General features: G+C 64.3%; 47 protein-coding genes and 1 pseudogene (1 of these 48 running past the window's edge). 23 read left to right on the top strand and 25 right to left on the bottom strand.

Annotation, left to right across the window (positions count from 1 at the left end; all coding sequences use genetic code 11):
• From NR193_RS27680 to NR193_RS27665, 4 genes are all read right to left on the bottom strand, one after another.
• Nucleotides 1-3,050 (bottom strand): efflux RND transporter permease subunit (locus NR193_RS27680; protein ID WP_256753882.1); only part of this gene is annotated, 3,050 nt, incomplete at its 3' end.
• A 3-nt stretch (nucleotides 3,051-3,053) separates the two neighbouring features.
• Nucleotides 3,054-4,322, bottom strand: a complete 1,269-nt coding sequence (locus NR193_RS27675; protein WP_256753888.1) for an efflux RND transporter periplasmic adaptor subunit — start codon at nucleotides 4,320-4,322, stop codon at nucleotides 3,054-3,056.
• A gap of 376 nt (nucleotides 4,323-4,698) precedes the next feature.
• Nucleotides 4,699-4,833 carry a hypothetical protein gene (locus NR193_RS27670; RefSeq protein WP_256753881.1) on the bottom strand — a complete coding sequence of 45 codons (135 nt, stop codon included), beginning with the start codon at nucleotides 4,831-4,833 and terminating at the stop codon, nucleotides 4,699-4,701.
• Between the two features lie 114 nt (nucleotides 4,834-4,947).
• The gene (locus tag NR193_RS27665; RefSeq protein WP_256753880.1) at nucleotides 4,948-5,661 is read right to left on the bottom strand and encodes a hypothetical protein; all 714 of its coding nucleotides are present in this window, start codon (nucleotides 5,659-5,661) and stop codon (nucleotides 4,948-4,950) included.
• Between the two features lie 214 nt (nucleotides 5,662-5,875).
• Here NR193_RS27665 and NR193_RS27660 point away from each other — a divergent pair, with 214 nt between their 5' ends.
• Together NR193_RS27660 and NR193_RS27655 are read left to right on the top strand one after the other, a co-directional pair.
• On the top strand, nucleotides 5,876-6,604 hold the full coding sequence (locus tag NR193_RS27660) for a response regulator (RefSeq protein WP_256753879.1): 729 nt from the start codon (nucleotides 5,876-5,878) through the stop codon (nucleotides 6,602-6,604).
• On the top strand, nucleotides 6,601-7,842 hold the full coding sequence (locus NR193_RS27655) for an ATP-binding protein (RefSeq protein WP_256753878.1): 1,242 nt from the start codon (nucleotides 6,601-6,603) through the stop codon (nucleotides 7,840-7,842). The genes NR193_RS27660 and NR193_RS27655 overlap by 4 nt, the downstream gene beginning before the upstream one ends.
• A 302-nt stretch (nucleotides 7,843-8,144) precedes the next feature.
• On the opposite strand, the gene minE is transcribed toward NR193_RS27655, so the two are convergent.
• The 3 genes from minE to minC all read right to left on the bottom strand — a co-directional run bounded on the left by minE (nucleotide 8,145) and on the right by minC (nucleotide 10,129).
• On the bottom strand, nucleotides 8,145-8,417 hold the full coding sequence (minE, locus tag NR193_RS27650; RefSeq protein WP_091585453.1) for a cell division topological specificity factor MinE: 273 nt from the start codon (nucleotides 8,415-8,417) through the stop codon (nucleotides 8,145-8,147).
• Nucleotides 8,414-9,229, bottom strand: a complete 816-nt coding sequence (gene minD / locus NR193_RS27645) for a septum site-determining protein MinD (protein ID WP_256753877.1) — start codon at nucleotides 9,227-9,229, stop codon at nucleotides 8,414-8,416. The genes minE and minD overlap by 4 nt, the downstream gene beginning before the upstream one ends.
• A 78-nt stretch (nucleotides 9,230-9,307) precedes the next feature.
• Nucleotides 9,308-10,129, bottom strand: a complete 822-nt coding sequence (minC, locus tag NR193_RS27640; RefSeq protein WP_256753876.1) for a septum site-determining protein MinC — start codon at nucleotides 10,127-10,129, stop codon at nucleotides 9,308-9,310.
• A 542-nt stretch (nucleotides 10,130-10,671) separates the two neighbouring features.
• Between minC and NR193_RS27635 the strand changes: the two genes are divergently transcribed.
• Complete coding sequence (locus tag NR193_RS27635) at nucleotides 10,672-11,679, top strand: HD-GYP domain-containing protein (RefSeq protein ID WP_256753874.1); 1,008 nt, start codon at nucleotides 10,672-10,674, stop codon at nucleotides 11,677-11,679.
• Between the two features lie 55 nt (nucleotides 11,680-11,734).
• Here NR193_RS27635 and NR193_RS27630 read toward each other — a convergent pair whose 3' ends face one another.
• Nucleotides 11,735-12,586 carry an MEDS domain-containing protein gene (locus NR193_RS27630; RefSeq protein WP_256753873.1) on the bottom strand — a complete coding sequence of 284 codons (852 nt, stop codon included), beginning with the start codon at nucleotides 12,584-12,586 and terminating at the stop codon, nucleotides 11,735-11,737.
• Nucleotides 12,587-12,774: 188 nt separating this feature from the next.
• Between NR193_RS27630 and NR193_RS27625 the strand changes: the two genes are divergently transcribed.
• From NR193_RS27625 to NR193_RS27610, 4 genes are all read left to right on the top strand, one after another.
• A complete protein-coding gene (locus tag NR193_RS27625; protein WP_256753872.1) occupies nucleotides 12,775-14,493 on the top strand; it encodes a bifunctional diguanylate cyclase/phosphodiesterase in 1,719 nt (572 codons plus the stop codon).
• Between the two features lie 489 nt (nucleotides 14,494-14,982).
• On the top strand, nucleotides 14,983-15,513 hold the full coding sequence (locus NR193_RS27620; RefSeq protein WP_256753871.1) for a FecR domain-containing protein: 531 nt from the start codon (nucleotides 14,983-14,985) through the stop codon (nucleotides 15,511-15,513).
• Between the two features lie 7 nt (nucleotides 15,514-15,520).
• Nucleotides 15,521-17,383 carry a CHASE2 domain-containing protein gene (locus NR193_RS27615; RefSeq protein ID WP_256753870.1) on the top strand — a complete coding sequence of 621 codons (1,863 nt, stop codon included), beginning with the start codon at nucleotides 15,521-15,523 and terminating at the stop codon, nucleotides 17,381-17,383.
• 285 nt (nucleotides 17,384-17,668) lie between these two features.
• A complete protein-coding gene (locus NR193_RS27610; RefSeq protein ID WP_256753887.1) occupies nucleotides 17,669-18,826 on the top strand; it encodes a sulfite oxidase in 1,158 nt (385 codons plus the stop codon).
• A gap of 113 nt (nucleotides 18,827-18,939) precedes the next feature.
• Here NR193_RS27610 and NR193_RS27605 read toward each other — a convergent pair whose 3' ends face one another.
• The 4 genes from NR193_RS27605 to NR193_RS27590 form a co-directional block, all read right to left on the bottom strand.
• Nucleotides 18,940-19,089 (bottom strand): hypothetical protein, encoded by a 150-nt coding sequence (locus tag NR193_RS27605; protein ID WP_013894378.1) that lies wholly within the window; start codon nucleotides 19,087-19,089, stop codon nucleotides 18,940-18,942.
• A gap of 14 nt (nucleotides 19,090-19,103) precedes the next feature.
• Nucleotides 19,104-19,421, bottom strand: coding sequence for a DUF2934 domain-containing protein (locus NR193_RS27600; protein WP_256753886.1), 318 nt, complete (start codon nucleotides 19,419-19,421; stop codon nucleotides 19,104-19,106).
• Nucleotides 19,422-19,622: 201 nt separating this feature from the next.
• Complete coding sequence (locus NR193_RS27595) at nucleotides 19,623-19,880, bottom strand: DUF680 domain-containing protein (RefSeq protein ID WP_256753869.1); 258 nt, start codon at nucleotides 19,878-19,880, stop codon at nucleotides 19,623-19,625.
• A gap of 366 nt (nucleotides 19,881-20,246) precedes the next feature.
• On the bottom strand, nucleotides 20,247-20,471 hold the full coding sequence (locus tag NR193_RS27590) for a hypothetical protein (protein WP_256753868.1): 225 nt from the start codon (nucleotides 20,469-20,471) through the stop codon (nucleotides 20,247-20,249).
• Between the two features lie 241 nt (nucleotides 20,472-20,712).
• On the opposite strand from NR193_RS27590, the gene NR193_RS27585 reads away from it, so the two are divergent.
• Complete coding sequence (locus NR193_RS27585; protein WP_256753867.1) at nucleotides 20,713-21,210, top strand: porin; 498 nt, start codon at nucleotides 20,713-20,715, stop codon at nucleotides 21,208-21,210.
• Nucleotides 21,211-21,400: 190 nt separating this feature from the next.
• Here the strand turns inward: NR193_RS27585 and NR193_RS27580 are convergent, their stop codons facing one another.
• From NR193_RS27580 to NR193_RS27555, 6 genes are all read right to left on the bottom strand, one after another.
• Nucleotides 21,401-22,012 (bottom strand): BA14K family protein, encoded by a 612-nt coding sequence (locus NR193_RS27580; protein WP_256753866.1) that lies wholly within the window; start codon nucleotides 22,010-22,012, stop codon nucleotides 21,401-21,403.
• Nucleotides 22,013-22,139: 127 nt separating this feature from the next.
• Nucleotides 22,140-22,664: a DoxX family protein gene (locus NR193_RS27575; RefSeq protein ID WP_256753865.1), complete on the bottom strand. Its 525-nt coding sequence runs from the start codon at nucleotides 22,662-22,664 to the stop codon at nucleotides 22,140-22,142.
• A 246-nt stretch (nucleotides 22,665-22,910) separates the two neighbouring features.
• Nucleotides 22,911-23,390, bottom strand: coding sequence for a tetratricopeptide repeat protein (locus tag NR193_RS27570; protein ID WP_256753864.1), 480 nt, complete (start codon nucleotides 23,388-23,390; stop codon nucleotides 22,911-22,913).
• A 36-nt stretch (nucleotides 23,391-23,426) separates the two neighbouring features.
• Nucleotides 23,427-24,392: an MBL fold metallo-hydrolase gene (locus NR193_RS27565; RefSeq protein ID WP_256753863.1), complete on the bottom strand. Its 966-nt coding sequence runs from the start codon at nucleotides 24,390-24,392 to the stop codon at nucleotides 23,427-23,429.
• 129 nt (nucleotides 24,393-24,521) lie between these two features.
• Complete coding sequence (locus NR193_RS27560) at nucleotides 24,522-24,737, bottom strand: DUF680 domain-containing protein (protein ID WP_256753862.1); 216 nt, start codon at nucleotides 24,735-24,737, stop codon at nucleotides 24,522-24,524.
• 42 nt (nucleotides 24,738-24,779) lie between these two features.
• Nucleotides 24,780-25,025, bottom strand: coding sequence for a DUF680 domain-containing protein (locus tag NR193_RS27555; RefSeq protein WP_256753861.1), 246 nt, complete (start codon nucleotides 25,023-25,025; stop codon nucleotides 24,780-24,782).
• A gap of 108 nt (nucleotides 25,026-25,133) precedes the next feature.
• Here NR193_RS27555 and NR193_RS27550 point away from each other — a divergent pair, with 108 nt between their 5' ends.
• The 4 genes from NR193_RS27550 to NR193_RS27535 all read left to right on the top strand — a co-directional run bounded on the left by NR193_RS27550 (nucleotide 25,134) and on the right by NR193_RS27535 (nucleotide 30,901).
• Nucleotides 25,134-25,397, top strand: coding sequence for a hypothetical protein (locus NR193_RS27550; RefSeq protein ID WP_256753860.1), 264 nt, complete (start codon nucleotides 25,134-25,136; stop codon nucleotides 25,395-25,397).
• 230 nt (nucleotides 25,398-25,627) lie between these two features.
• Complete coding sequence (locus NR193_RS27545; RefSeq protein ID WP_256753859.1) at nucleotides 25,628-29,752, top strand: Pls/PosA family non-ribosomal peptide synthetase; 4,125 nt, start codon at nucleotides 25,628-25,630, stop codon at nucleotides 29,750-29,752.
• A 64-nt stretch (nucleotides 29,753-29,816) separates the two neighbouring features.
• On the top strand, nucleotides 29,817-30,248 hold the full coding sequence (locus NR193_RS27540) for a GNAT family N-acetyltransferase (protein ID WP_256753858.1): 432 nt from the start codon (nucleotides 29,817-29,819) through the stop codon (nucleotides 30,246-30,248).
• Nucleotides 30,245-30,901, top strand: coding sequence for a 4'-phosphopantetheinyl transferase (locus NR193_RS27535; RefSeq protein WP_256753857.1), 657 nt, complete (start codon nucleotides 30,245-30,247; stop codon nucleotides 30,899-30,901). Before NR193_RS27540 ends, NR193_RS27535 begins: the two co-directional genes overlap by 4 nt.
• 35 nt (nucleotides 30,902-30,936) lie before the next feature.
• Here NR193_RS27535 and NR193_RS27530 read toward each other — a convergent pair whose 3' ends face one another.
• The 3 genes from NR193_RS27530 to NR193_RS27520 form a co-directional block, all read right to left on the bottom strand.
• A complete protein-coding gene (locus tag NR193_RS27530) occupies nucleotides 30,937-32,082 on the bottom strand; it encodes a KamA family radical SAM protein (RefSeq protein WP_375162746.1) in 1,146 nt (381 codons plus the stop codon).
• 157 nt (nucleotides 32,083-32,239) lie between these two features.
• A complete protein-coding gene (locus NR193_RS27525; RefSeq protein WP_256753855.1) occupies nucleotides 32,240-32,839 on the bottom strand; it encodes a mobile mystery protein B in 600 nt (199 codons plus the stop codon).
• Nucleotides 32,836-33,294, bottom strand: coding sequence for a mobile mystery protein A (locus NR193_RS27520; RefSeq protein WP_256753854.1), 459 nt, complete (start codon nucleotides 33,292-33,294; stop codon nucleotides 32,836-32,838). The genes NR193_RS27525 and NR193_RS27520 overlap by 4 nt, the downstream gene beginning before the upstream one ends.
• A gap of 288 nt (nucleotides 33,295-33,582) precedes the next feature.
• Here NR193_RS27520 and NR193_RS27515 point away from each other — a divergent pair, with 288 nt between their 5' ends.
• Together NR193_RS27515 and NR193_RS27510 are read left to right on the top strand one after the other, a co-directional pair.
• Nucleotides 33,583-35,247: an acyl-CoA synthetase gene (locus tag NR193_RS27515; RefSeq protein ID WP_256753853.1), complete on the top strand. Its 1,665-nt coding sequence runs from the start codon at nucleotides 33,583-33,585 to the stop codon at nucleotides 35,245-35,247.
• 127 nt (nucleotides 35,248-35,374) lie between these two features.
• Nucleotides 35,375-36,262 (top strand): hypothetical protein, encoded by an 888-nt coding sequence (locus NR193_RS27510; RefSeq protein WP_256753852.1) that lies wholly within the window; start codon nucleotides 35,375-35,377, stop codon nucleotides 36,260-36,262.
• A gap of 531 nt (nucleotides 36,263-36,793) precedes the next feature.
• Here NR193_RS27510 and NR193_RS27505 read toward each other — a convergent pair.
• The 3 genes from NR193_RS27505 to NR193_RS27495 are packed head-to-tail and all read right to left on the bottom strand — an operon-like array spanning nucleotide 36,794 to nucleotide 38,680.
• Nucleotides 36,794-37,006, bottom strand: a complete 213-nt coding sequence (locus NR193_RS27505) for a 4-oxalocrotonate tautomerase family protein (RefSeq protein ID WP_256753851.1) — start codon at nucleotides 37,004-37,006, stop codon at nucleotides 36,794-36,796.
• A gap of 29 nt (nucleotides 37,007-37,035) precedes the next feature.
• Nucleotides 37,036-37,929: an SDR family oxidoreductase gene (locus NR193_RS27500; protein ID WP_256753850.1), complete on the bottom strand. Its 894-nt coding sequence runs from the start codon at nucleotides 37,927-37,929 to the stop codon at nucleotides 37,036-37,038.
• 10 nt (nucleotides 37,930-37,939) lie between these two features.
• Complete coding sequence (locus NR193_RS27495) at nucleotides 37,940-38,680, bottom strand: SDR family oxidoreductase (RefSeq protein ID WP_256753849.1); 741 nt, start codon at nucleotides 38,678-38,680, stop codon at nucleotides 37,940-37,942.
• Nucleotides 38,681-38,783: 103 nt separating this feature from the next.
• On the opposite strand from NR193_RS27495, the gene NR193_RS27490 reads away from it, so the two are divergent.
• From NR193_RS27490 to NR193_RS27450, 9 genes are all read left to right on the top strand, one after another.
• Entirely contained in the window at nucleotides 38,784-39,677 is an 894-nt protein-coding gene (locus NR193_RS27490) for a LysR family transcriptional regulator (protein ID WP_256753848.1), read from the top strand.
• A 153-nt stretch (nucleotides 39,678-39,830) separates the two neighbouring features.
• Nucleotides 39,831-42,464 carry an EAL domain-containing protein gene (locus tag NR193_RS27485; protein ID WP_256753847.1) on the top strand — a complete coding sequence of 878 codons (2,634 nt, stop codon included), beginning with the start codon at nucleotides 39,831-39,833 and terminating at the stop codon, nucleotides 42,462-42,464.
• 117 nt (nucleotides 42,465-42,581) lie between these two features.
• A complete protein-coding gene (locus NR193_RS27480) occupies nucleotides 42,582-43,481 on the top strand; it encodes a LysR family transcriptional regulator (protein WP_256753846.1) in 900 nt (299 codons plus the stop codon).
• A 49-nt stretch (nucleotides 43,482-43,530) separates the two neighbouring features.
• The gene (locus tag NR193_RS27475) at nucleotides 43,531-44,220 is read left to right on the top strand and encodes an NADPH-dependent F420 reductase (protein ID WP_309145403.1); all 690 of its coding nucleotides are present in this window, start codon (nucleotides 43,531-43,533) and stop codon (nucleotides 44,218-44,220) included.
• A 152-nt stretch (nucleotides 44,221-44,372) separates the two neighbouring features.
• Nucleotides 44,373-45,350: a glutathione S-transferase family protein gene (locus NR193_RS27470; protein WP_256753845.1), complete on the top strand. Its 978-nt coding sequence runs from the start codon at nucleotides 44,373-44,375 to the stop codon at nucleotides 45,348-45,350.
• Entirely contained in the window at nucleotides 45,350-45,958 is a 609-nt protein-coding gene (locus NR193_RS27465) for an alpha/beta hydrolase (protein WP_256753844.1), read from the top strand. Before NR193_RS27470 ends, NR193_RS27465 begins: the two co-directional genes overlap by 1 nt.
• A 330-nt stretch (nucleotides 45,959-46,288) precedes the next feature.
• Nucleotides 46,289-47,830, top strand: a complete 1,542-nt coding sequence (locus NR193_RS27460) for an FAD-dependent monooxygenase (protein ID WP_256753843.1) — start codon at nucleotides 46,289-46,291, stop codon at nucleotides 47,828-47,830.
• A gap of 98 nt (nucleotides 47,831-47,928) precedes the next feature.
• Nucleotides 47,929-48,642 carry a hypothetical protein gene (locus NR193_RS27455; protein WP_256753842.1) on the top strand — a complete coding sequence of 238 codons (714 nt, stop codon included), beginning with the start codon at nucleotides 47,929-47,931 and terminating at the stop codon, nucleotides 48,640-48,642.
• A 137-nt stretch (nucleotides 48,643-48,779) separates the two neighbouring features.
• The gene (locus NR193_RS27450) at nucleotides 48,780-49,421 is read left to right on the top strand and encodes a glutathione S-transferase family protein (RefSeq protein ID WP_256753841.1); all 642 of its coding nucleotides are present in this window, start codon (nucleotides 48,780-48,782) and stop codon (nucleotides 49,419-49,421) included.
• A gap of 59 nt (nucleotides 49,422-49,480) precedes the next feature.
• On the opposite strand, the pseudogene fusA reads toward NR193_RS27450, so the two are convergent.
• A pseudogene (gene fusA / locus NR193_RS27445) lies at nucleotides 49,481-49,913 on the bottom strand (elongation factor G) (its annotated part continues 473 nt past the right edge of the window); the annotation flags it as partial.

Below are 49,913 nucleotides of genomic sequence, written 5' to 3'. Positions count from 1 at the left end.
ACCAGGAACACGCCGATCACCGTCGCCGCGATCATCCCGCCCATCACGCCGATGCCGACGGAGTTCTGCGCCCCCGAGCCGGCGCCGCTGGCGATCGCCAGCGGCGTGACGCCGAGGATGAAGGCCAGCGACGTCATCAGGATCGGTCGCAGGCGCTGTCGCGCCGCCTCCAGCGTCGCCTCGACGAGCCCCATGCCGGCGGTCTGCCGCTCGAGGGCGAATTCGACGATGAGGATGGCGTTCTTGGAGGCGAGGCCGATCGTGGTCAGCAGCCCGACCTTGAAATAGACGTCGTTGGACTGCCCGAACAGGGTTGCCGCCAGGAGCGCGCCGAAGATGCCGATCGGCACCGAGAGCATGACCGCGAACGGGATCGACCAGCTCTCATAGAGCGCGGCCAGGCACAGGAACACGACCAGCGCCGAAATCGCGTAGAGCGATAGCGCCTGGTTGCCGGAAAGCCGCTCCTGGTGCGACAGCCCGGTCCATTCGTGGGAATAGCCGGCGGGCAATTGCGCCACAAGCTTGTCGATCTCGTCCATGGCGGCGCCCGAGCTGACGCCGGTGGCCGCCGCGCCCTGGATCTCGACCGCCGCCGAACCATTGTAGCGTTCGAGCCTGGGCGAGCCGAACGTCCAGTGGCTGGAGGCGAAGGCCGAGAACGGCACCATGGTGCCGCTGGAATTGCGGACCTGCCATTTATCGAGATCTTCCGGCTGCATGCGGAAGTTCGGGTCCGACTGCAGATAGACCTGCTTCACCCGCCCGCGATCGATGAAATCGTTGACGTAATCGCTGCCCCAGGCGGTGGAAAGCGTGTCGTTGATGTCCGACAGGCCAACGCCGAGCGCGCTGGCCTTTTCCTGGTCGATGTCGACCGAGAATTGCGGCTGGTCTTCCTGGCCGTTGGGCCTCGTATTGGCGAGCACCTTGCTCTTCCCGGCCAGGGCCAGAAGCTGGTTTCGCGTCTGGAGCAGCGCGTCATGGCCGGCGCCATTGACATCCTGCAGATAGAAATCGAAGCCGTTGGTGTTGCCGAACCCCTGGATGGCGGGCGGGGCGAGCGCGAACACCTGCGCGTCCCTGATCCTGGAGAAGGCGCCCATCGCGCGGCCGGCGATCGCCTGTGCTGCCATGGCCGTCGATTTGCGCAGGCTGAAATCCTTCAGCCGCACGAAAGCGATGCCGACATTCTGCCCGGCGCCGCCAAAGCCGAAGCCGGAGGCGCTGAACACCCCGTCGACCGCGTCCTTTTCCTCCTTCAGATAGTGGTCGGTGACCTGGGTCAGCGCGCGCTCGGTGCGGTCCTGCGTCGCGCCGACCGGCAGCTGCACGCTGGTGATCAGAATGCCCTGGTCCTCCTCCGGCAGGAACGAGCTCGGCAGCCGGGCAAACATCCAGCCCATGGCAATGACGATGGCCAGGAAGACGACGAGGAAGCGCTTGGCGCGGTTGATGATGCCATGCGAGCCGTCGCGATAGGCTGTTGCGCCGCGGTCGAAGACACGGTTGAACCAGCCGAACGGGCCGGTCTGCGTCGCATGGTCCTTGGGCGGCCGCAGGATCGTGGCGCAAAGTGCCGGCGTCAGCACAAGTGCTACCAGCACGGAGAGCACCATCGCCGAGACGATGGTGACCGAGAACTGCCGGTAGATGATGCCGGTCGAACCGCCGAAGAAGGCCATCGGCACGAACACCGCCGACAGCACGGTGGCGATGCCGATCAGCGCCCCGGTGATCTCGTTCATCGACTTGCGCGTCGCCTCCTTCGGCGACAGGCCCTCCTCCTGCATCACGCGTTCGACATTCTCGACGACGACGATGGCGTCGTCGACGAGCAGGCCGATGGCGAGCACCATGGCGAACATGGTCAGCGTGTTGATCGAATAGTCGAACAGCGACAGCACGCCGAACGTGCCCAGCAGCACCACCGGCACAGCGATCGTCGGGATGATGGTGGCGCGCAAATTCTGCAGGAAGATGAACATCACCAGGAACACCAGCACGATCGCCTCGGCCAGCGTCTTGACCACCTCCTCGATCGACAGCCGCACGAAGGGCGAGGTGTCGTAGGGATAGACGACCTCGACCCCTTGCGGCAGGGTCGAGCTCAGCCGGTTGATCGTCGAGCGCACGGCCTCGGCGGTGTTGATCGCGTTGGCGCCGGTCGCCAGGCTGACGGCGACGCCCGCCGCCGGCTTGCCGTTGTAGTGGGCTTGCGTCGTATAGCTTTCGGCGCCGAGCTCGACGGTGGCGACATCGTTGAGGCGGACCAGCGAGCCGTCGGTCTGGCTCTTCAGGATGATGTTGCGGAACTGTTCGGCGGTCTGCAGCCGGCTCCTGGCCGTGACCGTGGCATTGAGTTGCTGGCCCTTGCGCGCCGGCAGGCCGCCGAGCTGCCCGGCCGAAACCTGCGTGTTCTGCGCCTCGATCGCCGAGGCCACGTCGCTCGGCATCAAGGCATATTTGGCAAGCTTGTCGGGATCGAGCCAGATGCGCATGGCATAGCCCGAGCCGAAAAGCTGCGTCGTGCCGACACCCTCGACGCGCTTCAGCGTGTCGTTGACGGTGGCGTCGACATAGTCGGCGAGATCGGTCGAGTTCATCTTGCCGTCGCTGGAGACGAAGCCGATGACCATCAGGAAGCCGGTCGAGGATTTGGAGACGGTGATGCCGTTGTTCTGCACCACCTGCGGCAGCTGCGACTGCACCAGTTGCAGCTTGTTCTGCGTCTGCACCTGGGCGGTGTCGGGATCGGCGGCGGTGGTGAAGGTCAGCGTGATCGAGGCCGAGCCTGTCGAGGTCGAGGTCGCCGTCATGTAGTCGAGATTGTCGATGCCGGTCATGCCTTGCTCGATGACCTTGGTCACCGAATTCTCGACGGTCTGGGCGTCGGCGCCGGGATAGGTGGCGCTGATGCTCACCGTGGTCGGCGCGATCTGCGGATACTGCGAGATCGGCAGCGAGTTGAGCGCCAGCAGGCCGCCCAGCATGATCACGATGGCGATCACCCAGGCAAAGATCGGCCGGTTGATGAAAAATGCGGACATGGCTCAATTCCCGGTCGACTGGCCGGTGCTGGCCGTGTTGGAGGGGGTGGTGACGGCCGAAGTCCCCTGCGCGCGGTCCTTGACCTCGCCGGTCGCCTCGTCGATCGTCACCTCGACCGGCGTCGCTTCGGCGCCGGCGCGCACGAGCTGCGTGCCCTCGACGATGACCCGGTCGCCATCGCTGACACCCTGGCTCACCAGCCAGTTGTTGCCGACGCTGTTGCCAACGACAAGGATGCGTTCCTCGACCTTGCCGTCGGCCTTGACGACCATTGCGGTCGCCTCGCCCTTGGCGTTGCGGCTGACGGCGCGCTGCGGAACCAGGAAACTGTTCGGCGCAACGCCTTCTTCGACGACGGCGCGCACATACATGCCCGGCAGCAGCAGGCGGTCAGGGTTCGGGAACTCGGCCCGCAGTGCGAATGTGCCGGTCGTCTGGTCGACATTGGCGCCGGCGAACTCCATCTTGCCGGTCTGCGCATAGATGGTGCCATTGTCGAGCTTCAGCTTGACGCTGACATTGGGGCCGCTGAACTTCAGCCGGCCTTCCGTGATGGCCTGGCGCAGGTTGAGCAGGTTGGTGCTCGACTGCGTGACATCGACATTGATCGGATCGAGCGCACGGATGGTGGTGAGCACGGTGTCCTGGTTGGCGGTGACCAGGGCGCCGGGCGTCAGCGACGATTTGTCGATGCGCCCCCCGATCGGCGCGGTGATCTTGGTGTGATCGAGGTTGATGCGCGCGGTTTCGACGCTTGCCTTGGCGGACGCGACGTCGGCCTTGGCCTGCGCCAGCGATGCCGCCGCATCGTCATAGTCCTGCTTGCTGACCGCATTCTGCTGAATCAGGCCGGCATAGCGGTCGAACTTCGCCTGCGCGCTCGGCACCGAGGCCTCGGCCTTCTGCTGCGACGCCACCGCGCTGTCGTAATCCGCCTGATAGCTCGCCGGATTGATGAGGTAGAGCGGCTGTCCGGCGACGACCTCGCTGCCCTCCTGGAAAAGCCGGGCCTGGATGATGCCGTTGACCTGCGGACGCACCTCCGCCGTAAGCGAAGCCGACGTGCGCCCCGACAATTCGGCGGTGATCGCCACCGACTGCGGATGCACCGTCACCACGCTGACCTCGGCACGCCCGGCCGCGCCCATGCCGGCGGGAGCCTTGCTTTCCTCCTGCGAGCAGGCCGCCAGAAGAAGGGCGACGGCCAGCATTGCGGCCCGGGGCACGAGCCGGCGTGCCGGCAAAGGGGGTTGGCTAGACTGCATGGACATGTCCTGGATGATGTTTCGCTGGAGTTGCGGTTGCCGCCTGGCTGTCGGCATCGGATGCTTCCGCCAGGAGCCAGTCGATGGAAGCGAGGCCGGGCACGGTTGCGGGCCGCCCATCGTGGCGACCACTGTCATGATGACGGGCCGCGCCAATCTGTGGGCGGCGTCGAGCAATGCCTCGAGGCGGCTCATGTCGCGCTCCTTCTTCGCGGCGGAGCGTACCTGACGAGAATCGAGTAGCTGGCCGCGATGCTCATCGGCATCAGTATCGCGATCAGCGGCGACAAGCCAAGCCTTTCGCGATCTTGCGGCCATGGTCGCGGTGGAGCCGCTCCGAAAGCGGAGCACCAGGCGGCGAAGCTGAGGCGGATCGGACCCTTCACCTGTTGGCCGGCAGGGCCGTTGGCCCGGCGCGCGCGGCCAGCGGCAAGACGCGTCCGGCATCGCTAACCGAGATCGAGAATTTGGGGCAGACCTCTGCGATCAGCCGGTGCGGCATCATGGCTTCCCGCATCGTCGTGCTTCCATTTCGAGGATTTCGAGCGGTGGGATGGCGGGACGCCATCCCATCAAGGGTGACCGGCCGGCCCGGGAACGGGTTGGGTACCGGGCCGGCCGGCGCAGCCGGTCAGGGTTGCTCGCCGTTCCCGGGCTGGGGCGGCGGAAGCTGCCTGTTGGGCAGGCCCCGGGGGCCGGCTGCATCATTCGGCGGGCCGCCCCAGGGACCGGGGGGTGGTCCGTGTGGGCGTTCCGCCGAGGCGAGGATTTCGAGCTGGTCGGGGGTCAGCTTGGCGCGCAGCACGGTGATGGCGTCCTTCAGCTTGCCGGCCGAAACCGCGCGGGCCGTGACGTCGTCCGCCAGCCCTTCCTGGAAGGCGAAGGCATCGGGCTTGCCACCCGCCGCATCGGGACCTTTCGCCTCCGGCCCAGTCCCGCCCGGACCGCCTGGTCCGTGATCGGGCCGTGGCGGCGAAAGCATCGCCTGCAGCGCGCTGGTGTAGTCGCGCCAGGCATCGAGCTGCTCGGTCCGCACGCCAATGCGGGTCTCGAGCGCGGCGAGCCGCGCCGCCAGCATGAATTCCGGCGGCGGCCCCATGTGGCGGGGGCCGAGGCCTTCCGGCCCGAAGCCTTGCGGACCATGGCGCATCGGCCCGTGCGGGCCGGGCCCGTTCTGGCCGAACCAGCCCATCGGGCCGTGGTCCGGTCCATCCTGCATTGCCCCATCCTGCATGGCCATCATCGGTGGCGCGTCGCCGGGCGCCGCGGGATCGGACTGCGCCGCCAGCACCGGATGGATGGCCGCGGCGGAAAACAGGCCGAGCGCGAGAAGTTTGCTTCGCATGATGTTGTTCCTTTCTCTCATGCTTCGTATGGCCAGGAGGATAGGAACCATCCTTTTCCGCTTTGTTTCGGCTTGTTTCCCAAGGTTTCCGCAAAAAGGAGATTTGTTTCCGAACGTTTCCGGCGGGGCACTGGCAACATTGCGTTGCAATTTTCCATGCCGTTTGCCGGCGGCTCTCCCTATAATCCGAAACGAACAGGCAAACGGGCGAGCAATGCAGGTACAACCCCATATCCTTGTCGTCGACGACGACCGCGAGATCAGGACGCTTCTCGGGCGCTATCTCGACGGCCAGGGCTTTCGCGTCTCGGTGGCGGCGGACCGGCGCGAATGCGAGCAGAAGCTTGGCTCGGGCCAGTTCGACCTGCTGGTGCTCGATGTCATGCTGCCCGACGGCTCCGGCCTCGATATCTGCAGCGGCCTGCGCGACCGCAAGCCGCACATGCCGGTCATCCTGCTGACGGCGCTGAAGGAAGATGTCGACCGCATCATCGGCCTGGAGCTCGGCGCCGACGACTATCTCGGCAAGCCCTTCAATCCGCGCGAGCTCACCGCCCGCATCCGCGCCGTGCTCAGGCGCTCGTCGCCCGAGGACGCGCCCGTGGCGCCCCGCCCCCGCGTCTACCGTTTCGCCAGCTACAGGCTGGAGCCCGACACCCGCAAGGTGACGGATGCGCAAGGGGTGGCCGTCGACCTCACCGGCGCCGAGTTCGACCTGCTGCAGGTGTTCCTCGACCGTCCAGGCCGGCTTTTGTCGCGCGACCAGCTGCTCGACCTGACGCAAGGCCGCGAGCGCGATCCGCTCGACCGCTCGGTCGACGTGCTGATGAGCCGGCTGCGCCGCAAGTTCGCCGAGACCGGCGACGGGCCGCTGTTCAAGACGGTGCGCAATGGCGGCTACCAGCTCACCGCCCGCGTCGAGACAGTGGAGGGCAACGCGTGAACTCGCTGCGGCGTCGCCTCATCCTCTTGCTGGTCATCTCCATCGTCGGCGTCGTCGGCCTGGCGACGGCCGCCGTCATCAGCGTCCGGGGCGGAGGGCCGCCGCCGGAATTGACCGTGCCCTGGGTCGCCGAGCAGATGGAGCTGGTGATGCGGCTGCTGCCGGGTCCTTTGCCGGACGTCCTGCGGGTGGAATTCACCGACCATCCGGCCGGCGGCAAGGTGGCCGGGCCGCAAACGGCGATGCTTGGCGACATCCTGCGCCGCCGGGGCTTCGACGTTGCGGCCATCGTCAGCGACAGGGTGGATGAACCCGGCCAGATCGCATCGGTGCGCCTGCCCGACGGGCGCTGGGCGGTCATGCAGGTTCCCCACATCGACCCGCCAAATCACGAATGGCTGATTCTCGCCGGCTGGATCTCGCTGATCGTGGCCGGCGCCACCGCCGTCTCGGTCTATTTCACCTCGGTGCTGATCCGGCCGCTGGAAATGCTGGAGGCCGCCGTCTCCAAGATCGGGTCGGATGGCGTGCTGGCCGCGGTGCCGGAAGTGGGATCGGCCGAGGTCAAGGCGACGGCCCATGCGCTGAACCAGCTCTCGTCGCGGCTGCGAACCGCCATGGAGAGCCGCATGCGGCTGGTCGCCGCCGCCGGCCATGATTTGCGCACGCCGATGACGCGCATGCGGCTGCGCGCCGAGTTCCTCGACGACGAGCGCGACAAATGGCTTCACGACCTCGACGAGCTCGACCGCATCGCCGACAGCGCCATCCGGCTGGTGCGCGAGGAGGTCAACCAGGATGCCGTCGAACCGGTCGAGCTGGACAGGATCGTGCGCGACATCGCGACCGAGATGGTATCGCTCGGCCATGTCGTGGCGATCGGCCATCTGGACGCGGCTTCGGTGCGGGCCGGCGCGCTCGGCCTGCGCCGCGCCTTGCGCAACCTGATCATCAACGCCGCCACCCATGGCAAGGCGTGCCGCGTCGACCTTGCCGTGGCCGACGGCCGCGCCGTGCTCACCATTTCCGACCATGGACCGGGGATTCCGCAGGAGCTCCTGAACAAGGCGTTCGAGCCCTTCTTCCGCGTCGATCCCGGCCGCCTGCAATCCATTCCGGGCGCCGGGCTGGGCCTCGCCATCGCCAAGGAAATCATCGAGCGCTACGGCGGCACCGTGACGCTGGAAAACCGCAAGGGCGGCGGGCTAGCGCAGACGGTGGTGTTTAAGGCGGTGTGAGGGGGTTGTGAAAAAGGCATGTTCGGCGGGACAGCACCCCCCTCTGCCCTGCCGGGCATCTCCCCCTCAAGGGGGGAGATTGGATGTCGCGAGGCTTTCGCCAATTTCAACGATTAAAAACAGGGTGGAGACACCGGAGCTGCCAATCTCCCCCCTTGAGGGGGAGATGTCCGGCAGGACAGAGGGGGGCGCCTTGGCTCTGGCCTTCGGAGTGTAAGCCTGCAGCCTCCCCCGCCCCTGCTCGCAATCTCCGCTTCGCTCCGACTGCGAAACGACCCTCCCACAAGGGGGAGGGTAAAAACTCACCCCGCCATCGCCAGCGGCCTGGCGCTCTTGTTGGGGATCTGGATGTCGATTTCCAGCGTCGACATGGTCTCGCCGCGGTCCATCGAGACCTGGAGGTAGTCCTGGTCGATCTGCACGTGCTTGGCGATGACGGCCATGATCTCCTCGCGCAGGATGGAGACGAGGTCGGGCTGGCTGCGGTTGCGGCGCTCATAGGCGAGCAGCACTTGCAGCCGCTCGCGCGCCACCGGCGCGCTGGAGCGCCGCTTGAAGATGTCGAGCAGGCTCATGCCGCCCTCCTTCCCAGAAGACGATCGAGGAAACCCTTGCGTTCGAAGGGCACGACGACCGGCAGGTCCTCGCCTTCCAGCCGCCTCGCGGCGTCCAGATAGGCCTTTGCGGCCGCGTTGAGCGGCTCCGACAGCGTCACCGGCGAACCGAGGTTGGAGGCCCTCAGCACATCCTGGCTCTCGGGAATGATGCCGAGCAGCGGCGTCGACAGGATTTCCAGCACGTCGTCGATGGACAGCATTTCGCCACGCGCCGCGCGCGCCGCGTCATAGCGGGTGACCAGCACGTGCTTGGCGATCTGCTCGCCCTGCTCGGCCTTCATGGTGCGGGCGTCGAGCAGGCCGATGATGCGATCGGAATCGCGCACCGAACTCACTTCCGGATTGGTGACGATGACCGCCTCGTCGGCGAAGCGCATGGCGAGTTGCGCGCCGCGCTCGATGCCGGCCGGGCTGTCGCAGAACACGTAGTCGAACACCGAGCGCAGCTTGTCGATGACTTCGCCGACGCCTTCCTCGGTCAGCGCGTCCTTGTCGCGCGTCTGCGAGGCCGGCAGCAGGAACAGCGTCTCGACCCGCTTGTCGCGGATCAGCGCCTGCGACAGCTTGGCCGAGCCCTGGATGACGTTGACGAGGTCGAACACCACGCGCCGCTCGGCGCCCATGATCAGGTCGAGGTTGCGCAGGCCGACGTCGAAATCGACAAGCGCCACCTTCTTGCCGGTCTTGGCCACGGCCGCCCCAAGGGCCGCCGTCGAGGTCGTCTTGCCGACGCCCCCCTTGCCCGAGGTGACCACCACTACCTTGCCCATTGAAAAGCCTCCGTTGTTGTTTGTTTGTTGTTGGTCGAGCGGCTCCCTGCCGGCCGCCAATATCGGTCGAAACGAATGTCAGCTCAGCGGCGCAACGCGTAAGACCTCGCCGTCGAGAAACGCCTGCACCGGCTTGCCGCGCGAGGACCCTTCCATCTCCTCGGCGGTGACGTACCAGCCGTCGACAGCCAGAAGCTCGGCCTCGTTGCGGCGGCAGAAGATGCGCGCGCCCTTGTTGCCCAGCGCACCCGCCGAAGCCCGCCCGCGCAGCGTGCCATAGACATGGATGGAGCCGGCCGCGATGATCTCCGAACCGGACGCGACCGAGCCGAGCACGATGACATCGCCATGCGGATGCACGATCGCCTGGCCGGAGCGGATCGGCGACTTGATCATCAGCGTGCCCGAAGCTTCCTGCTGCGGCTCGCTGTCGCCCGCTTTGCTTGCGCCAGGCTTGCCGGCGCTGGCCGCATCGTCGCGCCCCGCTTCCATGGTATGTTCTGGCGCCCTGCCCTCGGCCTTGCCCTCTGATTTGCCAGAAACCTCCGCCCTCGCCTTGCGGCCGGGCAGCAGGCCGTCCGTCGTTGCCTCCTTGGCGCCGACCAGCACCGGCGGCAATTCGGGCCCAAACGCCGCCCCTTCGAGCTCGATGGCATAGATGCGGATGCCGCGCGTGGCCAGTTCCGCCACCAGCGCCGCGATCTCGCCTGGCTGCGGCTTCAAAGTGTTCAGATCGAGCAGCACTGGCCGCCCGGAAAAATAGCCCGGCGAGTTGCCGATCCAGTGGTCCAGCCCCTCCAGCCAGGCCGCCAAAGGCACTTCCGGAGTCAATGTGAAAGCGACGAAGGAGCGGGCGCGAAAGCGAATGGATTTGGCCTCGAGGGGAGCGGCAAAGGTCACGGCTGGCGAATCCTTACTGATAGGTAAACGCTAGCGAGGGAATGGTTAACGAATGGTTAATGCGAGGGGGTGGGATGGGCAGTCTTGGAGAAATTGGAAAGTCGACCAAACCCCAGTTGCGGCCACCAACCGGCGACACATTGTACGTCTTGATAGGGGCCGAACGCGGACTGGCGGCTTTTGGCTGCCCTTGGGCCAACAACTGCCGTTCTGCGGCCGACCCGTTGTCGGACGTTCTGGACGCTGCGGTCAGCACCCGAGACTCGCTATTTGTTCTGTTAGGCCAATCGGCAGAGCCGGGGCCGAAATCGAACCGAGCGTTCTCGTATGGTACCGGGATGACTGCGGGAAGATCTTGTCGCCTGCTCGATAGAGTAAAGAAAGTTTACCAACATGCCGTAACGTTGAACGGCGACGAGGATTGCGAGCCACGAGACAGTAATTTCCAGGCAGGTATGCGCTATGCCTTCAAGTGGACGCCCCAGCCAAGCATTTGGTCGCTCCGACGATTTCGAGCGAAGGACCAACCAAGCGAGCACTGCATGACGAATTCAACGCTTCTTCAGATCGACAAGAATGATGCCCGTCTCGGCATGTTTATTCATGGGTTCGGCAAGCAATGGCTACGCAGCCCATTTGCAGCCAGCCAATTCAAACTATCCAGCCCGGCCGAGCTGGAGACGCTTCGCGAAAGTTCCGTAACGACGCTTGTCATCGATCTTTCAAAGGGGATCGGGCCGACCAGTTCGACGGCCGAGATACCAAAACCCAATGAGAGATCAACGCCCGCCAACACTGGGGCGGCGTTGACGAAGGCGACCGGGATGGTGCGCTCGATCTTCAGCAACGCAGCCTCATCAATATGCATTGACCGGCAGCAAGTGGAGGCGGTTGTCGATGTCGTCGACCAGCTCCTATACACTCGCCCGGCAAGCGTCTTGAACCTGACCAAGCTCAAGACAAAGGACGAGATCAGCTTTCAACATTCAGTAGCAGTCTGTGCCCTTGTCGGCTTGTTCGCGCGACATCTCAAGCTTGACAGTAATCTGGTCCGGATACTGTCCGTTGGCAGTCTTCTGCACGACATCGGAAAGATTCGCATCCCGACTGCCATTCTGACCAAGACCGACAAGCTCACGGCTGATGAGATGGCGGTCATGCAGACCCACCCGCGCGAGGGATATGCAATGCTGGCGAGGACGAAGGGTCTACCGGAAATCGTGGGAAAAATCTGCCTTCATCATCACGAAAAGCTGGACGGGTCCGGCTACCCGGATGGCTTAAAGGACGGACAGGTCGGTGCCGCGGCACGGATTGTCGCGATTTGCGATGTTTTCGATGCCTTGACGTCTATTCGGCCATACAAGAAGGGCTTCACTCCGGAGGCTGCCGCGGAGATGATGGGGACGTGGAGCGGTCATTTCGATCGAGCGCTTTTAAAACAGTTCTTTGATTGCATGGGCCTGAGGTGGCCGAGCGGACCAGCTCAAACCCTGCAAATCACCGATGAGATGGGGGACATTGCTCAGGCGGACTTGAACAACTTCTAATTCACTTATAGCGCATGGTTTGAGCCCGCCGCCAGGTCGTCACACCTCACTTGTGCTACTCGCCAAGAACCATATGCAAGAGGTGGACCGTGCTTCGTGCGTTGGTTTTCTTGAGAAGATTGGCCCTGTGGAACTCGACCGTTCGCGGGGCAATTCCCAGGGTGCGGGCTATCTCCTTACTCGAGTACCCCCTGACGATTTGGGCGAGTACGATACGCTCGCGGGCAGTGAAAGCGGCGTGGCTGGTGTCCGCGAGGATATCCAGTGCGCCATTAAGCTTCCTGATTTCCTGCTTGGCGGCCTGGAGCTCCGGCGTCTCGAGAAATTCCCATTCCCCGTTTCGCCGGGTGATGGTGAATTGGTGGGCGCGCGCGACATCGAGCAAATCCACGGCCCTGCTTTTCGACAGGGAATAAGTGCACAACACGACCATCTTCTGACCGGCCAGTGAGCGGTCGAGTTCATGCTCATATTGGCAAAACTCCTTCCAGTGGCTGGTCCCGATCCAGAATGCGTTACCGCTGATTCTTATCCCGGCATAGCCTCTTTCCAATGCTTCGCGCAGCTTCTCATTCCAGCCGCCGGTGATGCGCTGTATGTCGAACTCCCCGCCCGGAAGGTACCAGTCCGTAGCAGGGATCATTTCCATCTGGCCGGCCACCAGGCGTTCATCGATGTCGGGGATGGACTGCCGCAACGCATCCTTCGCCGTCTCTGCGTCGATCGGATCGGAGACCGCCCAGATGCAGAATTCGTTGTCCTCCAGACCGGCCGCGAAATAGGAAGCGTTTGCGGCAAGCAGGTCCTGTTCCGCTTCGTAGAAGACGCAGATATGTGCGCCCCAGGACATCTCGCCCATGACGCGAATGCCGGACTTGCGGGGCGCATAGGCAGGCTCATCGCTCATGTCGATGACACTTTCCGGATGCACGAGTAATTGACCGACCCCACTAAATTGGTTGCGCAGCCGACGCGGCCCACGCTACGTCGACCATTCCGTTACGGAACCTGATGATCGTACCAGTAGAATGCGCGCGGTAGCTGGCCATTTATGGGGTGCGCATCTCCCATGAGACTATCAGCTGTGCCCCCAACATGACAGAGATTTTCAAGGCCGGGTTCGGTAATCTGATCCGCACTACCGCGGTCGCCAACCCGCGCCGCTCAGGCGTGCCGGAAGCGATCGCAGCACGGCTGCCCGACCTATCGAGGGACGGTGTGGCCATCACCGATCTGCGTGAAAGGGGTATGGCGCTCGTCTACGTCAATAGCGCTTTCCAGGATATCACCGGCTATTCTAGCGACGAACTGATAGGGAGAAACTGCCGCTTCCTGCAAGGCAGCGATCGCCTTCAACCCGAAATCCAGTCCATTCGCGACGCGATCGCCCGGCGTGCGGATATTGCCGTCACGCTGAAGAACTACCGCAAGGACGGTAGCTGGTTCTGGAACGAACTCCGCCTCGCGGCCATGAGCATCGCTGGTGGCGAGCCGACGCACTATATCGGACTGATCCGGGACGTGACGGCGAGCAGGGCCGCTGCAGCCCAAATCGCCCAGAGCACCCGCGCCGACATGCTGACCGGTGTGCTCAACAGATATGCCTTCGTCGAGGACGTCGACGTCCTGCTAAGTAAAGGGGAACGGCCGATCCTAATTGCGAAGATCGACATGGCCCGGTTCCATGACATCAACGAAGGGTACGGATATGACGTTGGCGACCAGGTGCTGATGCAGATTGCCCGACGCCTGACCAACACTGGCGCTGCACTGGTCTGCCGCACGGGATCCAATGAGTTTGCCCTCGCCCAGCCTCTAAGCCATGCCGACGAGGCTCGAGCGACAATTGAAATGATCCGGCAGTCCTTGGCGCCGCGGTATCTCGTTGCGGGCGCAACGATCAGGATACGTTTCGCGATGGGCTATGTCGTTGGCAACCAAACGACGGACGCCATGACGCTGGTTCGTCGTGCCGGTGCCGCTTTGCATCGGTCGAAGTCGTCGGCGTTCCTCGATGTTTGCGCATTCAGCTCCGAGGACGATCGGCGCGCCCGAAACCGACTGCGAATGACCAGCGAAATGCAGCAGGCACTGGAACATGACGAGTTCGATTTTCACTACCAGCCGCAGGTCGACCTTTCCACGGGAACTATTGTCGGTGCTGAAGCCCTATTGCGATGGCACCATGGCCTGTTTGGGATTCAGTCGCCGGACAAGTTCGTCGGCCATGCCGAAGACACTGGTCTCATACTCGATATTGGCGCCCGTGGTCTTCGCACCGTCGCGGACTTTGCCGCGCGCGTGAACAGGAACCGACCAGTGCCCATAGTCTTCTCGTTCAATGTTTCGCCGATCGAGTTCAAGCTTCGCGACATGCCGAAATTTGTCTCCGACGTGCTCACGGCCAGCGGCGCCGATGCCGCATGGATCAAGCTTGAGCTCACCGAGAGCTTAATGGTCGAGAGTTCTGCGGAAATGCTGTCGATCATGAGACATTTGCGCGAACTGGGCGTTGGCTTATCGATCGACGATTTCGGTACCGGTTACGCAAATCTGCGCTATCTCGAAGATTTCCCCCTGACAGAAATCAAGATCGATCGCGGTTTTGTCAAAGGGCTAGCGCAAAGCCGATCCAAGCGGGTCATTATTGAGTCGATTATCAGGATTTCCAGTGAACTCGGCTTTCATGTCGTCGCCGAGGGAATAGAGACAGAGGTGGAACGAACGCTCTTGCGCGACATGGACTGCGATTTCGGGCAAGGATTTCTGTTCGGTCGGCCGGTCAACGCTGCAGGATTTGAATCTCTGGTTTGAGGGCTCGCGCGACCATGATTACCTTCCTGCAGTGGTCGCCTTAGAAGTCTGCTTTTCAGCAACCGCAAAATTGGTCACTACGTCCGCGTTCAGGCGCATTGCTGCCATTTGTAAAAACAGGAAATGAGAGCCTGCAAACTGGCGGCGGTAGCGTGTCGTGTATCGCTATTGCCACTGCCAAAGTAGGGTAAATACCAAAAACGCCTCTCAATGCCTGTTAAAATACTGCACCTCCCGCCCGTGCTTCTCAGCCGCCTCCCCGCGAGCACCTTGCCCGTGTCCCCAGTAAGCGTCGTGCCGACATTCGCATACCGCCCCCGGGCCTTGGTGTCGAAGCAGCTTGTCGTGCTAGGATTGCCCGTCGGCACTGGCTGCTTCAGCGCAGCGCGGCTGCAAGTGGCGGTTCAGCCGGTCCGTACGCATGATACACCGCCAGGCTGCCGGCAAGATTGTCTTGCCGCGATTTTCGCAAAAGCTAAGGAGACGTCGATGAGCGCAAGGGGTCGATTTTTCCGCAGCCTGGTGGCTGGCCTGTTTGCCGGTGTCTGCCTGGTGGATGCCGCCCTGGCGCAGGACGCGGGGTGCAGGCTGGTGCCGGTGGCCGGTACGACCCGGCAGATCCTGAAATGTCGGGAAGGCCTTAGCGTCACCGTGGAAGACGGTGCCCGCTTCACGCTGAAGGACAGCGATCGAGACGGCAATGCCGATGCGGTCAAATTGCGGAGCAAGGCGCTGCTGCTCGACGCTCCTTCCGGCTCGGTGCCAGGTGGCTTCGCGGTTGTCACCCCGCAGGCGATCGCCGCGGTGCGCGGGACGAAATGGGTCGTCGACGTCGGCCAGGGCAAGACGTCCGTTTTCGTGCTCAGGGGCCGCGTCGCGGTGCAAAGGCCGGCGTCCGCTGCCGGCGTGGTCCTCGCACCGGGCGAAGGCGTCGACGTCGAAGCCGGAACAGCACCACTGACCGTCAAGCGCTGGCCCGCCAAGCGCGTCACCGCATTGATGGCTCGCTTCGGCCAGTGAACCCGCAATGAGCCGACGAGCGCTTCCGACGCTGATCGCGCTCGTCCTGGCGGGTCTCTGGGGCGCCGGCCTGGGCTTCGCGCACTGGCGCGGCGACATGTCGTTTCTCGATCGCTTCGAAGCGACGATGACCGATCTTCGAACGCTTGTCCGAGGACCGGCAACGCCACCGGAGCTGATCACCATCGTCGCGATAGACGACGAAGCCGTGCGGCACGAGGGCAGCTATCCCCTCAGCCGCGCCACGGTTGCCCGGATCGTCGATACGATCGGGCGCCTTGGCCCGAAAGCCATTGCGCTCGACCTGCTGCTGGTCGACCCCGGAGCAAAGGACAGTGACGAGGCGCTGGCGCGTTCGCTGGGCGGAAGCAGAAGCGTCATCGCTGCCGCGGCGGTCTACCCCGGAGGCAGACAATGGACACTGGGCGAAGGACCCCTCGCCCGCGTGCCGGATGCCGAGCGGTTCCTGTGGCCCCTGAAAACATTCTCGGACGCCGCCGCTGTCGGCGTCGTCAACGTGGTCACCGACAAGACGGGAACGCCCCGCTTCGTGCCGTTGCTGTTTCGGGCCGGAGACCTTCTGGAAGCATCCTTCTGCCTGCGCGTCGCCACCGTGGCGGCGGGAGAGGACCCGGAAATCGCCCCCGGTCATCTGTCGCTGGGCGGACGGTCGATCCGCACCGACATCGGCCACATCCTGCCTCTGACATTCTATGGCCCGCGCGGCACGATCCGCACGATCAGCGCCGCGACCGTGCTGGACGGCCAGCTCGATCCTGGCATTATCCGGGATCGGATTGTCCTGATCGGAGCGACCGCAACCGGCACCGGCGATGTTTTCCCGACGCCGTTCGATCCCGTGCTCCCGGGCGTCGAAGTCATGTCGACGGCGATTGCCCATCTGATGACCGGCGACGGGATCGTGCGCGACCGCTCCGTGCGCCTTGCCGATGCCGGCTTTGCGGTGGTGCTGCCCATGCTTCTCGTCGGACTGTTGGCGTGGCGGCGAAACGCCAGCGGCCTGGCGGCGGTCGCCGGCGTGGTCCTGCTCTGGTTCGTGGTCAACATGACGGCTTTCTCGCACCATATCTGGCTGAGCGCCGCGCTGCCGATCACCGCCGCCGTTCCGCCAGCCATCCTGTTCGGGGCGGCGCAGCTCTGGCTGGGCAGGAGCCGGGCGCAATTTTTCGCCACGCAGAGCCAGTTGCTTCAACGCGTCGAAGCCCCGGGCATGGGCGAGTGGCTGGCCCGGCATGGCGACTTCCTCTCGGACCCCGTCCGCGGAGACGCCGCTATCCTGTTCATCGACCTGTCCGGCTTCACCGGACTGAGTGAAACACTGGGACCGATCGCCACACGCGAACTCCTCAACAGTTTTCATGCGCTGGTCGACGAGGAAGTGACGGGCTGCGGTGGCGTCGTCACCAGTTTCATGGGGGACGGCGCCATGATCCTGTTCGGCCTGCCGCAACCCTCGACAGATGACGCCTTCAATGCCGCCCGCTGTTGCGTGGGGCTGGCCTGCCGCACCAACATTTGGCTTGCCTCGTTGCCTGTATCGACAGCGTCGCGGCTCGGCTTCAAGATCGGCGCCCACCACGGAACGATCGTCGCCTCTCGGCTCGGCGGCGAAGGCCGTCAGCACATCGCGGCCATCGGTGACACGGTCAACGTTGCCAGCCGCCTGATGGAGATCGCGGCCGAACAGAATGCGGAAGTCGCGGTGAGCGACAAGATGCTCGATGCCGCCGGCCGCGACTGCGCGCTGTTCAAATCCGGCGCCCTGAGAGGTCCCGTGGAAACACAGATCCGTGGCCGAACCGGCTTGCTTGCGATCTGGTTCTGGCAAAGTGCGCGGACGCCGCAATAGATCGGGGGGCAGCGTGATCGGCGGACGTCCCGCTCTGTAAGGATACAAAGTCATCATGTCCCGTCCAAGTTGTGGACACTTCCCTTTCAAAGGCGCACTCTTGGATTGCGAAACGCATGCCAGAGTTTCGCCCAACGCTTCACATGCTTGAGGTGCGTCGGTGATTGTTTGACCTGTCCGGATACTTCCGGCTGGGTAGAACTTTCATCGTGTCGCCTGTCCGTGATCAGGCTTCGGCCTAACGCACGTTGCAGCCTGTTCCGGATCAACTGGGAGGTAAACAACATGCATAGCTTTCAACGCAGGGAACTTCTTGTTCAAGGAAGCGCGGCTCTTGTCGCGATCGCTGCTCTCCATACCTCGCGTCGCGCTTATGCTTTTCCAACACAGGCGGGCGGGGACGTTGTTCCGTGGCTGGATCAGCCGACCGAAAATCCCAATCCGGCAGGTATCAAGACGCAGCTTGTCTGGGAGGACCTGGATAGCTGGATAACTCCAAACGACAAGTTCTTCAGCATCTCGCATTTCAATCGACCAACGATCGATGAGAAGACCTGGTCCATGCAGATCGAGGGCCTGGTCAAGAAGCCCCTGAAGTTGACGCTCGCCGACATCAGGGCGCGGCCGCGCCAGGAGGTCGTTTTCACGGTGGAATGCTCGGGCAATCACGGTTTTCCCTTTTTCACCGGCGGCATCGGCAATGCCCGCTGGGCGGGGACGCCGCTCGCGCCGATCCTCGAGGAGGCCGGCGTGCTGAAAAATGGCATCGAGGTCGTCTTTTTCGGCACCGACGAAAGCGAGATCCCGATACGCGACGTCAAGATGAAGCAGAATTTCGCGCGCAGCATGTCGCTCGCCGACGCCATGAATCCTGACAATCTGCTCTGCTATGAAATGAACGGCGCCGCCTTGCCGGCGGCCAATGGTTTTCCGCTGCGGCTCATTGTTCCGGGCTGGTACGGGATCGCCAACGTCAAGTGGCTGAAGCGCATCGAGGTTCGCGACACCCGGTTCATGAGCCTTCTGATGGCCCGCGACTATGTCACCATCCGGGAGGAAGACCACAATGGCGAGACCGTGTGGGCCGAGACCTCGGTGGGCCGAGCGTTGATCAAGTCGGCACCGGCGAAGGTCACCCGGAAAGGCTCGGACTACGCAATCGTCGGGGCAGCCTGGGGGGCACCGATCGACCGGGTCGAAGTGCAAATCGATCAAGCGCCTTGGGCGCCAGCGACCATCGACCACAGTGAGGAGGCCGAACACGCCTGGAAGATCTGGTCCCTGACATGGGCAAACCCCTCGCCGGGAGAACACACGGTGACCTCGCGCGCGGTCAGCACCACGGGACAAATTCAACCGGCAATGGACGATCCCTTGATCGCCAAGAAGCACACATACTGGGAGAGCAATGGCCAGGTGACGCGGCACGTCAGGATCGTTTGAGAAACCAAAGCGTCGGGAGGCCGGCAGGAGGCCGGCGAAGTGGCGAAATTTGTCATGCCGACGCCGCGCGGCATGACAATTCGGGGCGCCGTCGTCAGATCGTGCGCGCCAGCTCAATGCCGCTTGAAATATTGCACCTCGCGCTCGTGCTTCTCGGCCGCCTCGCGGGTCTCGAACGTGCCGAGATTGCGCCGCTTGCCGGTCTTTTCGTCCTTCTTGCGCGAATAGAGGCGGTATTTGCCGTCCTTCAGTTTCCTGATCATCTTGCTCTCCCGGGCTAAGACCGCCGCTTGCCCTTGAGGTTGCGGGCGGCTTGCTCGGTCGCGGCGCGGTCGCTGCCCAGCCTGTCGAGCAGTTCCTGCGCCTCGTCGCCCGATATGCCGGTGCGCACCGCCAGTTCCTCGACCGTCAGGACATCGGAGCTGGCGATCTCGCGGGTCCGCGGCAGCGCATCGTCCGCCGTCAGCGGCAGCGCCGCCTCCCGGTCGATCTCGGCCGCGGCCTGGTACCAGTGCCGCTCCGGATCGCCACCGCCGTCGCGTTCCCACAGTTCGTATGCGCGCTTCTGGATCTTCTCGTGCCGGTCGTCGCCCATGGTCATTCCTCCTTTGCGTCAGGGAAGAACGCCGCATCAATCCGAACGATCCAAAAAATTTCCGTGATCGTTGTGGCTGGGTCGGGACGCAGGAAGTCGGCAAGGTGCGAGGCGCTGGCTGAGCCCAGTCAGGCCGCGAGATGATCCAGGCGGCGGGTTCCCCCGCCGCCTGGATGCCGGCCGTGGCGGCCGGCTTAGGTGTCAGCGTCCCCAGATGCCCTGGCCGTAGCCCGGCGCAGGCATGCCGGAGTTCGCATTTCCCCACGCCGTGCTGTCGGTGACGCTCTTCGTGCCGCTCAGGTCGACCGCGTTGGCGCCGCCGTACATCATCGAATGGGAACCGGCAGTCGGATAGCTGCCGGCGGCAGGGATAAAGTCCGAGCCAAAGTGGTCGCTGCCGGCAAAAGCCATGCCGGAGGCAAACAAAAGCGTGGCAAGGCTAAGAACGATCTTCTTCATTTCAATTCTCCTCTTGAAAGTTGACATTAGGCCTCGACGCGCCGCCCGCACCGCGTTCATGAGACCGTCTCTTCATACTCTTGGGGCGAAATCGACCAACCGCCATCCCCATTGGATTTGCGGCGGCAGGCCGTTCAGCGCACGTCGTCTTGGTCCGTTCGTGCGCTGTCCGAAGGGCTGCTCGAGGCAGCCGAACTCTTCGCGAATGCTGGTTCCTCTTCCAAGGCCGCAGCCGAACCATCCGGCCGCGATCCGTGCGACGGGGGGAAGCCTCACGCTCCACCTCGCCCCCCGTGCCGGCATCGGGTCCGAATTGCTTCGACGCCCTGCAAATGCTGCACGGGAACATGCCGATGATCGACGCGATCAACGGTAACGGTAATAGATTAGGGGCATGGCGTGGGCGCGGGCGTGGGAGAGGGCGTGGGATGAACCGCCGAAAGTGTGGAATTTTGCGTTGAATTTGGCCGGAAAGCCCGGCGAAAGCCGCCGGGAGCGCCGCCACCATCTCCTTGTCTCCTTGTCGCCCTGCCGCTGCCGCAGGGTGCCGGCCACCAGCCGGTCGAGCGAGATCACGCCGGCGATGGCCAAATCCTCAAATGCAGCAGTTCGCTCTGGCTGGCGAAGTCGGTGTGGAAGTGTGTTGGTGGAAACGCGCTCTGGTGAACGGCGAATGCCTCGTCTCCGCCATCTCGATTTGTTGCGCGCGAGCAACAGAACCCGGATTTCGCAGAACCGCACAGAATCCGGATTTACCTCCCGTTGACAGGCAAAGCGTCTCCATGCGGCATTGCGTTAAGGGTTTGCTAACAATTGCTAGCGGGAGGGGTAAGTGGTCGGGATCAATCGTTACATTTTGCTTGCGGTTCTGTCGGGAACGGTTTGCGCCGTTACGCCTGGCTTTGCGCAGCCGGTCGAGTACGTGAAAGTTTGTTCGATTTACGGTGCGCAATACTACTACAGTCCGGGTACGGACACTTGCATCAACGCCAACACCGGTGTGACCAAGAAGCAAACCGAGGACGGCACGGTGACGTCCAAGACCGCGCTGGCACAGAGCGTCGAAGACATCGACAACCGTGTCGCTCGCGCCTTCGAAAATTCCTCGATCGCCGCGGCCTTGACCAGCCCTGACCTGGTCGCCGGCGAGCATTTTGGCGTGCGCGTCAACTGGGGTAACGCCGGCATGTCCAATGCGATGGGCTTGACGGGTGCGGCGGTTCTTGGCGAGGGTCTTTTTGCGGGCGGCGGCCGGCTGACAGGAACGGCTGGCGTCGCATTCGCCGGTCACAGCGTTGGCGGAAATGCAGGCTTGCAGCTCACCTGGTAGTTGATTTTGCTGGTTTCCCCTTCAAGGGCTCCAGTCACGACCACACGGCCGCGCGATCGTTGCCCGACCTGTCGCGCAGTTCGTCGTCGCCCGAATTGGCTTGTCGCGCCGCCACTGCTTCAAGGTGCCGGCGACAAGCCTGTCCAGCGAAATGCCGCCCGCAACGGCGACGGCAGGCAGCAGGCGGCGCTTACTCGCACTGGCGCCTGGGCCCACCGGTGTAGGGCTGGTAGCTGTTGTCTTCAGGCCGGTAGGAGCGGTAGCGGCTGAAGCAGGATTCGACGTGGTCGGCGGAAACCTCCACCGTGGCGATCAGAGGGGCGGCGCCCCCTTCGACGTAGCTCGCTTCGGTGGACGGCTGAGCGGCCTGGTCGCCGGCGCCGGCGTCGAGATAGGGCGAGATGCAGGGGCGCTGCTCCCCGCTATAGGACATGTAGCTGTTGTCGTCCGGATTGTAGGAGCGGTAGCGGCTCTCGCACCACCTGACATGGGAAGCCGGCAGCCCGGCCTGCACGCCCGCCGCGGGCGCCACCGCGCTTATCAAGGTTGCGTCGTGCGGCACCGGCTGCGCCCTCGCGGCGGCATCGGGCGCCGCAGGCTGCGCGGCGGCCACCCGCTCCAGGCCCTGCGCTGCCTTGTCCACTGGCTGTGCACCCTTGGTCCACAGCTCGGCGACACTGTCGGCGGGCCTTGCCTGATGGGCGGGCTTGGCGGCAAGAAGCCAGGCAGCAAAGGCCAGGCCGCTGCCGAAAACCGCAAGGGTCAGAACGAAGCCCCCGACCAGTGCCAAAATCGCCTTCATCCCACACTCCTTGAGCCTCAGCCAATAGAATGCGGGGCATCGCGACTGGTTCCAGCGAGCGAGCTTGCGGCAAAGGTGGCGCCTGCTGGCCGGTATGCCGATGCCTGACGCCGCGAGCCCCAGCCCCTCAAACCGGCAGCCTCACGTCGCCCAGGGACATCTGGTTCTCCGCCGCCAGCAGCGCCGCCACCATTTCCTTGTCGCGCCGCCGCTGCCGCAGAGTGCCGGCCACCAACCTGTCCAGCGAGATCGCGCCGGCGCCGGCGATCGCCAGCACGAACATGCCGCCGGCGATGGCCAGATCCTTTTCGAAATGCAGCAATTCGTTCTGGCTGGCGAAGTTGGTGTGGAACAGCGTGGCCGTTGCCAGGCAGAACAGGCCAAGCCCAATGGCGCCGAGGCGCGTCAGCAGGCCTGTCGCGACGGAGAGCCCTGCCCCCAGTTGCAGCGCGATGGTGGCGACAAACAGCGGCAGGCCGACGCCTAAAGCGGCCATCGCCTTGGCGGCGCCGTCGAAATGGGTGGCCAGTGTCACGCCTTCATGCAGGAAGATGAGAGAAAGCAGCAGCCGGCCGGCCAGCAGGATCACATCGCGGACGTGGTGCCTGATGGCGAAGAGGTGCAACTTCGTGGCGAATTCGGTCGGGGTCATGGTCAGGCTCCAATCTGGTAACAGGCAGGCGCCGTGCGCCCGGTCGGACGCGCGCAATGGCGCTGCAACGTCCGATCTTTGAAAGGGTGGAGCCGGCGGAGGGAGAGACGCCGGCTCCGGTTTTTGGGCGCCAGCCACGAGCGCCCAAAAATACGGTGCGTTGGGGGATAGGTATGGCGCCAGGCCCCCACTCCGGCCGCTTCGCGGCCACCTCTCCCCCACGTCCGTGGGGGAGAGGAAATAGCCTTACTTCGTCACCTTGGTGTCGATGGCCTTTTGCAGGTCCGAAAGCTCCTCGCAGCCGGCTGGGCAGAGTTTTTCCAGCGACGCCAGTTGCTCCTGGGCCTTGGGCATGTCGCCGGTCTCGACATAGAGCTCGCCCAGATATTCGCGGGCGGCCTTGTGATCGGGCTTCAGTTCCAGCGCCTTGGTGTAGTAGGTGAGCGCCGTCTTGTAGTCGCCGGTCTTGCGCAGCGTGAAGCCGAGCAGATTGTAGACGTCGGGCTGCTGTGTGTCCTGCGCCAGGTCGCGGAGCTCGGCCAGCGCGCCCTGGTAATCCTTGGCCTCGATCTTGGCCTTGACGGCGGTGAGGTCGGGCGCGTCGCCGCCCTCGATGTTGTCGACCGCATAGGCCGGCATGACAGCAGCGACCGGAACCACGGTCAGCACGGCAACGGCGCCGAGCAGGCCGAACAGGGCATTCCTGCCCAAAAGAGACTGTTTCATTGTCTTTCTCGCTATGAAGATTTGCCGTGCTCAAACTTACACGGGGGTGAAGCCATAGGCCTTGCCGTCCTTGACGAAGACGCCGGTGCCCGGGAACGGGAAGTGCGAACCGGAAATGCGGATGTTGTCGGCAATCACCCGGTCGATGATCTTGTGGCGCGTGGTGATCGCCGTTGGCCCGTCCTGATCGTAGGCGCCCTGCCATTCCGGATGCGGCGCCAGAAGTGCGGGCACATACATGGTGTCGGCCGAGATCATGATCTGCTCCTTGCCGGAGTTGGCGAGATACACCGAGTGGCCGGGCGTGTGACCGGGGGCGGCGATGATCTGGATGCCGGGCGCCACCTCGGCGCCGTCCTCGACCAGCTTCCAGTTCTTCCATTTCGGGAAGTTCTCGGCGATGCGCTTGCCCGCCGGCTTGCGGCCTTCGGGCAGCTTGGCCAGCCGGCCGGGGTCGGTCCACCAATTGTATTCGGTGGCGTTGACGATCAGCTCGGCATTGGGGAACACCGGTGCGTTGGTGCCCTTTTCCATCAGGCCCCAGACATGGTCGGGGTGGAAATGCGAGATCATGATGGTGTCGATCGCCTTGTAGTCGATGCCGGCGGCGGCCATGTTGGCCGGCAGATGCGTGGCGTTGGTCTGCCACTGGCCGACGCCCGAGCCGGCATCCATCATGATCAGCTTGCCGTTCATCTTGAGCACGACGACGGTGAGCGGGATGGGCATGAAGTCGGTGGGCAGGCCCGCCTTGGCGAGTGCGGCCTTGGTGTCGTCGACGGACACATCCTTGATGAAGGCCGGGTCGTGTGGCTTGCGCCAGATGCCGTCATAGATGGCGGTGATCTCGATATCGCCGACCTTGTATTTGTAGAAGCCGACGGTGGGCTCGACCGGCGCGTCGGCGAAGGCAGGCCGGGTGAATTCCAGCCTGCCGGCAAGGCCGAAGGCGGCAGCGGCGGCGGCGGATTGAAGAACTGTGCGACGTGTCATGCTGAACATGGGTTTTCTTCTCGGTTGAGTGGTGGCTAAAGTCGCGAAGGAAATGACGGAGGGCCAAGCCCCTGGCCCTCCGTCGCTGATTGCGGATTGGGGGGAGCACGGTCGGGATCCGGTGCCGGCCCCATGAACTCAGCGGCCCCAGATGCCCTGGCCGGGTTCCTCCGCATCAGATTGCATCGCCGCCTGCATGCCGTGGCGGACCATGTCGGCCTTGCGGATCGAAGCGGTGGTGGTGGTGTCGACGGCCGTCTGGCTGGCGGCTTGCGAACCAAAATGGTCGCTGCCGGCAAAGGCGCTGGTGGTGGCGACCAGGATGGCGGCGGCGGTGAGAGCGATGTTTTTCATGTCGATGGTTCCTGTTTGTTGAGAAATTGCTTGAAGGCGCGCTCAGCGGCCCCAGAGGCTGTCGTTGTTGTGCCGGGTGATGATGTCCTGAACCGACCCCTGGCTCGGCCCGGTCGTCACCTTGGTGTCGACGCCATTCTGGTGCGCGGCGTAGGGGATCGAGGCAGTGGCGTTGCTGTCGACGGTGGCGACAGGCTGGTTGGCATTGTTGGCGCCGTGGTCGCTGGCGGCGAAGGCAGAGCTTGCGGCAAGCAACATCGCAGCCGCGCTGAGTGCGAGCTTGGTCATTCCGATAATCCTTGTTTCGTTTCTTCGGGTCGCGGGCCGGGAGATTGGCCCCGCTGACAACAAGACCCGGGACGGCCGCGCTTTATTCCCGGGAGGTGTGAGAATTTTTTGGAAGCGCAGAAACTGGCGGCAACGGCCATGCAGATGAGCGCCGAGACACAATCCAGAAACAAAATTCAACAGTTCGGAAAAACTGGCGAAAAGATCGGATGGCATAACCATCCCGCAGCGGCCGGAGAATGGGCCGCGGCAAAACACGAACGGGACCGGCAATGCAAAGAGGCTCGAACGGATGGATGGGTGCCCTGCTCGGCACGTCGCTCGCCGCCGGCAGCGCCGAACCGCCCCGTGCCCGTGTTCCCGGACATGTGATCATGGGGCTATCGAATCCGTGATACCGGGCCGGCCAAAGAGGGGTGCGTCTCGGCGGTCCGTGATCGCCGGCCGGGATTCCGGACTCTTCCGTTTTGGAAGCGTCGGTCATCCCACCTCCATCAACAACGGTCAGATTGAAGCGGCGGCGTAGCCGAAATTGCCTGCCGTCGTGGCGGCATGATTGAGATGTTCCTGGCGCTGCTCGGCCAGGACGAGAAAGTTTGGAAATGGATCACGGTATCGATATCGCCGAACTGGACAGGGACACGGCAAGACCGGGCGGCCAGCCCGAAGCCGGCCTCGGAAGCATCGAAGCGCTCGTAAGGATTGCCTCCGATCCCGGGTTGATGGCGCGCAGCCAGGTCCTGGCGGGTGCCGATTTCGCCGGGCATGGGCAGCCCGGTGAGCGGCTCGACACGGTCTTCGAGCAGCTCGCCGAGACATTCGCCTCGTTGCCGGCGGTGATCTCCGATGGACGTGTCTGGACGTATCGGGAGCTGGACAAGCGCGCCAACCAGTTCGCCCGTGTGCTGATCAAGCGTGGCGTGCGGCCGGGCCACCGGGTCGGGCTTATTCTCGACCGGTCGGCCGAGACCTATGTTGCCTTGCTCGCGGTGATGAAGGCTGGCGCGGCCTTCGTGCCGCTGGCCACCGCGTTTCCCGAAGAGCGCATGGCACTCATCATCGAAGACGCCAGCGTAAGCCTGATCGTCACCATCGCCGCCTATGCGTCGCGCGCCGACAAACTGCCCGTTCCGCACCTGTTGATCGACAGCGCCGCCGCAGAAATCTCCAAACAGTCCAGCGCGCCGCTGAAGCCGCACAAGGCGCCGGTTCAAGCCGATGGCACCTGCTACATCCTCTACACCTCCGGCACCACCGGCAGGCCCAAGGGCGTGGTCATCAAGCACCAGAGCTTCGTCAACTTCATCCGGGTCGCCGCCGCGTCCTACGGCTACCGGCCGGGCGATCGCGTCTACCAGGGCATGACCATCGCCTTCGACTTTTCCTCCGAGGAGATCTGGGTGCCGTTTGTCGCCGGTGCGACGGTCGTGCCCGCACCTGGCCAGTTGCCCCTCGTCGGCGAGGAACTGGCGGATTTCCTGCGGCTCAATGATGTGACCTGCATGGCCTGCAGCCCGACGCTTCTGTCGTCGATGACATCAGATGTGCCCAGCCTGCGCACGCTGCTGGTGGGTGGCGAGGCCTGCCCGCACAATCTGGTGGTGCGCTGGTCGAAGCCGGGGCGGCGGATCCTCAACACCTATGGCCCGACCGAGGCGACCGTCACGGCAACGATGGGCGTGCTGACGCCGGACAAGCCCGTCACCATTGGCGCGCCGCTGCCCACCTACTCCATCGCCATTCTCGACCCCGAAGTGCCGGCGCTTGCCCAGCCTGGCGAATTGGGAGAGATCGGCATCGCCGGCATCGGGCTTGCGGTCGGCTACCTCAACAGGGCCGACCTCACCGAACAGAAATTCATCGCCGATTTCCTCGGCCTGCCGAACAATCCGTCGAAGCGCATCTACCGCACGGGCGACCTTGGCCGGATCAACGACGATGGCGAGATCGAGTATGCCGGGCGCATCGACACCCAGGTGAAGATCCGCGGCTATCGCATCGAACTCGGCGAGATCGAGGCGGTGCTGCTGGACCAGCCTGACATCGCGCAGGCCGCCGTCACCACCTGGGAGATCGAGCCCGGCCGCGTCGAACTCGTTGCCTACTACGCACCCAGGACCGGAGTGCCCGCGATCTCGCGCGCCGATCTCGCCCAGACGATGAAGCGACGCCTGCCGGATTACATGGTCCCGTCCTACCTGGAGGAACTGCCGGCGATTCCGATGACGGTCTCCAACAAGGTCGACCTTCGCCAGCTGCCGAAGCCGACCAGCGTACGGCTTTCCGCCGACCGGGAGATGGTTGCGCCCGGCAATGACGACGAGCGCTTCCTGGCCGAAGCGCTGGCCGCGGTGCTGAAATTCGACGAGGTGTCGGTCGAGGACAATTTCTTCGATGACCTCGGCGCCAACTCGCTGCTGATGGCGCATTTCTGCGCGCGCGTGCGCACCCGGAAGGAATGGGCGACGACGTCCATGCGCGACATCTATCTCTATCCGACCGTGGCGCGCCTCGCGCGGCATCTGGGCGTACCGGATGCGATGACGACGGCCACCAACGAGCCCGTTCTCACGCGCCGGGCCTCGAATTTCGCCTACTGGACCTGCGGCGCGGCACAGCTGCTGTTCTACGGGCTCTACAGCTACGTGGCGCTGTGGGCGATCAACGACGGCCTCAACTGGATGTATGACGCACTCGACGATCCGCTGCAGCTCTATATCAGGTGCGTGGCGCTTTCGGCCGGCGTGTTCTTTGGCATGACGGGCTTTGCCGTCCTTGCGAAATGGGTGCTCATCGGCCGCTGGAAGGCCGAGGCGTTTCCGATCTGGGGCCTGCGCTACTACCGCTTCTGGATCGTCAAGACTCTGATCCGCACCGCACCGGTCGTGCTGTTCCGCGGCAGCCCGCTCTACAGCTTCTATCTGCAGCTTCTGGGAACCAGGATCGGCAAAAACGCCGTCATCGAATCCAAATCCGTGCCCGTCTGCACGGATCTGATTTCAATTGGCGCCAACACCATCCTGCGCAAGGAATCGCTGATCCTCGGCTTTCGCGCCCAGTCCGGCTACATCCATATGGGTCCCCTGACCATCGGCCGCGATGCCTTCGTGGGTGTGGGCTCGACGCTCGACATCGACACCGCGATCGGCAACGGCGCCCAGCTCGGCCATGCGTCCGCGCTGCTGCGCGGGCAAAGCATCCCGGACGGCGAACACTGGCATGGATCGCCGGCAGTGCCGACCACGGCGGACTATTGCAAGGTGCGCAATGAGAACCCCTCCAACATCCGGCGCTTCCTCTTCGAAGCGGTCCAACTCATCGGGCTGTTTGCCATTGTCATCCCGCTCCCGCTGCTGTTCCACAGCTATTGGGAGAATGTCGGCGACGACTATCAGGAGACGATCGGCCTCGTCGCGATCGGCACCACGGTCACGCTTTTCGGCTATATCGCCGTGGCTTTCCTGGCGGCGACACTGTTGCCCCGCCTGACCAGCCTGGTGCTGAAGCCAGGCCGCACCTACGCGCTCTACGGGTTCCGCTACTGGCTGCAGGCCGCCACCGAATTCTCGAGCAACTCCCGTGTCCTGGGGCTGCTGTTCGGCGACAGCTCGGCGATCGTGCACTACATGCGCGCCATCGGCTGGAACCTCAACAAGGTGGTGCAGACCGGTTCCAACTTCGGCTCCAACCAGCAGCATGAAAACCCGCTGCTGTGCGAGATCGGCACCGAGACCATGGTGTCGGACGGCCTGTTCATGATCAACATGCACAAGTCCGCCTCGGCGTTCCGGCTCGAGCCGACAAGGATCGGCGAGCGCAACTATCTCGGCAACAACATCTACTACCCGCCGGATGGACGCACCGGCGACAACGTCCTGCTCGGCACCAAGGTGATGATCCCCATCGACGGGCCGTTGCGCGAGAATGTCGGGCTTCTCGGTTCGCCTGCCTTTGAAATCCCGCGCATGGTCAACCGCGACAAGGAACTCATCGCCGGCGTCGATGAGGCTGACCGGCGCCAGCGCATCCCGCACAAGAACCTTCACAACGCGGTGACGATCGTCCTGTTCATCGCCACGCAATGGGTCATGCTGTTCGCCACGCTGGCGATCTGGGACCGGGCGCTGAACTACTACACCGAATGGGCGGAGGTGGCGCTGTTCGTCGCCGTGCTCCTGACCTCGGCGATCACCATTCCGTTCTACATCCTGGTCGAGCGGGCAAGCCTTGGTTTTGGCAGGCTGAAGCCTCAGATGACGACGATCTACGACGTCGCGTTCTGGCGCCACGAACGCCATTGGAAGCTCGCGGATTCGCCGATCGTCAACCTGTTCGGCGGCACGCCGTTCCGGCCGATGATCCTGCGCCTGCTCGGCGTCAAGGTGGGCAAGCGCGTCTATGACGGCGGCAGCAACCTGACCGAGCGCTCGCTGGTCGAGATCGGCGACGACGTCACCCTCAACGAGGGCTGCGTCATCCAGGCCCATTCGCTGGAGGAAGGCGCGTTCAAGTCCGACTACATCCGCATCGGCAAGGGCTGCACGCTCGGACCTTCCGCCTTTGTCCACTACGGCGTCGTGATGGGCGAAGGGTCGGTGGCCGATGTCGATTCCTTCGTGATGAAGGGCGAAGAGCTCGAGCCCTACTCCATATGGCGCGGCAACCCGGCCAAGCTGCACCGGTTCGTGACCCCGGTCACGGACGATGGCGCCAAGGCTTCGGCTTGATTGCGTTGGAAGCCGCGTCTTGACGGACCAGCCCCGCAAGAGTGTGGAAATCCGTCTCGCCCCGGTGACCGAGGCCAACCGGGCCCTGGTCGCGTCCCTTGAACTGGCCCCGGACCAGATGGATTTCGTCGCCAGCAATGCGGAGTCCCTGGACGAGGCCCGCCTTGATGAAGACGCGCGGCCGCGCGTTGTGATGGCTGGGGATCGTGTCGTCGGTTTCCTGATGTATGAGGCACCACAGGACGACGACGAGGCGCGCATCTACCGCTTCATGATCGACCGCGCCAGCCAGGGCAAAGGCTATGGCAAGGCCGCGTTGCGCGAAGTGTTGGGCGAAATCGGCAGCCTCCGCCACGTCAGGCACGTTTCCATTTGCTACGAACCGGACAATGACGCGGCACGACGGCTCTACCATGCCGCCGGTTTCGTGGAAGAAGGGCTCGACGAGGACGGAGAAATGATCGCCGATCTGGTCCTGCCGGCGGATGACATTTGACGACGCCGCCTGAAGTCGCGCTTGCGCAGACATCCCTGCTGCGGGCGATGGCCGCCATCGCGCCAGGCAGTGTCCGCATCGGATGCCGTGTGATACGCGACGCGGACGAGACCCATCTGCTGCCCGAGGAAGCGCGTTCCCTCCCCGCGCGCCAGCCAGCCATGCGGTGCGCGAGCGGAGCGGCCCGCTGGATCGCGCACGGGCTGCTGGCGGAATTTTGCGTCAACGACACCGCCGTCCTTCGCGCGCCATCCGGCGCGCCGGTCTGGCCCGAAGGGATAACGGGTTCGCTCGCCCATGACAACGAAATGGCCGTGGCGGCGATCGCGCCTGTTGGCCGCATCGCCTCCCTCGGCATCGATGTCGAGCCCGCGTTGGCCCTGCCCGACGACATCCTCGCGCTCGTCGCAACCCGTGCGGACCGGACAGACGCGGCGGACCGGCATCTTGCCGGCCGCATCCTCTTTTCAGCCAAGGAAGCGGTCTACAAGGCGGTCTATCCGCTTGATCGCGAGATCCTCGGCTATGAGGACATCGCCGTGGACCTCGACGCCGGCCACGCGACGACCAAGACCGGCCGCAGGGTCAGCCTCGCCTACTGCGTTGCCCCGCGCGTGGTCGTCTTGGCCTTTGTTGAACAGGGTGCGGGTTAGGATCGGGAACCGGGCGTTGCGTGTGGCCCGGTTTTCTACGTCCCGACGATCTCCGTATAGGTCCGGACCTCGCCATCAAGGCCCCGCATCCGCCAGCTCTCCCCGTCCTGCGCCTCGACATAGCACGGCCCGAGCGGCACTTTCCCCCCGCCTTCCGGCAGGTCGAGCACGTAGATCGGGTTGCAGATGCCCGACAGGCGCGCCCGCAGCGCTTCGGCGAGCGCCTGTCCCTGCGCGATCGTGGTGCGCCTATGCGCCATCCCGCGCGCGAGGTCGCCATGGTGCAGGTAATAGGGTTTGACGCCGAGGCGGTACATCAGCTCGCGGCAGAGCTCCTCCATCACCTCGACCGTGTCGTTGACGCCCTTGAGCAGGACGCTCTGGTTGAGCAGCACGAAGCCCGCCTGCCGCATCGTGCGGCAGGCCGCCTCGGTGGCGTCGGTGATCTCCCGGGCATGGTTGAAATGGGTGACGACGGTGACCATCAGCCGCCCCTGCAACGCCGCGACCAGCCCCGACGTGATGCGCGACGGCAGCGCGACCGGCACGCGCGTGTGGATGCGCAACAGCCGCACATGCGCGATCGCCTCGATGCGCGCGAAGATTTCGGCCAGCGCCTTGTCGGGCAGCGACAGCGGATCGCCGCCGGTCAGGATCACCTCGCGAATCTCGGGATGACCGGCGATATAGGCCAGCGCCGGCTCCAGCGCCTCGCGCGTGTAGCCGCGGCCGATCGCCGTCAGCGATTCCTTGCGGAAGCAGAACCGGCAATAGACCGCGCATTGATAGGTCGGGAACAACAGCACCCGGTCGGCATGGCGATGCGTCAGCCGCGGCACCGGGCTGAAATCATGGTCGGCGATAGGATCGTCAAGTTCGCCCTCCGCCTCCTCCAGTTCCTCGGGCGACGGGATGACCTGCGCGCGGATCGGGTCGGCGGGGTCGTTCCAGTCGATCAGGTCGAGATAGGCTTTGGGGATGCGAACCTTGTGGTTCGCCGCCGCGCCTTGAGCCGCCGCGCGCTCGCCTGGCGACAGCGGCAGCGAAGCGAGATCGCGCACATGGCGAACGCCCTGGCGAACATCGTCCTGCCAGGCGGCGTCGGCGTGCAACTCTGCAGGTGTGCCTGCCGCATCGGAGACAGCCATGCTGGCGTCCGAGATGTCGAGGTGTGAGGTCATCGAAGGTTCCTTGAATTCGGAAGCGCTCGATACAGCATTGGAGTTTGGGGGTGAAGACAATAAGCGGTGCCAGAGTACGGACGGGAGGCCGCGACGCCCCTGCCCTTCGCCGCAATAAGGGGTGTGGTGCCATCGGAGACTGCGAGAAGTTGGGTTGTCAGGATCGCGCAAACGCCAGCAGGTCGGTTATATCGCCATTGTCTGCCTTCTTGAGGCTCGCGATGTAGAACTTGCGCAACGCGCCGGTGTCGTCCTGAAGGTTGCCGCTCCCCCATGTGAAAGGCTTTCCGCCAAGGCTCTCTATCAGCAGATCGCCCATCATGCGCGAATGGCGGCCGTTGCCGTTCGTATAGGCGTGCAAGAACACGAGTTGATGATGAAACCGCACGGCGATCTCGTCCGGAGGGAAGGTCTTGCTTTCAATCCAGTAGTGGAATTGATCGAACAGCTCGGCGCTCCTGACCGCAATCTGCCAACGCGGAACACCGATACCGTCCAGCTCGACCCGACGGTACTCACCAGCCCAGTTCCAGACCTTGCCGAACATGGCCTTGTGCAGTTTGCGGGAAAACGCATCGGTTGCAACGGCAAGCGGCTTGAGCTTTCTGCGATGTGCCCAAGCAAGACCACCTGCAATGTTATCTTCTTCAGCGACGTTGAGGTCATCGCGGCTTTGAATCCATGTCGGGATCAGCTTCTTCTGATCGTCCGGCTGGATTGGTGTCGCGGCCGCAAGGGGCGTGAAAATGTCCTTCACGCTTCGCCCCAAAGGTCGCGATCGCGAAGCTCGTTTCGAATATAATCGTCGATCCGCGCCTCAAGGTCGGACCTGCTTGTCGCCTGATCCTCAAGGCGCATCGTGTGCGACACTCGTGTCAGCGCCTCGAGAGCAATTTCGCGCGCACGGTTTCGGATCATATCCTCCAGAGAGGTATCCGGCACGATTGCATAGACGAGCTTTCCGCCCAAAGCCTGGGCGACACGACGCAATGTCTGGAGCTGAATGGTGCCATTTTCTTCGGACAGCTCAAATGCCCTGATCGTTTGCTGGGCTACTCCAATACGCTTGCCTAGTTGCGCCCCTGACATGCCGAGGCAATCACGGATTGCCCTGATCCAGCCTCTAGGTGGGGGCGTGAAACGTTCGATCGGCTTGGCGAGCAAGAGCCTCGCATCAAGGCGTTTAAGTGCGCGGTCATTTAACTTCTTCATATTGCAACCTGTCGATTGGCCACAGTTTCACATATCATAGCATGTTTCATTTTTGTATATTACAGCCTATGATATGTTAAATATTTCGATTATGACAGGCTGTAATATGTATTTCGCAGCTGGATCCGATCGGACGACGGCAGGCTTGCCAAGTGCTGCCGGGGAAAAGGCATAGCGCCACCCACCCCGCCCCCAACTTTCGCCGCATCGACCACGACCGCGATTTCAGGCATCTATGAACCGACAGCGCCCCATGGAGGAGATGGGTCGCCGCCAGGGAGGACTGCCATGACCCAAACAACTCCGGCGCGGTTGCCGCGCTATGACGATGCCGTTGCGCGATTCCGCATCGAGGATGAAGTAGCGCGTCTTCAGGGCGATCCCGCCACCGGGATCAACGCCTATGTCGAATGCTGCGCCCGCCACACCGGGCAGAACCGGCTGGCATTGCGCGCGATCTCCGCCAGCGGTGAGCTGCGGGAATTCATCTTCGACGATCTCGACGACATGTCGGGCCGCGTCGCCAATCTGCTGCAAGCGGCAGGCGTCGGCCCCGGCGATGTCGTCGCCGGCATGCTGCCGCGCATTCCCGAACTGGTGGCAACCATTCTCGGCACATGGCGCATCGGTGCCGTCTATCAGCCGCTGTTCACCGCCTTCGGCCCGAAGGCCATCGACCACCGGCTGAAGACCAGCGGCGCCAGACTCGTCGTCACCAACACGGCCAATCGCGGCAAGCTCGACGAGGTGGAGCACTGCCCCCGGGTTGCGACCATCCTCGCCCCCGGCGAAGCCTTGCCGGCGGGCGACATCGATTTCCGCGCGGCCTTTGCCGCTGCCTCGTCCGACCGCGAGCCGGTGATGCGCAAGGGCGACGACCTGTTCATGATGATGTCGACCTCGGGCACGACCGGCCTGCCCAAGGGCGTGCCGGTGCCGCTGAGTGCATTGATGGCCTTCGGCGCCTATATGCGCGATGCCATCGGGCTCACCCCCGACGACGTCTTCTGGAACATCGCCGATCCCGGTTGGGCCTACGGCCTCTATTACGCCATCACCGGCCCCTTGCTGCTCGGCATCGCGACGACCTTCAACGAAGGCGCCTTCACCGCCGGAAGCACCTACGACATCATCGAGCGCCTCGGCGTCACCAGCCTCGCCGGTTCGCCCACCGCCTTCCGCCTGCTGCTGGCCGAAGGCCCGGAGGCCGCCGCCCGCATCCAGGGCCGCCTGCGCGTGGTGAGCAGCGCCGGCGAGCCGCTCAACCCGGAAGTGATCCGCTGGTTCGACGCCCATCTCGCCGCACCGATCCATGACCACTACGGCCAGACCGAGAACGGCATGATGGTCAACAACCATCACGGCCTGTCGCACCCCGTGCGCCCGGGTTCGGCCGGCTTTGCCATGCCGGGCTACCGCATCGTCGTGCTGGACGAGGCCGGCCAGGAGCTTGGCCCCAACCAGCCCGGCGTCCTTGCCGTCGACATCGCCAACTCGCCGTTGCGCTGGTTCGGCGGCTATCACCAGGCGGAAACCCCGGCCATATCGGGCGGCTATTACCGCACCGGCGACACGGTCGAGTTCGAGCCGGACGGCTCGATCAGCTTCATCGGCCGGTCGGATGACGTCATCACGTCCTCCGGCTATCGCATCGGGCCGTTCGACGTTGAAAGCGCGCTCATCGAGCATCCGGCGGTCAACGAGGCGGCGGTGGTCGGCGTGCCTGATCCGCAGCGCACCGAGATCGTCAAGGCCTTCGTCATCCTGGCGCCGACCTGGCAAGGCAGCCCGGAACTCGCCGAGGAACTCGCACAGCATGTCCGCAAGCGCCTGTCGGCCCACGCCTATCCGCGCGAGATCGATTTCGTGACGGAACTGCCGAAGACACCGAGCGGCAAGATCCAGCGATTTTTGCTGCGCAAGGCCGAGGTGGAGAAGCGGAAGCAAGGGTGACGGGATAGCGAGGCTTTCGATGGTCCAGGCGTCGCAAGACGCTTCTGGTTGACGTGGTGCCGCACAATAGCCACCAAGACGCTCGATAGGCTGCCAAAGCCAGGACAAAAAGCGGGAGGCTTAGGTCATGCGGTTGGTCTGGACGATCGTGTTCGCTCTGGTGAGCGGCTTGGCTTTCGCGGCCTCGCCGGAGGACGACTATATCGCCGCGCGCGACAAGGCGATTGCGGCCATCGCGGCACTCAACAGCGCGAATGCTCCGGTGGAAACGCTCGATGCGGCCGACGCCAAGGCGCGGGCCGATCTTGAAGGGCGCCTTTCCTCTCTTCTCGGCCCCCTGGCGGTTGCGGGTTTTCCGGCGACCGGCACCAGCAATCTCGAAAGCCTGAGCGACGCCGATGTCGGATACGGCATGCTCGACGGGCTGAGATACGCCAGGACTGATGACGGCCCAAGCCTCGTGGCGACGACGCGAGGGCTCCTCGATCGCTGGCTTCGATCCAGGGCTACCGAAACGGACGCGAATCTCAAACTGCCCACCGGCATCGACGAGGCGCTGAAACTCGATGCCTTCTACACCCAGGCGATCAGCAGCGACGCCGCGTTCATGGGGACGCTCGACTTTCCGCTGAAGAAGCCCGAAGGCGCCGACATCGCCATCGCGCGGCTTGGCGGCTGGACGCAGGACGTAGGCCCGATCCAGGAACAGCAGGTCATCGTCACGCTCGTCAAGGGCAACAGCGTCATGATCGCCTCGGCGCCCGCCGCGCAGCCTGTTCCGAAGATCGCGGCCTGCGAGGCCATCTGGACCTCGGCCGACGCCGCTGCCCAGAAATTGGCCGCCCAGGCTTCCGGGCAAAAGGACGAAAAGGCATATGATGCCGCCAATGCCGCCTGGGAAAAAGGCGACGGCGACTACCGCAAATGCATGGGCGAGCGCCTGCCGGGCGACCCGGTCTTTCCGGCGCTTCTCAGCCAGGCGCAGCAGCTTGCCGATCACATGGCCGGCAAGTAGGCGTCCTCCTGGAAGACGGAATGGAGAAGCGGAAACAGGGATGAAAAGTGGGCGCGGCGCCGACGCTGCCGATCTCCCCACCTGTGGGGGAGATGGCCGGCAGGCGAGAGGGGGGCGCGAAGGAATACCAACCCTCGCCCGTCCACTTCCAGGCCCAGCGCCGCGCGTCCCTCTGAAAAAGCCTCCAGGCGATGCACGAAACAAGCGTGAGAGCACAACGATTGATTGAGGCAGAAGTCGGAGGGACAGCGCCCCCCTCTGCCCTGCCGGGCATCTCCCCCACGAGGGGGGAGATTGGCGCTTCAGCGCCCCGCTCTCGCCTCCTCAGCCCTCACACATCCGGCCCGTTGCGCAGGCCAGCGTCGTGAGGGCATTTCCAATCGTCTCGAACGCCAGCTCGGGGATAGAACGCACCCGCCTACGGGTTGGCCGTTTCAATCGCGGTATCGCCGCGGATCCGGAAAGCCCGCGGCAATCCGAGAACGGAGGCCGACGCGATCATCGGCTCGAGGTCGTCGGCCCCTTTATTCCCTATTCCTTCACGCGATAGGATTCCGGCACGACGAACACTTCGTCGGCACGGCCATAGCCGCCATCGGCGACCTCTTCCACCAGCACCATCGTGTAGGGCCGGACGCCTTCGCCGAAAAATTCGACGAACATCGCCGTCGTGCGATGGATGAGGTCTTCCTTCTGCGCCTTGGAGAGAGCCGCTTGCGGCATCTTGATGTTGGCGAATGGCATGATCGTTTCCTTCTCTTTGAGGGTGGGTTTCAGGCTTTGGGGTGAAGCAGGTCGGCAAGGCCGATCCGCTCCATGAGTTGCGCACGCACGCGGTCGGCGACGCCGTTGACGATCGCGGCGCCATCGTCGGAGGGGTCGATGTGCACGCGCAGCGGACGCCTTCCATGCGGCATGGCGACGAGGTCGACGATTGCCGTGGCGACGTCAGCCGGATCGGCATCCGCCGGCTCGAGCGAAGCCAGCCCGTTCAGCACCTGCTGATCGACATCGGCGTAGGGGCCGGACCAGTAGAGCGCGGCTCGCGCCGCATCCGCGGGCGTGGCGGCGTGGTGAAAATGCTCCGTACCCTTGGTAAAGGCGCCCGGCACGACGATCGTCGTTTCGATGCCGAAGCGGGCAAGTTCCAGCGCATAGCTCTGCGCCAGCGCATCCATGCCGGCCTTCGCCGCGAAATAGGCCGCGAGGAACGGCGGCGTGCCGCCACGCGTGCTGCTCGAGCCGACCCAGATCATCTGCCCTCTGCCGCGAGAGCGCATATGCGGCAAGGCCGCACGGTTGACGCGCTGCGTGCCGACGACGTTGACGTCGTAGAGCTGCGCCAGCTGTTCGGGCGCAAAAGCCTCGGTCGGTCCGAACGCCATATGCCCGGCATTGTGGATGAGCACGTCGAGACGGCCGGCTTCGCTCAGGATCAGCCTGACCGCCGCTTCGGCGGAGGCGTCGGAAGTGACATCGAGCGCGATGGGCTCGAGCGCCAGGCCCTCGTCGCGGGCGAGCTTTTCCATCTCCGCTGCCGCCACGCCACCGCGCGCCAAGGGGTCGCGCATCGAGGCATAGACCGTGTGGCCAGCTCTTGCGAGTTTCCGTGCGGTCATCGCGCCGAAGCCGCTGGAGGCGCCGGTGATCAGAATTGTCTGTTTCATCGTGGCCTCCTCAGATCACGCCGCCATTGGCGCGGATGATTTGCCCATTGACCCACAAGCTGTCCGGCCCGGCCAGGAATGAAACCACGCCTGCGATATCGTCGGGCCGGCCGAGCCGGCCGAGCGGGATCATTTTGCCGATGGCCTCGACCTGCGCCTCGCTCTTGCCGTCCAGGAACAGCGCCGTCTCGACCGGCCCCGGCGCCACCGCGTTGACGGTGACACGGCGCGCGCCAAGCTCCTTGGCCAGGATGTGGGTCATCGCCTCGACGCCCGCCTTGGTGGCCGCATAGACGCCGTAGCCCGGCTGGTAGAGGCCGACGACGCTGCTGGAAAAGTTGATGATGCGGCCGCCATCGCGAAGGCGCTTTGCACCTTCCCGCATGCCGCGGAACACGCCGCCGAGATTGATCGCGATCTGCGTGTCGAACGAAGCGTCATCGGTCTGCGCGATCGGCGAAAGCTTCATGATGCCGGCATTGTTGACGAGGATGTCGATGCCGCCGAAGGCCTTTTCGCCGGCGTCGAAAAGAGCGGCGATGCCGGCCGGATCGGCGATATCGGCCTGAACGGCGATCGCCTTGCCGCCGCCAGCTTCGATCGCACGCACAAGCTCTTCGGCCTCAGCGCGTCCCCGCGCATAGTTGACGACGACGGCGACGCCGTCGCGGGCGAGCCGCTGCGCGATGGCCGCGCCGATGCCTTTGGAGGCGCCGGTCACGATCGCCGTTCTGGTTTGGTCAGATGTCATGGAAGTCTCTCCGTGTTGTTGGTGACACGGATATAGGCCAAGCCGTTTCCCGGATAATCAGCAGCCTATTGACATCACTATTCGGAAACTGCGAACAAAGGCCATGGATCGGCTGGATGCGATGCGGCTCTTTGTTCGCGTTCTGGAGCGGCGCAGCTTCACCGCTGCCGCCGCCGATCTCGGCCTGCCGCGTTCAACCGCGACGGAAGCGATCAGGCGGCTCGAAGAGCATCTCGGCGCGCGGCTGCTGGAACGAACGACGCGGCAGGTGAATCCCACGCAGGACGGCGAGGCCTACTATCGCAGTTGCCTGTCGATCCTGGCGGAGATCGAGGATGCCGAGGCCGCCTTCCGCAATGCCGAGCCATTCGGCCTGCTGCGCATCGACGCCAGCACGCTGCTCACCCGCACTTTCCTGTTGCCGCGCCTGCCCGAATTCCTCGCCCGCTTTCCCCGCATCGACCTGCAGATCGGCCAAAGCGACCGGCTGGTCGATCTCGTGCGCGAGGGGGTCGATTGCGTCATCCGCGTCGGCGAGCCGCCCGACAGCGGCATGATCATGCGGCGGCTGGCGATGATCCGCGAGATCACCTGCGCCAGCCCCGCCTATCTCGAACGGCACGGCACACCCGCCTCCCCCGACGCGCTCGATGGGCACCAGGCGGTGGGTTTCGTCTCGTCGCGCACCGGCGAGACCCTCCCGTTCGAATTCACCGTCGGTGGCAAGACCCTTGAAGTCCGACTGCCGGGCCGCGTCGCCGCGAACAATTCCGACACCGCCGCCGATCTGGGGCGGCTTGGGCTGGGCTTGATCCAGGCGCCACGCTACCGTTTCGAGAAGGAACTCGCCGACGGGACGCTGGTCGAGGTGCTGGCCGACTACCCGCCCTCGCCGACGCCGCTGTCGGCGCTTTACCCGCAGAACAGGCAACTCTCGCCGCGCCTTCGCGTCTTCCTCGACTGGGCGTCGCGCATCTTCGCCGAGGCGAACCTGTAGCCGGTCCATCAAGCCCCGGTTCAGCCTGCGAGCCGAAATCCCGGCTGCCATGAGCCGATGCCGAAACTTGCATCCAGCTTGGAAGTTTTAATTTAAGCGTTTTCTACTAAGGTGCGACCGGGGGCTGTTGTTCAGGAAGGTATTCAGGTCGAATTGGCCATAACGGGATTCAATCTCGGCCGTGTCAAACAGGCCGTTTTCTCTTCCGCCAACTTGCCGGCGGCCATTGCTTTTGTTGTGCTTTTGGCCTGCGCCATCATTGCCGACCAGCAGAACAGCAAGGTCTCCGATCAACTGGCGCGCGCCGATGTGCTGGCCAAGGTCAACATCATCCGCGCCAAGCTCGAAGGCAACATAGGCGGCAATCTCCAGCTTGTTCAGGGCCTCGTCTCGACCATCGTTACAGAGCCCTACATGGGCCAGCAGAGATTTGCCTCGCTCGCGGCCAATCTGTTCCAGCAGAAATCGCAACTGCGCAACATCGCCGGCGCGCCCGACCTCGTCATCTCGTTGATGTACCCTCTGAAAGGCAACGAGAAGGCGATCGGCCTCGACTATCGCAAGAACGAGGCGCAACGCATGGCCGCATTTCGGGCGCGCGACCAGCGCGTGATGGTGTTTGCCGGCCCCGTCGACCTTGCCCAGGGCGGGCGCGGCTTCATCGGCCGCATTCCGGTGTTCGTGCCGACGGCGGGCGGCGGCGACCGCTTCTGGGGCATCGTCTCGGCGGTGGTCGATGTCGACCGCCTCTACGCGGCGAGCGGGCTGACCGACCCGGATCTCGACATCGATGTCGCACTCACAGGCAAGGATGCGCTGGGCGGCGGCGGCGAACGCTTCTTCGGCGGCGGCAATGTCATCGCCGGAAATCCCGTTTCGGCCGATGTGCAGCTGCCTTCAGGCTCCTGGCAGATTTCGGCCATCCCCAAAGGCGGCTGGCCAGCCGCGCCGAAGAACGAGTTGGCCTTGCGGGCGCTCATGCTGCTCGCCGGCGCGCTGGTGGTGCTGCCGATCATGGTGGCCGGGCGGCTCTTCGGCGAAAGGCAGAAAAACTACGCCGAGCTGAGACGCCTGTCCGGGCGCCTGGAGCTGGCGCTGGAGGCATCGGGCATCGGCGTTTGGGAACACGACCTCGCCACCCACAAAATGGTGTGGGATGACCGCGTCAACGAAATCTACGGCAAGCCGGCCGACGGCAAGCCGCGTGGCTATGACGACTGGGCGCGGGCGATCCATCCTGAAGACATCGGGCGGGCGCTGCGGGATTTCGATCTGGCCACCTTGAAAAAAGGCCCCTACTCCTCGCAATACCGGCTCCTGCGCCCCGACGGCACCATCCGCCATGTGCGCACCCGCGCCAGCTTCTTCAGGGATATCGACGGCACGCCAAAGCTGATCGGCGCCGAATGGGACGTGACCAGCGACGTGCTGCTCAACGAGACCCTCATGCGCGAGCGCCAATTGACGGAATCGAAGAACGCCGAGCTCAATCTCGCCAAGGCGCATATCGAGTATGCGGCGCTGCACGATTCGCTGACCGGCCTGCCCAACCGCCGCTATCTCGACGAACTGCTGGCCGAAACCGGCGAACCGGACCGCCACACGGCGCTGCTGCATCTGGATCTGGACCGCTTCAAGCAGATCAACGACACGCTCGGCCACGCCGCGGGCGATGCCATGCTGGTGCATGCCTCGAAGGTCATCAAGGCCAATGCGGGCCGTAACGATTTCGTTGCGCGCATCGGCGGCGACGAGTTCGTCGTGGTGAGCCATGGGCTTGACGACGAACAGCTCGCGACGCTCGCCGACCGTATCATCGAGGAGATGCGCCAGCCTGTCGACTATCTGGGCCATCCGTGCCGGTTCGGCGTGAGTATCGGCATTGCCGCCAACAGCGGCGTCGACGCCAGGCAGTTGCTCGTCAACACAGATCTCGCGCTTTACCGGGCGAAAGGCCGCGGCCGCAACCGCTACGAGTTCTTCAACGAAGAGCTGCAGAGCGAGATCATGCGGACCAAGCAGATCGCCGATGAGATCCTCGGCGGGCTGGAGCGCAACGAGTTCATCGCTTACTACCAGCCGCAGTTCGATGCCAGGACGCTCGAGATCGTCGGCGTCGAGGCGTTGTCGCGCTGGAAGCATCCGCGCCGCGGCATCCTGCCCCCCGACAGCTATCTCAAAGTGGCCGAAGAGCTCAACGTCGTGGCGCTGATCGACCGCACCGTGCTCGAACAGGCGCTGGAGAGTTTCGGGCGTTGGTCGCGCAGCCACCTCAACATCCCGCGCGTGTCGGTCAACGTCTCGGCCAGGCGCCTGGAGGACAAGGACTTGATCAGTGGCCTGCGCAAGCTCGGGATCGAGGAAGGAACCGTGTCGTTCGAGCTGGTGGAGTCCATCTTCCTCGACGAGAACGACGATCTGGTCATCTGGAACATCGAGCACATCAAGGAGCTCGGCATCGACATCGAGATCGACGATTTCGGCACCGGCCACGCCTCGATCGTCTCCTTGCTCAAGCTGCAGCCGCGCCGCCTCAAGATCGACCGTCAACTGGTCACGCCCATCACCGGCTCGACCGCTCAGCGGCACCTGGTGTCGTCGATCATCGAGATCGGCAAGTCGCTCGGCATCGAAGTGGTTGCCGAGGGCGTCGAGACGATGGAGCACGCGCGCATCCTGAAAGAGCTTGGCTGCGATATCCTGCAGGGCTACTTTTTGGGCCGCCCGATGGAGGCCAAGGCCTTCAAGGCCTTCGCCCAGTCGCGCAAATGGCTGGTCGCGGGGTAGTACGTCCCTGCAACCCCGGGGCCTCTCGCCCCACCATATCGTCACGAAAGCCCGCGCCTTCGCGTCATTTGCGGTTATGGTAGATGCTCGATAGTCGCCGCGATTGAGGTTTCCAGCATGGACAGACTGGCATGCGACCGGATGCTGGTTGCGGTCATCGAGCGCCGGAGCCTGTCCGCCGCGGCGCAAAAACTCGGCGTGAGTTCGGGTCAGGCGTCCAAGCTGGTTTCCCGGCTCGAGGAGGAGCTGGGCGTGCAGCTGCTTCATCGCACGACCCGCTCCGTCTCTCCCACGGAGGCCGGGCGCGCCTATTTCGAGCGGATCAAGAGCCTGCTCGAGGAGATGGACGAGCTGGATTCCACCATCCGCAGCGCGTCGGGGGCGCCGCGTGGGCGACTGGTCATGTCCGTGCCGATTACCTTCGGCACCCAGGTCCTCGCACCGCTTTTGGCGGAGTTCGCGCGGGCGCATCCGCTGATCGAGCTCGACGTGTCGTTCTCCGACCGCGTGGTCAATCTGGTGGAAGAGGGTTTCGACCTCGCCCTGCGTATCGGCACCTTGCGCGACAGCACCCTCATTGCGCGAAAGCTCTGCCCGATCCGGTTGGTGACGACGGCGGCGCCATCCTATCTGCACGCATTCGGCGCTCCTGACCGTCCCGGGGACGTGACCGGACACGCCTGCATCCTCGACACCAACTTCGCCGACGGGGCCAGCTGGCGTTTTGCGCGCGGCTTGACTGTGCCGATCCGTGGCCGGCTGCGCTTTTCCAACGCCGAGGCCTGCGCGGCCGCGGCGGCGATCGGCCTGGGTCTGGTGCAGGGGCCCAGCTTCGTCGCCGGAGAGCGGATCCGGACCGGCCAGCTCATACCCGTGCTGGCCAACCACGAGGCCGACCCGATGGCTCTTTGGGCCGTCTACACCACCGGCCGGCATCTGGCGGCCAAGGTGCGGGTGATGGTGGATTTCCTCGTCTCGCATTTCCAGGACAGCCCGCCTTGGGACCAGGGCTGGTAGACTTTCCAATCTGGAAGAAATCTTCTGCGATCTCACCAGATAGAAGTCTATACGGAACAAGTCCATATTCCCGTCATCGCCGCAGGGCAAGCTGACAGGAGTACAGGACATGACACTCGCAATCATCGGTACCGGTAATATGGCCAAAGGCCTCGCCACAGTGTTTTCGGGCAGCGGCAACGCCATCGTCTTCGGTTCGCGCCATCCGTCGGAGGCAGCCTCGCTGGCCAGCGGCTTCGGCGGCACCGTCTCCGCCGCCTCGATCCCCGACGCCGTCGCCAAGGCCGATATCGTCTTTCTCGCCGTGCCCTATGATGCAGCCGTCGCTGTGGTGAAAGCCGCCGGAGGCCTGGCGGGCAAGATCGTCGTCGACCTGACCAATCCCATGAAGGCCGACTTTTCCGGCCTGGCCATCGGCTTTTCGACCAGCGCCGCCGAAGAAATCGCGCGGCTCGCCCCGGAGGCCAAGGTGGTGAAGGGCTTCAACACCTTGTTTGCGTCGGTGCTGCAGAATGGCGGCAAGGTCGCCGGCACCCCGGCAACGGTGCTGCTCGCCGGCGACGACGCGGGCGCCGTCGCCCAGGTCGAGGCGCTGGTGAAAGCAGCCGGCCTCAAGGCCATCGTCGTCGGCCCCCTGGCCGCGGCGCGCAATATCGAGGCCGTCGCTGCCCTCAACATCGGCCTCGGATACGGCCAGGGCAAGGGCACCGATATCGCTCCGACCTGGGTCGGCATCTGATCCAGGCCTTGATCGCGCTCCGGCCTCGGCGGCCGCAACGCGCCATCGAAGAACAAAATAGCAAGCCGCGACGCGCCAGTTGATATCGGTCAAGTGGCGCGCCGCTACCCCCGTGGACAATCCCGCGGCGATTGCGGTGAAGGACGAAGACGATGCTCATTGAAGGAAAATGGACGGCCAACTGGCAGCCGGTGCAGGCAAGCGATGCCAAGGGCGGCTTCGTCAGGCAGGTTTCCGGCTTTCGCAACTGGGTGACGCCCGACGGCAGCGCCGGACCGACGGGTGATGCCGGTTTCGCCGCCGAAGCGGGCCGCTATCATCTCTATGTCGCGCTCATCTGCCCCTGGGCATCCCGCACACTGATCGCGCGCAAGCTCAAGCGGCTTGAGGACGCCATTTCCATCAGCATCGTCAACCCGCGCCTGGATGATGAAGGCTGGGCGTTCGGCGGCTATCCCGGCACTGGCCCTGACGACATCAACGGGGCCCGCCATCTGCACGAAATCTATACGAGAGCCGACCCGCTCTATACCGGGCGTGCCACCGTGCCGGTCCTTTGGGACAAGCAGCTTGGCACCATCGTCAACAACGAGAGCGCCGATATCGTGCGCATGCTCAACTCGGGCTTCGGCGACCTCGCAAGCGGACCGGATCTCTATCCCGCGCCGTTGCGGGCCGAGATCGACGCGCTCAACGCGGATATCTATCCACGGCTCAACAACGGCGTCTACCGCGCCGGCTTCGCCATCACGCAGATCGCCTATGAGGAAGCCTTCGATGACGTGTTCTCGATGCTCGATAGTCTCGAGGCCCGGCTCGACAAGGGTGGGCCTTTCCTTCTGGGCGATGCCCTGACCGAGGCCGACATCAGGCTATTCGTCACCCTGGTGCGCTTTGACGCCGCCTATCACGGCCTGTTCAAATGCAATCTGCGGCGCCTCGCCGACTATCCGGCGCTGAGTGCCTATATGGCTGCGATGCTTGCCGTGCCGGGGGTCGCTGAAACCGTCAGCATCGAGCACATCAAGGCCGGCTACTATTCGGTCAAGGCCCTCAACCCCAACGGCATCGTGCCGAAAGGGCCCGACCTGCCGGGCCTGGCGCCCGTCTCCGTGACAGGGCAGAGCTGATGGATCGCGGCCTGGTCATTCTCTTGCACGGCGTCGGCAGCAACGGCGCCAACATGGCAGTGCTCGGTCGGGCGCTGGCACACGCACTGCCCGGCTTCGCCTTCGAAAGCCCTGATGCGCCCCATGGCAGCGGCCCGCATCGCGAATGGTTCAGCGTCATCGGCGTCACCGAGGCCAACCGCCCCGGGCGCGTCGTCGCGGCGCGGCCCGGCTTTGACGCGGTTGTCGCCACTCTGATCGAGCAACACGGTTACTCGAATGCGCTTGATCGCGTAGCCCTGCTCGGCTTTTCACAAGGCTCGATCATGGCACTCGACGCGCTGGCCAGCGGACGTTGGGCTGTGGGGGCGGTGGTCGCTTTCTCGGGACGCCTGGCATCGCCGCCACCCCTCGCGCCCGCGACCGGCACGCCATTGCTCCTGGTTCACGGCGACGCCGACCCGATCATGCCTTCTGGCGAGAGCATCCGGGCGGCGGAGCAGCTAAAGGCGGCCGGTGTCCGGGCCAGGATCGCGATCGAGCCCGGTCTCGGCCACCAGGTTTCAAACGCCGGCCTCGCCGAAGCAGCCAGGTTCCTCGACGAAATCCTGCCCCGATTGGGCCAATAGCCGTTCTGCGCTGCCCATCTTGCTCCGGCGCTTCCTGCCCGGTGCGCCCGACATGCTCTGGACCCGACCGTTACGGTTCTGGCCCCAAGGGCGTCGCCCCGGCCGCCGCCGTTGCAGATCAATCGCAGCGACGTTATATAGCCCGTGTCGGAAAAGGCAGACTTGGTTTGGTAAGCCCAAGTCCTTTCGGTAACGGAAGCTCTGGTCTTTGGCTTCGTGCACGAGATCCCCACGACGAACATCGGACGCTGCTCAAGCGTCCAACCGTTCGTCCGTGTGGTGTTCAAGCTCGAGGAACGCTCCGGTCGAACATCGACCAAGGAGTAGTCCATGCACGACCTGCATCCCCCCCTTTATGACGTCGTAATTTCCGGAAGCGGCCCAGTCGGCTTGTTTCTCGCCTGTGAGTTGCGCCTCGCCCGGCTGTCGGTGCTGGTGCTGGAGCAGGCCGAAGACCCGCGCTCGCCGTTGAAGCGGCTTCCCTTCGGCATGCGCGGCCTTTCCGTGCCCACCATCGAGGCCTTCCACCGTCGCGGCCTGCTGGACGACATTGCAGCGCCGCCCGCGAACGATGGCTCGGGCGGCGGCAAATTGGCCGCCGCGCACTGGATGCAGCAGCCGCGCCGCCCGGGCGGCCATTTCGCCGGCATCCAGTTCTACCTCGACGCCGTCAACACCGCGAAATGGCCCTATCGCCTGCCAGGCCCGGCGGGCACCGGCATGGCGGTCGAGATGGAGCATCTCGAAACCGTGCTTGCCGCCCGCGCGAGCGCCATGGGCGTCGAGATCAGGCGCGGCCTCGGCGTCGATGGCTTCAGCCAGTCGGATAAGGAAGTGACCGTCCGCGCCGGCGGCGAGATTTTTCACGCACGCTGGCTCGTCGGTTGCGATGGCGGCCGCAGCACGGTCCGCAAGCTTGGCGGCTTTGCGTTCACCGGCACCGAGGCCGAGTTCACCGGTTATTCCGTTGAAGTCGAGATGGCCGATCCGGACAGGCTGAGCCTGGGCCGCCACTACACGCCGGCGGGCATGTACACCTACTCACGGCCAGGCACCATCGCGATGGTCGACTTCGACGGCGGCGCCTTCCACCGAACCCGGCCGATCACGCTCGAGCATGTGCAGGCGGTGTTGCGCCGCGTCTCCGGCACCGAGGTCACCTTGACCGCTCTCCATCTCGCCACGACTTGGACCGATCGCGCCTACCAGGCGACCGCCTACCGCAACAAGCGGGTGCTGCTCGCCGGCGACGCCGCGCACATCCATTCTCCCTTGGGCGGCCAGGGGCTCAATCTCGGGCTCGGCGACGCAATGAACCTCGGCTGGAAGCTCGCCGCGACCATCCGCGGCGACGCGCCGGCCGGCCTGCTCGACAGCTATTTCGATGAGCGGCACCCGGTGGGGGCGCAGGTTCTCGACTGGTCGCGCGCCCAGGTCGCGCTGATGCGGCCGAGCCGCAGTTCACGCGCGCTCGAAGCCATCATCCGCGATCTCATCGGCACCCGCGACGGCGCGACCTATTTCGCCGAGCGGGTATGGGGTGTTTCCCTCCGCCACGATCTTGGCGGCAGTCACCCACTGGAGGGCCGCAGCGCGCCCGATTTCGAACTGGCCGACGGGACGAGGCTCGGCGAACGCTTGAGGAACGGGCGAGGCCTGCTGCTGGACTTCGATGCCCACCCTCCCCTTCAAGCGCTCGCAAGCCGCTGGAGCGGCCGGATCACCTATGTCGCGGGAGACGCCAGGGATCGGCTGGGCCTGAGCGCCGTGCTGGTGCGCCCCGATGGCATCGTCGCCTGGGCCGCTGAGGCTGAACCTGATTTCGAGGAGGCCACCCAGGCCGCGGCGCGATGGTTTGGCGAACCCGAATAAGTGCGTGCGCGTGCCAAAGGAACTGTTTGAGCCTGATTTCGGTTGTCTGCTGTGCAACCTATCATTCCATGAAGGCGCCCGATGAGCGAACATGAAACATGGCAAGCAAGAAGCGCGGCTCTTTTCGAAAGATCCTGAGTGGCCTCGTGGCGGCAATTGCTGCCGCGCCTGATCGCACGTCCGGGCCGGGCGTGAGCAGCACCGCCTCTGTGGTCGCAGAATGGCCGCTGCCGCCATCAGCGACGCTTGGCTCCTCCTTGCGCCTGAAGGGGATCGAACGCGAAATTCGAGCCCGCCTGCCGTGGACGGTGAGGAAGTTCGCCAAGGCTGAAACGGGCCGCATCGTTTTGCGCATGTTGCAAGCCGATGCGGATGCGTTCCAGGCCGCATCGGCAACCATCTCCAGGACGCTGGAGGGGGTCGAAGCACTGGCCGTGCTTCCGCGCGAGGCGGAGGACATTCTCACCATCTCCGCCCGCGAGCGTCACAAATGGCTCAAGGATGGTCGCCTGAAAAGCATAGGCACCCGTACCGTGAAGATGCGCGGGCGATCCAAGTCCGTCACCTTCCATGTCTTCGATCCACGCCACATCGAGGACATTCTCGATCGTGACCTGGCGAGCGCGTGGCGGGAGGAAGATGCGCAGGAAGCATCCGAGAACAGACGGCGCGGTGCCGGCAAGGCCGCGCTGACGCGAGCCGGAAAACGAGAGCGCAAGGCGCGCGGTCCCAGGAATTCGGGAAAGGATGATGCTCCACGGCCAAAGCTGGAAGGCTGGGACACGTTCGAGGCCGAAGGCCTGCTGCGCTAGAACGTGGCCGCCTTCCTTCGGTTCAGTCGCGAAATCCAGTGGCCGAAAAACGAGATAGCTTGTCGGAAATGACGCCGGCCGTTCGTCCTCTGGGCGCAACCAGGAACCGACACCCGACCAATCACCCGGAGCTGCCAATGACCCCCACCATCACAGCCTTTGAACGATCGCCCGATGGCGGCAAGGGACTGGCGCGCGATACGCGCGTTCGCTGGGCTCTCGAAGAAGTCGGGCAGCCCTATGAGGTTCGTCTCGTTTCCTTCGCGCAGATGAAGGCGCCTGGCCATCTGGCCATCCATCCCTTCGGCCAGATCCCCACCTATGAGGAAGGTTCTCTGTGCCTTTTCGAGACCGGCTCGATCATCTTTCATCTAGCCGAGCAGCATGCGGGCCTGCTGCCCCGGGAACGCGATGCGCGCGCGCGCGCCATCACCTGGATGTTTGCCGCACTCAACACCGTCGAGCCGCCCATCCTCGAATTGACGACAGCAAGAATATTCGAAGCTGACAGGTCCTGGAGCGCGGAGCGCCTGCCGTTGGTAAAGGACCGTGTTCGCGCCCGGCTGGACAAGCTCTCGGCTCACTTGGGCGGCGCCGACTGGCTTGATGATGCGTTCAGCGCCGGCGATCTGTTGATGGTATCGGTGCTGCTTCGCCTGAGAATGTCCGGCATTCTGGACGAATATCAAAACCTGGCCGCCTATGTTGCGCGCGGGGAAGCTCGGCCCGCTTATGGCAGAGCTTTCGCCGCGCAATTTGCGATCAACGCCCCATCATAAAGCTGGGCCGACAGCAGGTTGGAACCTTTCGGAGCGACCACAGCGGCGGTGTGCGGACGTCAGGCGAACGCGGCCGCAGCGGGCGGCGGGTCACGATCGTCAGGGAGCGGAACGGGAGCGTGTCCGGCATAGAAGGCACTCAAGCGTGCCTGCCCGTTCGAACGCGACCAGAGTATCCCCTCCAGTTTGAACATGTTTGCGAGCGGCATCGTGGCATGGATGACGACGGCAACATCGCGGCTTTCCTGGTCCCCGATCCGGCCGTGGCGGTTCTTCAGTTCGCCGGTGATGCTGCCGACATAATCCGCAGGCGTCACCACCTCGACCCTCATGATCGGCTCAAGCAGTTGCACGCCGAGATGCGGCGCGGCTTCGCGACAGCAGGTGCGGCTCGCAACCTCGAAAGCCAAGGCGGAGGAATCGGTCTCGTGCCAGGCGCCGTCCACCAGCATAGCCTTGACGCCGATCATCGGAAAGCCCGCGAACGGCCCC

This window comes from Mesorhizobium sp. Mes31 (genome assembly GCF_024519675.1).
Lineage (GTDB): Bacteria > Pseudomonadota > Alphaproteobacteria > Rhizobiales > Rhizobiaceae > Mesorhizobium.
The sequence above is the reverse complement of the archived record's forward strand: the minus strand, read 5'-3'. Positions and strand labels throughout refer to the sequence as shown.

Bases quoted from the DNA above. Each gene is read 5' to 3' on its own strand.
- NR193_RS27515 (WP_256753853.1), top strand. From the start codon at position 33,583: ATGACCCAAACAACTCCGGCGCGGTTGCCGCGCTATGACGATGCCGTT.
- NR193_RS27480 (WP_256753846.1), top strand. From the start codon at position 42,582: ATGGACAGACTGGCATGCGACCGGATGCTGGTTGCGGTCATCGAGCGC.
- NR193_RS27660 (WP_256753879.1), top strand. From the start codon at position 5,876: ATGCAGGTACAACCCCATATCCTTGTCGTCGACGACGACCGCGAGATC.
- NR193_RS27470 (WP_256753845.1), top strand. From the start codon at position 44,373: ATGCTCATTGAAGGAAAATGGACGGCCAACTGGCAGCCGGTGCAGGCA.
- NR193_RS27555 (WP_256753861.1), bottom strand. From the start codon at position 25,025: ATGACCAAGCTCGCACTCAGCGCGGCTGCGATGTTGCTTGCCGCAAGC.
- NR193_RS27610 (WP_256753887.1), top strand. From the start codon at position 17,669: ATGCATAGCTTTCAACGCAGGGAACTTCTTGTTCAAGGAAGCGCGGCT.
- NR193_RS27505 (WP_256753851.1), bottom strand. From the start codon at position 37,006: ATGCCATTCGCCAACATCAAGATGCCGCAAGCGGCTCTCTCCAAGGCG.
- NR193_RS27450 (WP_256753841.1), top strand. From the start codon at position 48,780: ATGACCCCCACCATCACAGCCTTTGAACGATCGCCCGATGGCGGCAAG.
- NR193_RS27490 (WP_256753848.1), top strand. From the start codon at position 38,784: ATGGATCGGCTGGATGCGATGCGGCTCTTTGTTCGCGTTCTGGAGCGG.
- minD (WP_256753877.1), bottom strand. From the start codon at position 9,229: ATGGGCAAGGTAGTGGTGGTCACCTCGGGCAAGGGGGGCGTCGGCAAG.
- NR193_RS27500 (WP_256753850.1), bottom strand. From the start codon at position 37,929: ATGAAACAGACAATTCTGATCACCGGCGCCTCCAGCGGCTTCGGCGCG.
- NR193_RS27545 (WP_256753859.1), top strand. From the start codon at position 25,628: ATGGATCACGGTATCGATATCGCCGAACTGGACAGGGACACGGCAAGA.
- NR193_RS27520 (WP_256753854.1), bottom strand. From the start codon at position 33,294: ATGAAGAAGTTAAATGACCGCGCACTTAAACGCCTTGATGCGAGGCTC.
- NR193_RS27670 (WP_256753881.1), bottom strand. From the start codon at position 4,833: ATGCGGGAAGCCATGATGCCGCACCGGCTGATCGCAGAGGTCTGCCCC.
- NR193_RS27455 (WP_256753842.1), top strand. From the start codon at position 47,929: ATGGCAAGCAAGAAGCGCGGCTCTTTTCGAAAGATCCTGAGTGGCCTC.
- NR193_RS27620 (WP_256753871.1), top strand. From the start codon at position 14,983: ATGAGCGCAAGGGGTCGATTTTTCCGCAGCCTGGTGGCTGGCCTGTTT.
- NR193_RS27625 (WP_256753872.1), top strand. From the start codon at position 12,775: ATGACAGAGATTTTCAAGGCCGGGTTCGGTAATCTGATCCGCACTACC.
- NR193_RS27460 (WP_256753843.1), top strand. From the start codon at position 46,289: ATGCACGACCTGCATCCCCCCCTTTATGACGTCGTAATTTCCGGAAGC.
- NR193_RS27600 (WP_256753886.1), bottom strand. From the start codon at position 19,421: ATGGGCGACGACCGGCACGAGAAGATCCAGAAGCGCGCATACGAACTG.
- NR193_RS27635 (WP_256753874.1), top strand. From the start codon at position 10,672: ATGACGAATTCAACGCTTCTTCAGATCGACAAGAATGATGCCCGTCTC.
- NR193_RS27615 (WP_256753870.1), top strand. From the start codon at position 15,521: ATGAGCCGACGAGCGCTTCCGACGCTGATCGCGCTCGTCCTGGCGGGT.
- minE (WP_091585453.1), bottom strand. From the start codon at position 8,417: ATGAGCCTGCTCGACATCTTCAAGCGGCGCTCCAGCGCGCCGGTGGCG.
- NR193_RS27565 (WP_256753863.1), bottom strand. From the start codon at position 24,392: ATGTTCAGCATGACACGTCGCACAGTTCTTCAATCCGCCGCCGCCGCT.
- NR193_RS27665 (WP_256753880.1), bottom strand. From the start codon at position 5,661: ATGCGAAGCAAACTTCTCGCGCTCGGCCTGTTTTCCGCCGCGGCCATC.
- NR193_RS27560 (WP_256753862.1), bottom strand. From the start codon at position 24,737: ATGAAAAACATCGCTCTCACCGCCGCCGCCATCCTGGTCGCCACCACC.
- NR193_RS27510 (WP_256753852.1), top strand. From the start codon at position 35,375: ATGCGGTTGGTCTGGACGATCGTGTTCGCTCTGGTGAGCGGCTTGGCT.
- NR193_RS27465 (WP_256753844.1), top strand. From the start codon at position 45,350: ATGGATCGCGGCCTGGTCATTCTCTTGCACGGCGTCGGCAGCAACGGC.
- NR193_RS27595 (WP_256753869.1), bottom strand. From the start codon at position 19,880: ATGAAGAAGATCGTTCTTAGCCTTGCCACGCTTTTGTTTGCCTCCGGC.
- NR193_RS27575 (WP_256753865.1), bottom strand. From the start codon at position 22,664: ATGACCCCGACCGAATTCGCCACGAAGTTGCACCTCTTCGCCATCAGG.
- NR193_RS27530 (WP_375162746.1), bottom strand. From the start codon at position 32,082: ATGACCTCACACCTCGACATCTCGGACGCCAGCATGGCTGTCTCCGAT.
- NR193_RS27605 (WP_013894378.1), bottom strand. From the start codon at position 19,089: ATGATCAGGAAACTGAAGGACGGCAAATACCGCCTCTATTCGCGCAAG.
- NR193_RS27675 (WP_256753888.1), bottom strand. From the start codon at position 4,322: ATGTCCATGCAGTCTAGCCAACCCCCTTTGCCGGCACGCCGGCTCGTG.
- NR193_RS27580 (WP_256753866.1), bottom strand. From the start codon at position 22,012: ATGAAGGCGATTTTGGCACTGGTCGGGGGCTTCGTTCTGACCCTTGCG.
- NR193_RS27570 (WP_256753864.1), bottom strand. From the start codon at position 23,390: ATGAAACAGTCTCTTTTGGGCAGGAATGCCCTGTTCGGCCTGCTCGGC.
- NR193_RS27630 (WP_256753873.1), bottom strand. From the start codon at position 12,586: ATGAGCGATGAGCCTGCCTATGCGCCCCGCAAGTCCGGCATTCGCGTC.
- NR193_RS27495 (WP_256753849.1), bottom strand. From the start codon at position 38,680: ATGACATCTGACCAAACCAGAACGGCGATCGTGACCGGCGCCTCCAAA.